This is a genomic window from Marinifilum sp. (genome assembly GCF_965230805.1).
Lineage (GTDB): Bacteria > Bacteroidota > Bacteroidia > Bacteroidales > Marinifilaceae > Marinifilum.
Map to the genome: position 1 here is coordinate 1845485 of NZ_OZ246019.1, position 57671 is coordinate 1903155.

Annotated in this window: 48 protein-coding genes and 3 tRNA genes (2 of these 51 running past the window's edge); 19 read left to right on the forward strand and 32 right to left on the reverse strand. The window is 36.3% G+C overall.

The window, feature by feature from the left end; all coding sequences use genetic code 11:
- The 6 genes from rseP to ACO05S_RS07320 form a co-directional block, all read right to left on the reverse strand.
- Positions 1–40 carry the 5' portion of an RIP metalloprotease RseP gene (gene rseP, locus ACO05S_RS07295; protein WP_421920863.1) on the reverse strand. Its footprint begins 1313 nt before the window's first position, so 40 of the gene's 1353 nt are visible here — the first part of the coding sequence; it begins with the start codon at positions 38–40; its stop codon lies off the left edge, out of view.
- A 74-nt stretch (positions 41–114) separates the two neighbouring features.
- Positions 115–1263, reverse strand: a complete 1149-nt coding sequence (locus ACO05S_RS07300) for a 1-deoxy-D-xylulose-5-phosphate reductoisomerase (protein WP_421920864.1) — start codon at positions 1261–1263, stop codon at positions 115–117.
- A gap of 20 nt (positions 1264–1283) precedes the next feature.
- The gene (locus ACO05S_RS07305) at positions 1284–2156 is read right to left on the reverse strand and encodes a M23 family metallopeptidase (RefSeq protein ID WP_421920865.1); all 873 of its coding nucleotides are present in this window, start codon (positions 2154–2156) and stop codon (positions 1284–1286) included.
- Positions 2157–2278: 122 nt separating this feature from the next.
- Positions 2279–2351: transfer RNA gene (locus tag ACO05S_RS07310), tRNA-Met, on the reverse strand.
- A gap of 83 nt (positions 2352–2434) precedes the next feature.
- Positions 2435–2507: transfer RNA gene (locus ACO05S_RS07315), tRNA-Met, on the reverse strand.
- 159 nt (positions 2508–2666) lie between these two features.
- Positions 2667–3173: a DUF4268 domain-containing protein gene (locus tag ACO05S_RS07320; protein ID WP_421920866.1), complete on the reverse strand. Its 507-nt coding sequence runs from the start codon at positions 3171–3173 to the stop codon at positions 2667–2669.
- 82 nt (positions 3174–3255) lie between these two features.
- Between ACO05S_RS07320 and ACO05S_RS07325 the strand changes: the two genes are divergently transcribed.
- The 6 genes from ACO05S_RS07325 (at position 3256) to rnhA (ending at position 9995) form a co-directional block, all read left to right on the forward strand.
- Positions 3256–4401: a metallophosphoesterase gene (locus ACO05S_RS07325; protein WP_421920867.1), complete on the forward strand. Its 1146-nt coding sequence runs from the start codon at positions 3256–3258 to the stop codon at positions 4399–4401.
- Positions 4402–4413: 12 nt separating this feature from the next.
- Positions 4414–5094, forward strand: coding sequence for a DUF4956 domain-containing protein (locus ACO05S_RS07330; RefSeq protein ID WP_421920868.1), 681 nt, complete (start codon positions 4414–4416; stop codon positions 5092–5094).
- Between the two features lie 32 nt (positions 5095–5126).
- Positions 5127–6209 (forward strand): hypothetical protein, encoded by a 1083-nt coding sequence (locus ACO05S_RS07335; RefSeq protein ID WP_421920869.1) that lies wholly within the window; start codon positions 5127–5129, stop codon positions 6207–6209.
- Between the two features lie 61 nt (positions 6210–6270).
- Positions 6271–6870, forward strand: coding sequence for a ribonuclease HII (locus ACO05S_RS07340; RefSeq protein ID WP_421920870.1), 600 nt, complete (start codon positions 6271–6273; stop codon positions 6868–6870).
- A 266-nt stretch (positions 6871–7136) separates the two neighbouring features.
- Complete coding sequence (locus tag ACO05S_RS07345; protein ID WP_421920871.1) at positions 7137–9314, forward strand: S46 family peptidase; 2178 nt, start codon at positions 7137–7139, stop codon at positions 9312–9314.
- Positions 9315–9536: 222 nt separating this feature from the next.
- Positions 9537–9995, forward strand: a complete 459-nt coding sequence (gene rnhA, locus ACO05S_RS07350) for a ribonuclease HI (protein WP_421920872.1) — start codon at positions 9537–9539, stop codon at positions 9993–9995.
- A gap of 191 nt (positions 9996–10186) precedes the next feature.
- Here the strand turns inward: rnhA and ACO05S_RS07355 are convergent, their stop codons facing one another.
- The 8 genes from ACO05S_RS07355 to ACO05S_RS07390 all read right to left on the reverse strand — a co-directional run bounded on the left by ACO05S_RS07355 (position 10187) and on the right by ACO05S_RS07390 (position 16737).
- The gene (locus ACO05S_RS07355) at positions 10187–11212 is read right to left on the reverse strand and encodes a potassium channel family protein (RefSeq protein ID WP_421920873.1); all 1026 of its coding nucleotides are present in this window, start codon (positions 11210–11212) and stop codon (positions 10187–10189) included.
- Between the two features lie 17 nt (positions 11213–11229).
- On the reverse strand, positions 11230–11586 hold the full coding sequence (locus ACO05S_RS07360; protein ID WP_421920874.1) for an S-adenosylmethionine decarboxylase: 357 nt from the start codon (positions 11584–11586) through the stop codon (positions 11230–11232).
- Complete coding sequence (locus ACO05S_RS07365) at positions 11586–13124, reverse strand: polyamine aminopropyltransferase (protein ID WP_421920875.1); 1539 nt, start codon at positions 13122–13124, stop codon at positions 11586–11588. The genes ACO05S_RS07360 and ACO05S_RS07365 overlap by 1 nt, the downstream gene beginning before the upstream one ends.
- 102 nt (positions 13125–13226) lie before the next feature.
- Positions 13227–14099, reverse strand: a complete 873-nt coding sequence (locus ACO05S_RS07370) for a DUF350 domain-containing protein (protein ID WP_421920876.1) — start codon at positions 14097–14099, stop codon at positions 13227–13229.
- 30 nt (positions 14100–14129) lie between these two features.
- Positions 14130–14972, reverse strand: coding sequence for a hypothetical protein (locus ACO05S_RS07375; protein WP_421920877.1), 843 nt, complete (start codon positions 14970–14972; stop codon positions 14130–14132).
- Positions 14973–15044: 72 nt separating this feature from the next.
- Positions 15045–15584: a DUF4178 domain-containing protein gene (locus ACO05S_RS07380; protein WP_421920878.1), complete on the reverse strand. Its 540-nt coding sequence runs from the start codon at positions 15582–15584 to the stop codon at positions 15045–15047.
- Between the two features lie 30 nt (positions 15585–15614).
- On the reverse strand, positions 15615–16319 hold the full coding sequence (locus tag ACO05S_RS07385) for a PspA/IM30 family protein (RefSeq protein ID WP_421920879.1): 705 nt from the start codon (positions 16317–16319) through the stop codon (positions 15615–15617).
- A 22-nt stretch (positions 16320–16341) separates the two neighbouring features.
- A complete protein-coding gene (locus ACO05S_RS07390; RefSeq protein ID WP_421920880.1) occupies positions 16342–16737 on the reverse strand; it encodes a CesT family type III secretion system chaperone in 396 nt (131 codons plus the stop codon).
- Positions 16738–17286: 549 nt separating this feature from the next.
- On the opposite strand from ACO05S_RS07390, the gene sucC reads away from it, so the two are divergent.
- Together sucC and sucD are read left to right on the forward strand one after the other, a co-directional pair.
- The gene (gene sucC, locus ACO05S_RS07395) at positions 17287–18456 is read left to right on the forward strand and encodes an ADP-forming succinate--CoA ligase subunit beta (RefSeq protein WP_421920881.1); all 1170 of its coding nucleotides are present in this window, start codon (positions 17287–17289) and stop codon (positions 18454–18456) included.
- On the forward strand, positions 18456–19331 hold the full coding sequence (sucD, locus tag ACO05S_RS07400; protein ID WP_421920882.1) for a succinate--CoA ligase subunit alpha: 876 nt from the start codon (positions 18456–18458) through the stop codon (positions 19329–19331). Before sucC ends, sucD begins: the two co-directional genes overlap by 1 nt.
- A gap of 51 nt (positions 19332–19382) precedes the next feature.
- On the opposite strand, the gene ACO05S_RS07405 is transcribed toward sucD, so the two are convergent.
- The gene (locus ACO05S_RS07405; protein WP_421920883.1) at positions 19383–20525 is read right to left on the reverse strand and encodes a Fic family protein; all 1143 of its coding nucleotides are present in this window, start codon (positions 20523–20525) and stop codon (positions 19383–19385) included.
- A 229-nt stretch (positions 20526–20754) separates the two neighbouring features.
- Here ACO05S_RS07405 and ACO05S_RS07410 point away from each other — a divergent pair, with 229 nt between their 5' ends.
- A complete protein-coding gene (locus tag ACO05S_RS07410) occupies positions 20755–22032 on the forward strand; it encodes an OmpP1/FadL family transporter (RefSeq protein WP_421920884.1) in 1278 nt (425 codons plus the stop codon).
- Positions 22033–22089: 57 nt separating this feature from the next.
- On the opposite strand, the gene ACO05S_RS07415 is transcribed toward ACO05S_RS07410, so the two are convergent.
- Complete coding sequence (locus ACO05S_RS07415; RefSeq protein WP_421920885.1) at positions 22090–22221, reverse strand: hypothetical protein; 132 nt, start codon at positions 22219–22221, stop codon at positions 22090–22092.
- 114 nt (positions 22222–22335) lie between these two features.
- On the opposite strand from ACO05S_RS07415, the gene ACO05S_RS07420 reads away from it, so the two are divergent.
- A complete protein-coding gene (locus tag ACO05S_RS07420) occupies positions 22336–24243 on the forward strand; it encodes a tetratricopeptide repeat-containing sensor histidine kinase (protein WP_421920886.1) in 1908 nt (635 codons plus the stop codon).
- Here ACO05S_RS07420 and ACO05S_RS07425 read toward each other — a convergent pair.
- The 5 genes from ACO05S_RS07425 to ACO05S_RS07445 form a co-directional block, all read right to left on the reverse strand.
- Positions 24227–25171, reverse strand: coding sequence for a mevalonate kinase family protein (locus ACO05S_RS07425; RefSeq protein ID WP_421920887.1), 945 nt, complete (start codon positions 25169–25171; stop codon positions 24227–24229). The two genes, ACO05S_RS07420 and ACO05S_RS07425, sit on opposite strands and share 17 nt — an antisense overlap.
- A gap of 4 nt (positions 25172–25175) precedes the next feature.
- Positions 25176–26210, reverse strand: a complete 1035-nt coding sequence (locus tag ACO05S_RS07430) for a diphosphomevalonate/mevalonate 3,5-bisphosphate decarboxylase family protein (protein WP_421920888.1) — start codon at positions 26208–26210, stop codon at positions 25176–25178.
- A complete protein-coding gene (locus ACO05S_RS07435; RefSeq protein ID WP_421920889.1) occupies positions 26203–27144 on the reverse strand; it encodes a GYDIA family GHMP kinase in 942 nt (313 codons plus the stop codon). Before ACO05S_RS07435 ends, ACO05S_RS07430 begins: the two co-directional genes overlap by 8 nt.
- Before the next feature lies 1 nt (position 27145).
- Entirely contained in the window at positions 27146–28468 is a 1323-nt protein-coding gene (locus tag ACO05S_RS07440) for a hydroxymethylglutaryl-CoA reductase (RefSeq protein WP_421920890.1), read from the reverse strand.
- A gap of 167 nt (positions 28469–28635) precedes the next feature.
- On the reverse strand, positions 28636–29628 hold the full coding sequence (locus tag ACO05S_RS07445) for an isopentenyl-diphosphate delta-isomerase (RefSeq protein ID WP_421920891.1): 993 nt from the start codon (positions 29626–29628) through the stop codon (positions 28636–28638).
- A gap of 287 nt (positions 29629–29915) precedes the next feature.
- Here ACO05S_RS07445 and ACO05S_RS07450 point away from each other — a divergent pair, with 287 nt between their 5' ends.
- Positions 29916–30356 (forward strand): NfeD family protein, encoded by a 441-nt coding sequence (locus ACO05S_RS07450; RefSeq protein ID WP_421920892.1) that lies wholly within the window; start codon positions 29916–29918, stop codon positions 30354–30356.
- Positions 30357–31014: 658 nt separating this feature from the next.
- Here the strand turns inward: ACO05S_RS07450 and ACO05S_RS07455 are convergent.
- Positions 31015–31368, reverse strand: a complete 354-nt coding sequence (locus tag ACO05S_RS07455; protein WP_421920893.1) for a rhodanese-like domain-containing protein — start codon at positions 31366–31368, stop codon at positions 31015–31017.
- Between the two features lie 420 nt (positions 31369–31788).
- Positions 31789–32913, reverse strand: a complete 1125-nt coding sequence (locus ACO05S_RS07460; RefSeq protein WP_421920894.1) for a serine hydrolase domain-containing protein — start codon at positions 32911–32913, stop codon at positions 31789–31791.
- 173 nt (positions 32914–33086) lie between these two features.
- On the opposite strand from ACO05S_RS07460, the gene ACO05S_RS07465 reads away from it, so the two are divergent.
- The 5 genes from ACO05S_RS07465 to ACO05S_RS07485 all read left to right on the forward strand — a co-directional run bounded on the left by ACO05S_RS07465 (position 33087) and on the right by ACO05S_RS07485 (position 41232).
- Positions 33087–33641: an RNA polymerase sigma factor gene (locus ACO05S_RS07465; protein ID WP_421920895.1), complete on the forward strand. Its 555-nt coding sequence runs from the start codon at positions 33087–33089 to the stop codon at positions 33639–33641.
- Positions 33642–33730: 89 nt separating this feature from the next.
- The gene (locus ACO05S_RS07470) at positions 33731–34672 is read left to right on the forward strand and encodes a FecR family protein (protein WP_421920896.1); all 942 of its coding nucleotides are present in this window, start codon (positions 33731–33733) and stop codon (positions 34670–34672) included.
- 80 nt (positions 34673–34752) lie between these two features.
- Positions 34753–37980 (forward strand): SusC/RagA family TonB-linked outer membrane protein, encoded by a 3228-nt coding sequence (locus ACO05S_RS07475; protein WP_421920897.1) that lies wholly within the window; start codon positions 34753–34755, stop codon positions 37978–37980.
- A gap of 5 nt (positions 37981–37985) precedes the next feature.
- Positions 37986–39734 (forward strand): RagB/SusD family nutrient uptake outer membrane protein, encoded by a 1749-nt coding sequence (locus ACO05S_RS07480; protein ID WP_421920898.1) that lies wholly within the window; start codon positions 37986–37988, stop codon positions 39732–39734.
- Positions 39735–40692: 958 nt separating this feature from the next.
- Positions 40693–41232, forward strand: coding sequence for a hypothetical protein (locus ACO05S_RS07485; RefSeq protein WP_421920899.1), 540 nt, complete (start codon positions 40693–40695; stop codon positions 41230–41232).
- A 43-nt stretch (positions 41233–41275) separates the two neighbouring features.
- On the opposite strand, the gene ACO05S_RS07490 is transcribed toward ACO05S_RS07485, so the two are convergent.
- Together ACO05S_RS07490 and folB are read right to left on the reverse strand one after the other, a co-directional pair.
- A tRNA-Cys gene (locus ACO05S_RS07490) sits at positions 41276–41346 on the reverse strand.
- 117 nt (positions 41347–41463) lie between these two features.
- Complete coding sequence (gene folB, locus ACO05S_RS07495; protein ID WP_421920900.1) at positions 41464–41814, reverse strand: dihydroneopterin aldolase; 351 nt, start codon at positions 41812–41814, stop codon at positions 41464–41466.
- A 239-nt stretch (positions 41815–42053) separates the two neighbouring features.
- On the opposite strand from folB, the gene ACO05S_RS07500 reads away from it, so the two are divergent.
- Positions 42054–43766, forward strand: a complete 1713-nt coding sequence (locus ACO05S_RS07500; RefSeq protein WP_421920901.1) for a glutamine--tRNA ligase/YqeY domain fusion protein — start codon at positions 42054–42056, stop codon at positions 43764–43766.
- 155 nt (positions 43767–43921) lie between these two features.
- Here ACO05S_RS07500 and gltX read toward each other — a convergent pair whose 3' ends face one another.
- From gltX to ACO05S_RS07520, 4 genes are all read right to left on the reverse strand, one after another.
- A complete protein-coding gene (gltX, locus tag ACO05S_RS07505; RefSeq protein ID WP_421920902.1) occupies positions 43922–45454 on the reverse strand; it encodes a glutamate--tRNA ligase in 1533 nt (510 codons plus the stop codon).
- A gap of 77 nt (positions 45455–45531) precedes the next feature.
- Positions 45532–45918, reverse strand: coding sequence for a response regulator (locus tag ACO05S_RS07510; RefSeq protein WP_421920903.1), 387 nt, complete (start codon positions 45916–45918; stop codon positions 45532–45534).
- A gap of 223 nt (positions 45919–46141) precedes the next feature.
- Positions 46142–48691, reverse strand: coding sequence for an adenosylcobalamin-dependent ribonucleoside-diphosphate reductase (locus ACO05S_RS07515; protein WP_421920904.1), 2550 nt, complete (start codon positions 48689–48691; stop codon positions 46142–46144).
- Between the two features lie 454 nt (positions 48692–49145).
- Positions 49146–50375 carry a 3-deoxy-D-manno-octulosonic acid transferase gene (locus ACO05S_RS07520; RefSeq protein WP_421920905.1) on the reverse strand — a complete coding sequence of 410 codons (1230 nt, stop codon included), beginning with the start codon at positions 50373–50375 and terminating at the stop codon, positions 49146–49148.
- 142 nt (positions 50376–50517) lie between these two features.
- On the opposite strand from ACO05S_RS07520, the gene ACO05S_RS07525 reads away from it, so the two are divergent.
- Together ACO05S_RS07525 and ACO05S_RS07530 are read left to right on the forward strand one after the other, a co-directional pair.
- Positions 50518–53967: a hypothetical protein gene (locus ACO05S_RS07525; RefSeq protein WP_421920906.1), complete on the forward strand. Its 3450-nt coding sequence runs from the start codon at positions 50518–50520 to the stop codon at positions 53965–53967.
- A 69-nt stretch (positions 53968–54036) separates the two neighbouring features.
- Positions 54037–54876 carry an HAD family hydrolase gene (locus ACO05S_RS07530; protein WP_421920907.1) on the forward strand — a complete coding sequence of 280 codons (840 nt, stop codon included), beginning with the start codon at positions 54037–54039 and terminating at the stop codon, positions 54874–54876.
- Between the two features lie 2 nt (positions 54877–54878).
- Here ACO05S_RS07530 and ACO05S_RS07535 read toward each other — a convergent pair whose 3' ends face one another.
- The 3 genes from ACO05S_RS07535 to ACO05S_RS07545 all read right to left on the reverse strand — a co-directional run.
- Positions 54879–56102, reverse strand: a complete 1224-nt coding sequence (locus ACO05S_RS07535; protein WP_421920908.1) for an alanine dehydrogenase — start codon at positions 56100–56102, stop codon at positions 54879–54881.
- A gap of 95 nt (positions 56103–56197) precedes the next feature.
- A complete protein-coding gene (gene tsaE / locus ACO05S_RS07540) occupies positions 56198–56614 on the reverse strand; it encodes a tRNA (adenosine(37)-N6)-threonylcarbamoyltransferase complex ATPase subunit type 1 TsaE (protein WP_421920909.1) in 417 nt (138 codons plus the stop codon).
- A gap of 21 nt (positions 56615–56635) precedes the next feature.
- Positions 56636–57671: the 3' portion of a PglZ domain-containing protein gene (locus ACO05S_RS07545; RefSeq protein ID WP_421920910.1), read on the reverse strand. The gene runs 524 nt beyond the window's last position; only the last 1036 of its 1560 coding nucleotides appear in the window; its start codon lies beyond the right edge, outside the window; it ends in the stop codon at positions 56636–56638.

A 57671-nucleotide genomic window follows, 5' to 3' on the forward strand; every position in this document is an offset into this window, starting at 1 on the left:
GACTCAATAAAAACTGTCCTATTTTAACTAATACATCCATTCAAATTTCAAATTTTAATTAATGAATTGTCTTACTTCTTACAATTCCTAAAAGCTGCCTAAGGTAATTATTTTTTATAACATAGACTGTGCAAATTTCCTAGCTTCTGAATCAGACAAAACATAGTCTTCATAACAAGGCTTAGGTATAAAACTTGCCCTATTCATTACCTCCTCAATTATATCACTCATCTTTAGGAATCCAACTTTATCTTTTAAAAAAGCATCAACCACAATTTCGTTGGCAGCATTAATAATACAAGGTAAATTTCCTCCCTTGTTCATGGCTTCATAAGCAAGAGCTAGATTTCTAAAATTCTTGGTATCAGCAGGAGCAAAATTTAATTCAGGATAATCCAAAAAACTAAAACGAGGAAAAACCGTTTTCAATCTTTTTGGATAAGTAAGTGCAAACTGAATTGGCAATTTCATATCCGGCAAACCCATCTGTGCTTTCATCGAGCCATCTTGAAACTGAACGATAGAATGAACAATTGACTGATGATGCACAATCACATCAACCTGATCGGGACGAAGATCAAATAACCATTTGGCTTCGATTGCCTCAAAGCCCTTATTCATCATACTTGCCGAATCGATTGTTATTTTAGCTCCCATATCCCAGTTAGGATGCTTTAATGCCTGTTTTGCATTTACCTTTTCAAGAAATCTCTTGTCCTTTCCTCTAAATGGCCCACCCGAAGCGGTTAGGTATATTTTTTCGATGGGATTATCAAACTCGCCCAATAAACACTGAAAGATTGCCGAGTGTTCAGAATCTACAGGATAAATACTGACGCCATACTCTAAGGCTAATTTTTGAATGATATCCCCTGCAACCACCAAGGTTTCCTTATTAGCCAAAGCAATATTTTTTCTGGCTTTAATGGCATTAATCGTTGGCAACAAACCCGAATATCCAACCATTGCTGTTACAACAATGTCGATGGCTCCCATTTGCACAACCTGTGCAATTGCATCTTGTCCTGAATAAATTTTTATAGGCTCACTTTTTAATGCCTCAACCAATTGTGGGTATTTTTCTTCGCAGCCAATAACAACAACATCCGGCTTAAACTTCTTAGCTTGTTCTATTAGTAGTTCCACCTGATTATTTGCTGTTAGTACATCCACAACAAATTCCTCCGGATTTGCCTCTACTACTTCTAAAGTTTGGGTTCCGATCGAACCCGTTGATCCGAGAATAGCAATATGCTTACTCATTAATAATTCGAGTTTTGTTTTTAAAATTTTATATAGTCTTCGGGGTTTAAAGGCCGACCGTTGTGCCACAACTCAAAATGTAAATGAGGACCAGAAGTCAATTCGCCTGAATTTCCTAAAAGAGCAATAGCTTCTCCTGCTTTTACTTGTTCGCCAGCTTTTTTAAGTAACTCTGAATTGTGTTTGTATACAGATAGCAAATTATTGGAATGTTGAATCTGAATAACATACCCAGTATTTAATGTCCACTCTGCAAAAATAACAGTACCATCTAAAACCGAGGATATCCGTTCATTAACTCCTCCTACAATATCAGTACCATAATGTTGAGACTTACTGTCGAATTGATTGGAAACCATTCCCTTAATTGGGGCAAAGAAGTGTGTATTCGATAATCCTCTCGATTTTGGAGAATCCTCAAGAGTTAAATTGTATTTTTCATCTTCCTCATGATCCAAACGAAACAAAGAATCTGATTCGGTACGCTCAAAGCTTAAATTTTTATACTTAGGATCAACTATCGAATCAGAAGCACTTTGAACTACATTGTCAAAATCCCTTCCTTCAACTATATTTCTAATCCCAACAAAAAAACGGTCGCGTTTTTCCAATTCAAGAATCAACGAATCAACCAAAATATCGTTATTCTCGATATTTCTTCTCATTTCTCCATCAGGATAGCCCGGAATATACTCTCGCAAAGGTGTAAATGCAATTAAAAGGATAACCAAAACAATTAAAACAACTGAAAAAACACCTGTTACTGTAAAAACATTTAATCGTGATAATCGAATGGATAACACCTCATCAAAAGTGGCCTCATTGGAAATGGTCAACCTATATTTATTCTTTAGTTTTTCAATCAAAGGGGTATTCTCATTTGAACTACTCATACCGATAGTATCTAAAATATTTACGCAAAGGTAACAGAAATCAATGAAATTGCATGTTTGAAATCTGGTGGAATAAAAAAGACCATTTCAAATGTTATTTTGAAACGGTCTCTTGCTCATAGTAGCGGGGGCCAGACTCGAACTGACGACCTTTGGGTTATGAGCCCAACGAGCTACCAACTGCTCCACCCCGCAATATAATTTTAGATACTTTTTGTCTTAATTCATTTGCCTTTTGGCGAAAAAATAATCTTTGACTAATCAAAGCTTAATCCTAGTAGCGGGGGCCAGACTCGAACTGACGACCTTTGGGTTATGAGCCCAACGAGCTACCAACTGCTCCACCCCGCAATATATCTTAAGACTTATCTCTTTCGTTTTGCGGTTGCAAAGATAAGAGCCTTTTATTCTAAAACAAAATTTTCGTAATAATTTTTTAACAAACCCAGACAGAATGATTCCTTTAAAATCATTTATATCTGTCAATCAACAAGATAAAACACAAAAAATTTATCCATTTTGAACAACTTCCTTAATCTCGAGATATGCTTCTTCTAATAAGTTCATTTTTTCGAACAAAAACTGGTAATATTCTTCCCAATTTTCCTTATTGTAAACCGAAGCTCTTTTCATTTGAAAATAAATTACACTAACTTCCTTAAATCCTTCGATAAAGTAATTCTTGTCCCAAACAATTTCCTCACCGCAGATTTCCTGAACAACAGGTTTGAATTTAAGAAACCTATCAAAAACAGAATGCCTTTTTACAGCTGACTTACTATCAATTTGCAACATTACAAAAGCGCCTTTATTATTTAAATCAAATTTTAATTGAGCTTCATTAATCTGAGTCCCTTTTAAAACCCAGGAAGTCATTTTACGACCTTTATTCTTTGAGTATTCTTTAAATCCTTCCCAAAATTGAATTCGATATGCTCTTTTTTCTTCTCTCGTATACATCAGCAAGCCTATTTTCTTAACAAAACTAATGCTTCTTTTCTTTACTTCTACCAGCATTATTAAAACCACCCTGAAAAATGCCTGATTATAAGAATAAAAATAATCCTATATTTAACTATTCTTGAAAATATTGATTTTAATGAGATTATCCATTGTATATAATTCCTTTTTAACCTTGTTTATCCTGATTTCTTTTAGCTTTTCTGGATCTTCGCAAGATAAATCAGAAACCGATAGCTTGGTGGTTTCCTCCTATTTAGAAGGCCCACATATAAAGTATAATAGCAAAAATCGAATTGAAGTTTTTTATATCCAACACGATAGCATAAAGAATGTAACCAAGAAGATCTCAAAATCTTTACGATACAAGAATGACACCCTAACATTTAAAGGCTTTGCTGGCTCTGATACCGCCACTTATATCATTCCTAAATATATCAGACCGCAATCAGGTATTTACAAAAAGGCTGATAAAATAATTGTGTTTGGAGATATACATGGAGAATTTAATGCCTTAAAAGGTTTACTGCGCTACAACAAGGTTATTGATGAAAAGAACAAATGGATTTTTGGCAATGGCCATATTGTTTTTACGGGTGATGTTTTTGATAGGGGAGCTAAAGTAAGTGAATGTCTCTGGTTAATCTTTCAACTAGAAATTCAGGCCAAAAAAGCAGGGGGGAGAGTTCATTACATCATTGGAAATCATGAAATGATGGTATTATTAAATGATGATAGATATGTGAATAATACATACAAGCATACCGCCAGACACCTCAAATGGCATTATTCTAACTTTTTTAATAAATCCACAGTTCTTGGAGAATGGTTAAGATCCAAAAATACTATAATGAAGATAGGGGATCAACTTTTTGTCCACGGTGGCATTTCTCCTCAATTTTTAGAGAAAAAATTGAAAATCGATGATGTAAATGTGAAAATGCGTTATCATTTAAACAATTATACACAACTTAAGGATACAGCATTAGTCGATTTATTCTTATATTCATGCAGTCCTTTATGGTATAGAGGATATTTATCAAGAACACCTAATTACGATAAAATTTCCATTACCGAGGTAATAAAAACTCTTGCTTTTTATGAAGCAACAGTAATAATATTTGGGCACACACCGGTTTCGAGAGTATACCCGTTTTACTCTTTTAAATTAATAGCAATGGATGTTCCCATTGGTGATCCCAATTTCATTGACCAAGCCCTATTGATTGAGAATCAAAAATATTATCGGATATTTGCTCACAAAGAGAAAGAACGATTAAGATAAAGTTGAAATAAAATGGAACTACTCACCAATCTAATAAGTACCATAGATGTACCAAGTACTGTTATCATTTCAAATAATTTGGTAGAACTTCTGTTAAGATATTTATTAAACCTTTTGGTAACAGTTTTTGTTGTGAACTATGTGTATTTTAAGGCAACAGGAAAAAGAACTTATGTTTTTACTTATATCATGATAAGTACCACAGTTTTTTTCCTTTGTTTTCTATTAGGAAACATTGATTTACAGCTTGGTTTTGCACTTGGTCTTTTCGCAATATTCGGTATTATACGATACCGTACAGATACTATACCTATTCGTGAAATGACCTACCTGTTTTTGGTAATTACCATTTCAATAATTAATGCATTAGCAAGAAGAGATGTAAGTTATAGTGAAATCCTTCTAACCAATACTACTTTCATGCTAACCACTTGGGTTATGGAAAGAGTTTGGATGCGAAGGCATATGGCTCGCAGGACAATCATCTACGATCGAATGGATTTAATTCATCCGGATAAACACGATTTACTAAGACAAGATATAAAAGAAAGAACAGGGCTTGTAATTACAAGATTTAAGATTGGTCAAATTGATTTAGCCAAAAACAGTATCAGATTGACGATTTTTTACAAAGACGCACCTGGTAATAATGTACTTACCGATGCAGAATTAAGCGATAAAGGCATGGAGTGAGAAATGACTTAAACCAACAATCCCACTGCACAATGAATTCATATATCCAAAAAATCTTTATTTTATTTTTCCTGATCCTTATAAGTACAACTCGTACTCTTGGAAAATCTCAGGAAAATCCGAATGTTGATACCATATATCGCTCTCCCAATTTATTCGAATCAGACACTTTAATTCAACTTTCTATCACAACAGATCTAAGGTCATTGGTAAGAGATGTTGGTAAGAAAAACAAATACTACCGTGCACGCTTGTCGTATTATCTCAGCGATTCTATTGTCTCCATGATTGTGCAAATAAAAACACGAGGTAACTTTAGAAAAGATCGAGGCATTTGTGCTTTTCCTCCAATGAGAATCAAATTCAATAAGGTAGAATCCAGCTATACCCTCTTCCATAATCAAGGAAAATTAAAAATGGTAACTCATTGCCAAAATAAAAATGAGAAATACCAACAAATGCTAATCCAGGAATATCTTATTTATAAAGCATACAACTTATTTACTCCTGAAAGTTTTAATGTTCGACTGGCCGAGATTACCTATAAAGACAGTAAAAACCAAATGGGGCCTTTCAAAAAATATGCCTTTTTTATCGAAGATTTAGAGGATATGGCTAATCGAAACGGTAAAATCCCCCGTTATGAGAAAAAAATTCATCCGGATCATACTCTTATTGGTAAGGTAACCAAACTTGCTATTTTTCAATATTTAGTAGGCAATACTGATTGGGGAGTTCCCACCCTTCACAACATCAAGCTAATAGCAAAAACGCCAACCTCAAGACCAATACCTGTACCCTATGATTTTGATTGGGCCAGTTTGGTAAATGCTCCTTATGCCATACCACACGAAAAGTTAAATATTAAGAGCATTCACGATAGGTTGTATAGAGGTTACAAAAGAACTGCCAAAGACCTGGAGTATATTTTTAGAGAGTTTAAAATGAAAAAAGAAGCACTCTATGATATATATATAAATAATCCGTATTTAAACGATAAAGAAAAAGAGCGTGTATTGAATTACTTCGATGAGTTTTACGAAATTATTGATAATCCCAAAAAAGTTAAAGCAGAGTTCATTAATAATTCCAGAACCATTAAGTATAAGAAATAAATTCCATCTCCTCCGAAATATTGATTTGAACTATATTTGCGAAAATCTAATTTTGATAAGTATGCTTGCCCCATTTTTACATGATAATACAATTGAAGCCGGATGCGACGAAGCTGGCCGTGGCTGTTTGGCAGGGCCTGTTTTTGCCGCTGCGGTAATTCTGCCTTCTGATTTCTCAAATGAGATGCTCAACGACTCCAAGAAAATCTCTGAGAAAAAAAGATATCAGCTTCGAACTGAAATAGAAAAAGAAGCTATTGCCTGTGCAGTTGGCATTGTCAATCATGCAGAAATCGATCTGATTAATATTCTGAATGCCTCTTTTCTTGCCATGCATCGAGCCATTGATCAATTGAAAATTAAACCCGAACATCTTCTGATTGATGGAAATAGATTTAATCCTTACAAGAATATCAAACATACCTGTGTAATTAAAGGGGACGGAAAATATTCCGCAATTGCCGCCGCATCTATCCTGGCGAAAACCTATCGAGATGATTTCATGTTGAAAATACACTCGGAATTTCCTAATTACCTTTGGAACAACAATAAAGGCTATCCTACAAAAAAACATCGATTAGCCATTAAAGAATTTGGCATAAGTCAATATCATCGAAAAAGTTTTGGGCTACTTCCTGATCAAATGGAATTAAAATTCTAACAAACGTATGATTAACAAGCCATTATAAGTATATTTTAACGAGAAAATCAAGCTGTTCATCTAATTTTCTTTCTATGAAAGAAAATTACTCTACTGACTTTGTGACAATTAAGACCTACACCTCGATCTGATATTTCTAATCAATCGGTAAATAATTCAGAATAATACTAACTTTGCCTGTCAACAAAATAATTTAACACAACAAACGCTCCGAGTTCTTAATCACTGTCAACAACTTGGATCATACTTAAAATTATTCAACTAAAATGAGGAATTTAAAATCATTAGTATTGGGATTAAGTCTTTTGCTTTGTTTCTCTAGTGTTAGAGCAGACGAAGGAATGTGGCTTTTATCTCTTTTAAAAAAGAACACTGCTGAAATGCAGGAAAAAGGCTTTAAAATTACAGCTGAAGACATCTATAAAGTAAACGAGTCTTGTATTAAAGATGCTATTGTGGGTTTAGGTAGGGAAGGAAGACCTTTCCGTCACTTCTGCACAGGAGAAATTATTTCCAACCAAGGTTTATTCTTAACCAATCATCATTGTGGATTTGGCGCCATTCAATCTCACTCAAGTCCGCAACATGATTACCTATCAGACGGATTCTGGGCTTACAATAAAAAAGAAGAATTATCAAATCCTGGAATTACTGCTTCTATCCTGGTAAGAATGGAAGATGTAACCAAAGAAGTTTTAAAAGACATTAAAGATGATATGTCGGAAGAGGATCGTTACAAAACAATTGAAAAAGTAGCAATATCTATCGAAAAAGATGCTGAAGAAGGAACTGACTACAAAGCCAGTGTAAAGAGTATGTTTAACAGCAACCAATACTTCTTATTTGTTTACGAAATATACAGAGATGTTCGTTTGGTTGGTGCTCCTCCACAATCGATGGGTAAATTTGGTGGAGATACTGATAACTGGATGTGGCCTCGTCATACCGCTGATTTCTCATTATTTCGTATCTACACAGATGCCAACGGGAAACCAGCTGCTTACTCAGAAAACAATGTTCCCTTGAAACCAAAGCATCACTTACCAATTTCTATTAAAGGAATTGAAGAAGGTGATTTTGCAATGATTATGGGATTCCCTGGAACTACAAATCGTTACCTTACCTCCTACGGTTTGGAAGAAACCATGAATATAACTAACAAGAATCGTTACGATATCCGTACTGTAAAATTGGAGATCATGATGAATGATATGTTAAAAGATCCTAAGGTAAGAATTCAATATTCGTCGAAACATGCAAGCAGTGCCAACTATTGGAAATACTCAAACGAGCAAAACAAAGCTCTGAAGAAGCTAAACACAATGGCTCACAAAAAAGAAATTGAAAAAGAATTCTTGAAATGGGCTAACAAAAAGAAAAAACGTGCTGCAAAGTATAGCGAAGCTCTTAACTTGATCAAAAAAGTTTTTGCAGAAAGAAAACATGCCGCCTATCAGGCTTCATACATTGGAGAAGCATTGGTAAATGGAGCTGAGGCTCCTGGTTTTGCTGCAAAAGCTGGAAGATTGTTGAATCTTTTGAAAGCTGAAAATCAGGATACTGAAGCAATTGAGAAAGCAATTAAAACAATAAAAGAAGCAGGTAAGGGTTTTTACAAAGACTACAATGCTCCAACCGATCAGAAACTAATGGCTGGTTTATTTGCTTTCTATGCCGATCGCATTGCAATGGAAAACCGCCCTTCCATATTCAAAACCATCGAAAAGGAATATGCTAATGATTTTAGCAAATTTGCCGAAAAAGCTTATGCAAACTCTGTATTTGCAACCGAAGCTAAATTCAACGAGTTCCTTGAAGCTCCTAAAGCTGAGGCATTAGAAAATGATATCCTATATAAAACAGGCATTTCAATTGAAAATGCTGGCTGGAAGGCATATCAGGCTACTCTTAAAGGTGCTAAAGAACTTGCAAAAGGAAAACGCTTATTTGTAGATGGTTTATTGCAAATCAACAAAAAGAAACTAATGGCTCCAGATGCCAATTCAACCCTTCGTTTAACCTACGGTAATGTAGGTGGTTATCAACCAAGGGATGGCGTATACTATTATCACTACACTACTTTAAAAGGTGTAATGGAAAAAGAAAATCCAACAAGTTATGAATTCAAGGTTCCTGCTAAACTAAAAGAGCTTTACGAAGCTAAGGATTACGGAATTTATGCCGATACAAATGGAAAACTACACACTTGCTTTCTAACAAACAATGATATTACCGGGGGTAACTCCGGTTCTCCAGTAATTAACGGAAACGGCGAATTAATCGGTACTGCTTTCGATGGAAACTCAGAAGCCATGTCGGGTGACATCGACTTCGAAGATAACCTTCAAAAATGTATCAATCTGGATGTACGCTACACTCTTTTCATTATCGATAAGTTTGCTGGTGCCCAAAACATTATTGATGAATTGACAATTGTGAAGTAATTCATTAATCACTATATAATACATAAAGGATGTCCGAAAAATCGAACATCCTTTTTTTATTAAAGTCTGGAACTGTCCAAAAGTCAAACAGTCGTAAGATTTTATGTGTTAAACAAGTTCTAAATGCTTTTCGATCTCTCTTTACAAATTCTCTTGGCGTTCTTTGTATAAAACCCTTTATATTTTTCTTACTTTTGAACTGGAAAATCTAAACATTACAAAATGTCAGCAAAAATCACCATGTTTACCGATGGTGCAGCAAGTGGAAATCCAGGTCCGGGAGGATATGGAGTTGTTTTAATTTCGGGAAATCATCGTAAGGATTTAAATCAAGGATACAAACTTACCACCAACAACCGAATGGAATTGCTGGCAGTTATTGTGGGACTGGAAGCACTTAAAAGTCCAGGTTGTGAGGTTACCATTTATTCCGATTCTAAATATGTTATTGACTCAGTAGAGAAAAAATGGGTATTCGGATGGGTAAAAAAGCGTTTCAAGGGAAAGAAAAATGCCGATTTATGGATGCGTTTTCTGGAAATATACAAGAAGCACAATGTAAAATTTGTATGGGTGAAAGGGCATGCCAATATTCCGGGAAACGAACGTGCAGATGATTTGGCTGTTTTGGCCTCACAAGCTCCAAATTTACTTGATGATTTGGGTTATCAACCTGAATAAATCACATTTCTTCACTTTTATTAAAATATAAGGGTGTTCACACTTAGGCTGTGAAAAGCAAAACACTTATAATGTAAGATCAGTAACACTCAGACTAATGCACTCTACGGTATTAGAACACCCTAGTCCAGGGCATTAGGCTACTGTGGTGTGTGATATTACAATACTGTACCATCCTGGAATCTTATCCTTTATTCTCCCTCTTTTACTCCAAAGAACTTTTCCAAAGATTTTTTAGTATCTCCACTTGATATTAAGATCAGGTAATTATTGGTTTGTACATTTGTCCCTTTTACAGGATTTTTAATAATTTTACCTCCTTGCACCAAACCAATTAGGATCGCATTAAAATCAAGCTTAAGCTTTAAGAATGCATCCATATAATCAGCTCCGGCAAACTTACATTCTTCTGTAATCAGATATTGTTGGATATCCGAATCCTCATCAGAAACACTGGTAGCTATCAAATCTTCGGTATAAGTGGCAACATGTGGTTCAAAAAGGTAAGAAGCAACCAATTTCGAAGCCACCTCATATTGAGCAATCACATGATCGATTCCAGCGTTTATGAAAGTTTCCTTCAAACTGGGATTTGAACAACGAACCACCACATTCGCCACTGGATATTGCTTTTTAAGGTTGATCACAAAAACCAAAGTTTCTGAATCATTATCAAAGTTTACAAAAACTCTCTTGGCTTTATCTACATTCACCTTTTGGTAAGCCTCAATATTAGAGAAATCAGCAAAAAGAGAAAAAACATCTTTCGATGAATAGAGATCTGAAATTAAATCCAAATCGGTTTTAGAATTGGTTACGATTGCAACTATTTGTCCTGCATGTATAATCTGATTCGCCACTTTTTGCGCAAATTCACTCCACCCAATTATCACATAATGATTCTCGAAATCGGTTCCCCAAAAACCACATTTTTTCTTTTCCATATACTGATTAAATCTTACCGTTATTTCACCAATTAAAAATCCTAATATTCCTAAACTGCCTATAATTACAAGCAAGCCTATAATTTTACCCGGCAGGGTTACCGGATAAAAATCGCCATAACCAACCGTGGTTAGGGTAACAATTGCATACCAAAATGCATCGCCAATAGTTTTAATATTCGATTCAGGTGATTGACTTTCGAACCATTGAATGGACAGAATTGCCAATACATACACTATAAATGCTGCCAGATATATAAGTTTTTTCCTCATATTCTATCTATCCAATTTTAACTACTTATTGGTTTGCATATTTCAATGCCTTCCCCATTCCAATTCACTTTTAAATCACTCTCTTCAATCACCTTTTTAAAATGTTCAGACTTACTTTGATTGCAAGAACTTAATTCAATGTATGTATATCCTTTATCTGGAAAAGTATGAATGGCCAAATGCGATTCGGCCAACATCCATAAAGCGGTATACCCCTGTACAGGAAAATGATGATCAGAGCAATTTAAAATTACAAAACCTACCTTTTCCAGATAATTTTGAAACCATACTTTAAGAAGCATTGGATCGCATTCTGTAATCCAAAACTTAAGGTTGTGTATTTTGGCTGCTAATATTTTTGATTTTTCTTTCATTAGTACAAATCCCAATTTCCTTTTAAATAATACTTATACAGCACTGGCTCATGAATACGATTCACCAATACAGTATCCTTTTCCCATGGGTAATAATCCTTTCCAAAGGAGGTAATCAAAGCCATTGCCTCGTTGTTGATCCAACGGGTAGAGATCTCAAAATCCAAACTTCTGAGATTTTTCTTTACATCGCCACTGGCTTGCTTCACGCCCAAACTCCAACCCCATTCGCCAAGTGTTATTACCTGATTGTGCATAGGAACGGTTTCAAAACCTGCACTTTTCATGGTTTCAACAATACACGAAAAAGCACGTGTGGCAAAGTACGGGCTACCTGCCTGAGTTACGACAACACCTCCTGGTCGCATGTGTCGATAACATTGTTTATAAAATTCATAGGAATATAATCTGCCCAACTCTACTGTGCGAGGGTCAGGAAGATCAAGAATGATAACATCATAGAAATCATCATTCTCTTGCATAAAGGTATATCCATCGACATTATTAATAACTACCTTTTCGTTGTGTAGCGAATTTTCGTTCAGTTTAGTTAAAACCGGATGAATTTTGCCCAGTTCTGTCATTGCCGGATCCAAATCAACCAAACTAATTTTTTCAACCTTTGAATACTTTAGAATTTCGCGCACCGCACAGCCATCGCCACCTCCAAGTACTAAAACATTTACAGGATTAGGGTGTAAACTCATTGCCGGGTGCACCAAAGGTTCATGATACATCACCTCATCGCGGGTACACAATTGCTGATTTCCATTCAGGTACAACCAGTAATCATTTTTCCATCGGGTAATTACAATGCGCTGATATTTGGTCTGCTCGGCATATACTACCTTATCATCATACTTTAACTGCTCTCCATAGCTAATAACTTTATCAGCAATGACTGTTCCTGAAATTAGAAACACTATAATAAAAGTACCTATCCCTGCTAAACTTCTTCGTTCACTAGTTTTAAAGAGATCCCATAAGAAAATCATTACGACAATAGAAACAGTGAAATTTACAAAGCCTAGAATAAATGGTGTATAAATTAAACCAAAGAATGGTAAACCGATAAACGCGAAAAATATTCCACCTAATAAACTTCCATAATAGTCATTCTCAAGAATATTGGATATATTAAATCGTAATTTTTCGTACTCATCATTTATTCGAATTACCAAAGGAATTTCCATTCCAATTAGTAAACCAACCAATATAGCCAAGGAGTAAATCAATATCCCGATTGCCTGAGTATAGGCTGATGCAGTATAAACAAGCAATGGTGCAAATGAAACCAGAATGGACAGTGTAAACTCCAAAAGCAAAAAGATCTTCAACAAGTTCTTTTCAAAAACCTTACTAAATCGAGCACCAAGTCCCATGGAAAACAACATCAATGAAATAGTCATCACCCATTGCAATGTTGAATCACCAATGAAATAAGTTGCCAATGTAGACAAGATATACTCTGCCACCACACCGGAAAAACCAGTAGCAAAAATTGCCGCTTTTAATAATGTTGATTTACTCTTAAACACAATCTTTCTAATTACAAATGACGAATTTCAAATTACGATTTACGCCATTCTTTATTAAGAATCTCATTTGGAATCACCCTAGTAATTCCGAATTCGTAATTTTTAAAGGCACCATGTAATCAATACCGATCCTCCTATGTATGCGAATGCTTCAACCAAAGCTGCACCAATATTTGGATGTTCTTGATTGATAATTTCATCAGTTAATTTTTCTCCTGGCAGTAAAATTTTATCCGTGATTAATCGCATTGCCGGAAGCAGAATTAAACCAACCAATAATTCGAAACCTGTTTCGGTGAAGGATGGTAACCAACCTTCAAAGTCTCCCACCAAACCAAATCGAATTAAATTTCCAATTGCTATAATTGCTCCGGCAAAACCGATACCTACAGCAACATTATCCTTTTCGATATGTTCGTGAATATTGTAAGGAGTAATCCAATTATAGAAACGTGTTGTTACAATTAAAGCCAGTTGACCAAAAGCCCAAAAAACTACTGCAGTTAAAATTCCGAATAGCATATCGCCACTTTCTCCTGAAACTGCACCAAAAATGATTAAACCAGAAGCAATGGAAACTGCTCCTTCAATAATTCCCGTTCCAGCATTCTGATCTTCAATAATTTCCTTACGGATAGAAAAATTACGAAGCATTAAAAAATCCGATAGGAAAATTGAACAGTTCAATAGTACGATAGCCAATAAACCGTAAACAGCAATATCGATAACATCGTTCACCAATCCGTTCGAAGGACCTACAATGGCACTACCAATAGCTAGTAACAAACCAATGTAGTATCCAACATGAGCAATTGCAAAAGCAAAATTATCTTTCTTCACCAACTCTTCTTTCACTTTAAACGACGGATGAAGGAGTTGATAAACAAATTTTCCGATCAGGAAAATAACAAAAGCCACGGTAATATAAACCACAGCATCATAAATGATATAAGAAATCTCTGACAATGAAATCATAATTTTAAGTCTATGAATTATACACCAATTTTATTTTCCAAATCCTCCACTTCGCGAACGTATTGTTCGACTCGACTTGTATCGTGAAGAGCTTCTGCTTGTTCTCTTGTTTACAGTACTCGAAGATTTTGAGCGAGTAGAGCTAAATCTGCTGGATTGATTGGAAGAGCGACTTACTTTGTTCCTTACGCGATCTTTAAAAGTATTTGGCTTGTTTGCCCAAGTACTCTTATTGCCCGATGTTGAAGAGGTAAAGCTTTTGGTACCATAAACCGGACTGCTACCACGTGGTCCGTAATAACCTCTAGAACCGCCATAGTATCCACCACGATTGTAATCGTCCCAATAAGATCGACGGTAAGTCATCATATTAAACATCGAAGACATAAAAGCATATTGCCCGTAAAATGCCCAAAACGAAGAACCTCCATGGTTTTCCCATCGACCATATTTTTCGTTTCCAACATAGTGGTTGTAACCAGCAGGAACTGCTTGCTTGGTAACTTTACCATCCTTTTTCGAAGCAATCTCCATTCCCATATCATTGATATGTTGCGAGAAAAATGCCTCATCAACCTTTTTCCAATCTGTCTTCTTTTCAAGTACAGTGTCTGGTTTTTGTATCAATATCTGGTATTGATGCTTGTAGTCATTTCCCGATTCGTTCGCATCCATATCAAATAAAATGATAGAAAAATTGGGCTCATCATTCAGTTGCTTGATCAAATCATCAACTGGCGATTTTCTCCATGTTTTTGCAACTTGAGAGCTTGATGATTGCTGGCGTGTAGAAGTAGAATCGCAGCTTCCACAGGTTTTCACAATAAAAAACAAAACGATAATCCCAAGTACAAGTTTTGCTGTGCTGTTCATAAAATCTGATTTTGAATTATAAATTAGGAGTTATGAATTAACGATCGCATTCATCCTCCATAATTCCTTTTTCTATTTTGGTAAGATATTAGAGATTTCGAATTCTTTGATTCGTTTTCCGGCAGAAGCCTCAAATTCCTGTTCATCCCATTGTTCGATACACACAATATACTCTCCCGATTCATCTTCGTAATCCCACGAAATGAATTCAACCCATTCATCACCTTTGGCTACATCATTATAGAATCCAGGTGATTCTTTGTCCATAAAAAATTTTCTACCATCGTACTCAAAAGAAGCCGGAGCCTTCTGTTTGCACAGTAAAGATTCATGAACCTCTTCGCCTAATTGACGAGTTTTTATTTTTTCTGAAACCGACAGATAAATTTCATCATCATCTTCAACAGACAAAAACAATGTTTTTGAACCATTATAAATCTTAAATTCCTGAGTGAAGAAATTGTCCCCCCAATCGTATTCAAAACAAGCCTGCACTTCCCATGATTCAAGATCATATTCAAAAACAAAACCAATATCCAGGTCGGTTACCCGGATATTGGTGCTGTCGTACGAGGGCTGTTTTTTCCTTTTAAAAAAATCAGATAATCCCATTTTTAATTTCGTTCAAATTTGTAAAAACAGCTATTCCTTATTCTTCATTTTTGCCTTTAAATCTTCCAAGGCATTCGAAGCTTTTACATTCGTTTCATTTAAAGTAGCGTCAATCTCATCATCCAAACTCTTGTTCTCAACAGAAATTTCTCCATAAGCTTCAGCCATTGCTTCTTGCTGTGCTACCTTATCCTTCATCTTTTCCAACATCGAAACGGTTCCTGAGCTATCAATTCCCGAAAGCTGTTTGTTGATTTTCTGTGTTGCAGAACTTACCCGAGCACGAGCTTTTAAAGTACGCAATTCATTTTCGTAACGCGAGATGGTTGATTTCAACTTCTTCACATTGGCATCAAGTTGGCTGATATTTTGATCGAATCGATTCACCTCTTCCTGAGCACGGGCAGCATTTGCAACAGCTTCTTCTTTTCTTGCCAAAGCTTCAGTTGCCAGACGTTCTGCTTCTGCAACATCTAAATCCCCTTTCTCGGCTTTCTGCAAAAGAAGAATCGCTTTTTGCTCATAATTCTGTCCCATCGACTTTTGTTCGTTCAATTCTCTTTTACTTCTAATTGCCAAGGCTTTTACTTCTGCCAAAGTTTGTAAGCTCTTATCCAAATCCTTTTTAAGATCTCTAATCCCTTGCTCAGTCATCTTGATAGGATCTTCTAATTTATCAATCGCTGCGTGAGCTTCTGCTTTACCCACATTGAATAATCTGCTAAAAATTCCCATATCTTATTCTTCTTTTAGTCGTTTACAATTTTGAAAATGCAATAATTTCCTCGGAGTACTCACTAAGCAACAATTCCAATGAATTTAAAGTAGCTTCCAATTCGTTCTGATCCAAATTCTCTAATTGAAGCGTATCACGGAACAATACCCTAGTTCCAGTTTCGTCAAGAGCAAAAGCACCATGCACTATTTCTCTGTTTTTTATTAGCAATGATTTAAAAATATCATCCTGATCATCACTAATTTCGAATAGTAATCCTTCTATAACAAGAATCGGATCCTCACAATCAACAACCAAATTTGCAATTCCGCCTTCAGGATTTTCAACTATAAATAGTTCTTCCGCTAAATCTTCCTGCACAATGTTGTATTCTAGGTTCAATAGGTAATCTTTTACCTTGTTAAAGTATGCACTCATTTTTATATCAGTTTTAAAATTGAATTAATTAAAATTAGAACAATTTATTGTCACCGGGAAATAATCCAGAATGGTATTTATTGCTTCTGAATTAAAATTATCATCCATGGCCTCCAAATGATAAAGTTGGATACCCATTTATTTCATTTGAGTTTGAAATTACAAAATACAAAGCGTTCAGAAGACATTTAATCGGGAGAATATTCAAAAAAATCGATAAATGAGAGTTTTTACATGTTTTTACCATTACTGCTCTAAATCCAAAACCATATAGTTTGTCTCTATCTCTGCATAGATAAAGAATAAGTCCATCTTACACATTGATATCCTGCCATTTAAACGCTATAAACATTTAAAGACTTCAAAATCTTTAAATTTCTAAGAGATCACCTTTTTATTCCATGCAGATATTTATATATTTAAGTTCATCAAACAATTAAACATTTGTATTTTTATTAACCGACTTGCCTAAATCTGTTCAAAATCAATTAAAACAATACCAGCAGAACTTTTGCAGGTCATTCCAAGCCTAACAAAAATTTTTATAGAATGAAGATTCACGAATATCAAGCAAAGGAAATTTTACGGTCGTTTGGCGTTCCAGTACCAGAAAGCAAAATTGCTTTTTCGGTAAAGGAAGCTGAAGAAGCTGCAGCCGAAATTGGTTTGCCCGTAGTAGTAAAAGCCCAAATTCATGCAGGTGGCAGAGGAAAAGGTGGTGGTGTTAAATTTGCACCTACTGCACAAGATGTAACTCGTTATGCAAACGACATTTTGGGAATGACATTGGTAACTCACCAAACTGGTCCAGAAGGAAAACTAGTAAAGAAAGTTCTTATTGAAGCAGCGTCGAATATTGATCGTGAGTTGTATGCAGGTATCGTTATGGATCGTGCTACTTCATCTGTAACTTTTATGGTATCTACCGAAGGTGGAATGGAAATTGAAAAAGTTGCTGAAGAAACTCCGGAAAAGATTGTAAAAGTAGTAGTTGATACCGCGGTTGGCCTACAATCATTCCAAGCAAGACAAATGGCATTTGCTCTTGATTTAACTGGAGATGCTTTTAAAAATGGTGTGAAGTTTCTAATGGCACTTTACAAAGCATACATGGGAACCGATGCCTCAATTTTTGAAATCAACCCGTTGGTTGTAACCAAAGAAGGAGATGTTATTGCACTTGATGCTAAAGCAAATTTCGATGAAAATGCTTTATATCGTCATAAAGATATTACTGCTCTTCGCGATTTGGATGAAGAAGAACCTTTAGAAATTGAAGCTGGAAGATCTGGTCTTAACTATATAAAACTAGAAGGGAATATTGGTTGTATGGTAAACGGAGCCGGTTTGGCAATGGGAACCATGGATATCATTAAACTTACCGGTGGCGAGCCTGCTAACTTCCTTGATGTAGGGGGTGGAGCATCAGCCGAAACAGTTGAAAAAGGCTTCAGAATTATTCTTTCGGATGAAAATGTGAAAGCAGTTCTTATTAATATTTTTGGAGGTATTGTTCGTTGCGATCGCGTAGCTAAAGGAGTTATCGAAGCAATTAAAAATATCGACACCAAAGTACCAATTGTGGTTCGTTTACAAGGAACCAATGCTGAAGAAGGTAAAAAGCTTCTTGAGGCATCAGGAATGAATATTATTGCAGCTACAGAATTAAAAGATGCAGCTGAAAAAGTAGTAGGAACTCTTAAAACAATTGAAGCGTAATGAGTGTATTAGTAGATAAAAATACCAAACTGGTGGTTCAGGGAATCACTGGTTCCGAAGGGGCTTTCCATACCCAACAAATGATTGAATATGGAACAAATGTAGTTGCAGGAGTAACTCCTGGTAAAGGAGGTCAACTATTTATGGATAAAATTCCAATTTACAACACCATGAAAGGTGCTGTTGAAAAAACTGGTGCTAATGCTTCTGTTATTTTCGTTCCACCTCCATTTGCAGGCGATGCAATTATGGAAGCTGCTGAAGCTGGTGTTGAATTGGTAATTTGTATTACCGAAGGAATTCCAACTTTTGATATGCTAAAAGTTCATGAGTTCCTTAAGAAATATCCAAAAACAACTTTAGTTGGTCCTAATTGCCCAGGTGTTATTACTCCGGGAGAAGCAAAAATTGGTATCATGCCAGGATTTATTCACAAACCAGGTACAATTGGTATTGTTTCTCGTTCTGGGACTTTAACTTACGAAGCAGTTCACCAATTAGGCGAAGCAGGATTCGGACAATCAACGGCAATTGGTATTGGTGGTGATCCAATTATTGGAACCAAGCACATCGACGCAGTAAAATTATTAAGCGAAGATCCTAAAACAGAAGCAATTGTATTAATTGGTGAAATTGGAGGATCGGATGAAGAAACTGCTGCAGCTTACATTGCCGAAAATGTTGATAAACCAGTTGTTGCATTTATTGCCGGTCAGACCGCCCCTCCGGGAAAAAGAATGGGACATGCTGGTGCTATTATTGCAGGTGGAAAAGGTACTGCCGAGGAAAAAATGAAAGCTCTGGCTGAAGCTGGAATTCATGTGGTTAAATCTCCTGCCGATATCGGTAAAAAGATGAAAGAAGTTTTGGGCTAAAAGCCAAACAAATAACGAAATGCCGATTCTTAAGATAAGAATCGGCATTTTTTATAACTCAAATAATTGTAGATATTCCCAAAGGTAAAATATTCTGTTTCTTCTTGCGCCTACCAACTCCTTTACCAATCCTACATTCTCAAACTCTTTTATAAGTTGATTAGCCGACTGAAAACTTAGTCCCAATTTTTCTTTTATCCCGTTAACCGATAAAAATGGTTTGGAATAGAATTCAGCTATCAATTGCTTTGCAGATTGGTGTCTTTTTTTGCCCATTTGCGTATCAATCAATCTTTCGTTTCTGTCGACCAAAACTTTCAAATTTCCGAGAATCTCTTTACTATAACGAGCCGATTCTTTGATTCCGGTCAAGAAAAAGCGTATCCATTGCTCAATATCATTTTTTGATCGTATTAAGTTTAAACGATGATAGTATTCCAAGCGATTGCGTTCAAAAAATACAGACAAACAAAATACTGGTTTGTGTACAAAGCTTAACTCCATCATCTCAAATAGTATCAGAGTACGAGCTGTTCGGCCATTGCCATCTAAAAAAGGTAGAATGTTCTCGAACTGATATAGAGATATAGCCATTTTAATTAATTGAGGCAATTCCAAAGATTCATTTCGCCAGAACTTTTTACCATCATTAATTAAAATTTTTAGTTCATGCTTATTAGGAGGTGTGTATTCAAAATCATCATCAAATCTGTTATCATTCGATCGATAATATGGTCGTATCTTTCCTCCATAATCTTCCATCTGAGGAAGATCGGAGCAAAGTATCTTATGTGCCTCTTTTACCAAACGAATTGACAATGGGAATCGTTTTAATTCCTTTACTCCCCATTTAATAGCTTCGATATGATTGGTGATTTCCTTTTGCTCGTAAATCCTTTTAAAGCTTTTTGAACTTTCAGTAACAAAAGCTTGGTGCAGGGTACATTTACTCCCTTCAATCATGTTAGAAGCAAGCGCTTCTTGGGCAACAAAAAGTGGGATGTATCTACTTATATTTGGAAAATACTTGGAAAATGCATTTAATTCTCCCAGTTCAAGCATTGCCTTCTCCAATAGAATATTGATCTGCTTGTCTTTCCATTCAAACGAACGATTAATAAGAGAAGGTGTAACACTTTTATAACCCTCCTTAAAGCTTTGGTAGGCATAATTACCTTGTGTTTTGTTATTCAAGTTTATACAATTTTAGTTGAATAAAGATATCTTATTCAAGATAAAAGTATTAAATTTTAATAAAACGCAACATATAAAATCAATTGCTTTTCCATATCTGCAAATACAAAAACTTCCATTTTGTTGATTATCTGAATATTATATAATCCCCAGTCTTAACTTAATAGTTTTAGTCTTGCTTGACAAAGAATTTGATTTATATTCCGATCGAATTTTAAAACATAAACTTATGATTAAAAGAATTTGTTTAGCCATAGCTGTTATTGCAATGTCATACAATTTAAAAGCAGAAGGCTTCGCAGTAAATCTACAAGGAAATAAACAAACAGGAATGGGACATGTTGGTACTGCTTTAAATTTTGATGCAAGCAGTATGCAATGGAATCCTGGAGCTTTAGCTACCCTAAGCAATAAATACAGTTTTTCTTTAGGAGCTTCTCTTACGCTAACAGAAACAGAATATACAGGACTAGGCGGAACTGAAAAAACCGATAATCCGGCAAGACCACCATTTTATTTTTATGGTGCAATAAAAGTAAACGACAATTTGGCTTTTGGATTAGGTGCTTACACTCCATTTGGAAATAAAGTTAAATGGGGAGATAAATGGTCTGGCCGTTATTTAATTCAAGATCTTAGCCTAAAAGCAATTTTTATACAACCAACTGTTTCTTATAAAGTTAATAATTGGTTGAGCATTGGTGCAGGTATGATGATTGTAAAGGGTGATGTTGAATTAAATAGAGCTGTACCTGTTATAAATCCGAATGATGGTAGTCTAGTTGGATCAGGAAAGGTTGGAATAACTGGAGATAAAATAGAGTATGGTTACAACCTTGGTATTTTTATTCAACCAAATGAAAAATTAAGCCTAGGTATATCGTATCGTTCAAAAGTTGAAATGTCTCTCAATCATTTAGATGCAAGTGCAGATTTTAGTTTCCCTTCGGAAATTCCTGCACCATTCCAAGCTGCTTTTCCTGACGGAAATGTAGCGGTAACACTTCCTTTACCATCCAGCTTTAACTTAGGATTTGCATACCAAATAAATAATAAATGGTTGATTTCGGCAGATGTTAACTTTATTGGATGGAGTGAGTACGAATCTCTGGCTTTTGATTTCGAAAATGATCCAACTGAAAGATTATCAACCCCTAGCGCAAGAAATTGGGACAATACAACAACTTGGAGATTTGGTGCCGGATATACTGCTAACGAAAAATTAGATCTATACGCAGGTTTATACTTTGATGAAACTCCAACGAATAAAATGTACTATTCTCCTGAAACACCTGGGGCTAACAAAGTGGGTGTTTCTGCAGGTTTTTCGTATAAACTAACAAATAAATTAAATCTTGATGCTTCGTTACTTTACAATGAAGGAAAGAAGGTTACAGCTGCTGAAACAAATGCTTCTACGCAACAAATTTACGGAGAACAAGGTTTTGCAGGAGAATATAAATACAGAGCTTGGTTGCCAGGTATTGGTATTACATACAATTTCTAAAATCATTTGAACTACAAATGACGAAAGCCTGATCGATGATCAGGCTTTTTTTATTTTTTACTGTACTGAATCAGCTAATTCACTACCCGCTTTAAACTTAATAACTTTTTTAGCTGGAATATTAATAGTACCTCCTTTAACATTACTTTGTTCTTTAACTGTCAACTTGAATTCTTTTAAGTTTTTCATTTTATATATTGTTCTTAATTAAACATCAATCAAATATATAAAAAAACATCATAATTTTATTCTATTCCATTTATTTCATACTTTCGCCATATTGCATTGCTTAAAACTGTATTTATGAAACTTTTTCTTTTTATTTCTAGTTTAATTATTTCACTGCAATCATATTCATTGGGATATATATATCAAGCTCCTGACAAACAAGAATCAAGTATTGATTCATTATTAAGTAGAGCTAAAGAATTAAGAGATTCATCATTCGATTCCAGTGTAGATATTGGAAGAAAAGCAATAGAATTAGCACATAAAACCAATAAAGCTGATGCTATAGCTTTTGCACATAAATCCCAAGGAACAACTTTTTTCTACCAAGGTTTATTTGATTCAGCTTATCTACACTATAATAAAGCAAAGCGAGAATTTGAATCGGTTAATGACAGTTTAAACATTGCCATTTTAAATTCGAATATTGGCGTTGTTTATAGAAGAACAAACAAATACGATAAAGCCCTGCAACAATATTTAAGAGCATTAAAAATATATGAAGCTTTAAAATATCCTAAAGGAGAAGCAGCCGCATATACCAACATTGGAGGTGTATATCAAACACTTAATAATTTAAAAAAGGCTCTAAAATTCTATTTAAAAGCAAAGAGCATTTATTCTCAAATTGGTGAAACATCAAGATATTCTCGTGTTCTAACTAATATCGGAGTAATTAAATTCGAGCAAGGTTTATATAATGAAGCATTAGAATATCAGCTTGAAGCATTAAAGTTGAATGAAAAGAATGGAATGTTACAACACAAGGCAATTATTCAACTAAATATTGGAGAATGTTATCAAGCATTACAAAAACCATTAAAAGCATTAGAGTATTACAATAAATGTGAAAAAATTAGATTAAAACTTAATGATATTTGGGGAATAGGAAAGTTATACATTAAAAAAGCCATTGTTTTACATGAACTAGAACAATCTCATAATGCGGAGGTTTATTTGCAAAAAGCAGAGGAATTTTGCACAAAACAAAACTTACAAGATGATTTAGCATCAACATACCATTTCTGTTCCAAACTTTTTGAAGACTTAAACAAACCAAAAGAGTCAATCTTTTACCTTAGGAAATATTATACTTTAAAAGATTCTCTTACTGAAACATTTAGGGATGATATGATAGCAGAACTTACTGCTAAGTTCGAATCCGAACAAAAAGAAAAAGAACTCGAACTACTACAACAGCGAACACAAATTCAAAACCTAGAATTAGGACAAAAGAATGCATGGATTATTGTATTGTTGGCTGTGATGATTCTTGGTGTTATTGCTATTTTGGTTTCACTTAGAATTAATCGATTAAGAGCCGATCATAAAATTATGGATTTGCGCCAAAAGGTTTTATTAACACAAATGAATCCACACTTCTTGTTTAATTCATTAACTGCTATTCAAAGTTTTATTCTAGACGAAAAGAATGAGGATGCCAATACATACCTGTCGAGCTTAGCAAGTTTGGTAAGAGGGATTTTGGAAAACTCGCGCGAGGAGTTTGTTTCATTGCGCACCGAATTAAGCACACTAGAAGACTATATTAGTATGCAAAAGCTTAGATTCGATAACGATATTGCTTATCAATTTGAAATTGACGCTACTTTAGACCAGAACGAAGTAATGGTACCACCAATGCTTGCACAGCCATTTATCGAAAATGCTTTAATTCATGGTCGATTAAGGGATAACCCGAAAGCATTAATCAATATCAAAGTAGCGAAAACCGAGGATGAAAAAGCAATTAAATTTAGTATTATCGACAATGGAATTGGTATTGAAGAGTCTAAAAAACAGCATAATCGTAAAACGCATAAATCATTAGCTACTTCAATTGCCTTAGATCGAGTAAAGATTTATAATTTTAAATCTTCCAAAAAAATGTATTTTGAAATTATGGATTTGAAAACTATTGACGAGAATAAAACAGGAACCATGGTTAGTTATTGCATTCCAATAATCAGATCTTTAAATTAAGAACTACACTTTGGTATGAATATCCCATTTTATTGAGAAATAATAAGGTCTCTGAGTTATTATTGCTAAAGCACAATAAAAACCCTCCACCTCCAGAGCCACATAACTTCAAATAGAATTTGTTAGAATCGAGTCCCGTTTTCCATAACTCTTTAAAGCCATTTGGGATTTTATCAGCAAAATGAATGTACTGAAAATTTGATAAAACTTGAATAGCTTGAAAAAATGAATTCATATTATTATTGGAAAAACTCTTGATACATTGGTTGGTGACAGGAACTAATTTCTCAGTAATTTGCTTCTTATACTCTAGGTTTTTACAATGATCTAGAAATGCAGTTACCAATGGCGCGGTATCCCCTTTCTGCTTGCTGTCGATTAAAATAATTACTACTTCTCTATTAAATTCATCAAACTGAGCATCAAGAACTCTAATCTCCTTCTCTTCTGAAACCAATATTGGTTTATTCAAATAAGAAATTAGTGGATCCAAACCTGAACTTCTCCCATGAAATCCTCCTTCCATCGAAGCCAAAGTGTTATTTAAGGTGAATAAATCAAGTTCTTCCTTCTGTCTGTTCATGCCATAAGCCATGTACAATGCTGCACACAAGGCTCCCGAACTACCTAAACCATACCCAATAGGAATGGATGAATCGAAATATAAACCCGCTTGAATGTCGTTTTCAAGTTTTGCCAAATCGAGAATAGGTTTAAAATAGTTGGAATTTGATTTTAGATATCCCAAATAAACTTGTAAGTGGTAATTTGAATTCCTGCTTACCGCATTTTTTTCTTTAGACTCAAAAACCAATCGTGCTTTAAACATATGGCATGGTACACTTAATGCCATTGAATCCATTAGAACTGAATATTCACCAAAAAGGAGAAGTTTTCCGTAAAACCAATTGTCGAATTTACCCAACATAAGCTCACATTATTTGTTTTGGACCTAAACCCGTTTCGTCCTTCAAGTATCTGCCATTTTCAAGTAGATGCTTTAATTCCTCGTCAACAAATTTGTTTACTACAGATAATTCATTTTTGGGAAACATTAAGTGAATGTTCGGACCTGCATCAAGGGTAAAACCAATTGGAGTTTTAGTGGTTTCTCTATAGTCTCGAATCAGTTCAATAGCCAGTAATGTATTTGGTTTTAATAGGGTAAACGATGGATTCGAATTCATCATCAATCCATGTAAACTTAATGCTTCGTTCTCCAGAACTTCAATAAAGCCATTCAGATCGCCACTACGCAAAATTCCAAGCATTCTTTCAAAATTATCATGAGCCTGATCATACCTTGCTTCTGCAAATGGATGATGTTTCATTAAAGAATGTCCAACTGTGCTTGATACCTTTTTCTTTTCTGAACTCACGATCAAAATAAAATCCTGATAATCCTTAAAAATCGGATGAACATATTTCGAAAAAGGAGTTGCATAATCACTCGAAGCCTTCGAGAATGCATTACTTTTTCCCCATGTAGCATAAGAACCATAAATGGAACGTGAAGCACTACCTGAACCCAAACGAGCAATATAGCTCGCTTTTTTAAGGAATTCATCCTTTTCGTACTTTTTGCCTGTAACTTGTTCCTGCATGCTACACAAACACATTGCTAATGAACTCATTGCAGATGCTGAACTTGCAATTCCCGTGGAGTGTGGAAAGGTATTCTCAGACTTAATATGAAAAGTATAATCATTGATAAATGAAAGCTCATCTTTTAATTCTTCCAAAAAGTTTTGAATTCTATTTTCAAAAGCCCCAACATTTTTGCCTTCAAATTCAAAAGTCAGCCATTCCTGATTTCTCTCGGTGAAAGACAAGCAAGTTCTGCTCACTGCATTTTTAAGGGTCATACTAACAGAAGGGTTGCATGGGTATTGCCTGCCCTTTTTTCCCCAATATTTTATCAAAGCAATATTTGAAGGGCTTTCCCAAGCCACAGTTCCTTTATTCATTAAATTGTATTTTTTTACTTAAAATGATCTCGTCCCACGAGAATATAGTGCTTAACCCTTTTTCCCAAAAATATCGATGAACTGCTTGTTTTTTCATCTCCGATCGAACCAGTACAAAATCACCTCCCCATGCACCCAGTGACTTTACCGAGCCCTTGAAATCGGGGAATCTTTCTGCTTTAATCGTATTGGAATTTAAAACCTCCGAAATAAATCTCTCATGTTCCGAAATCAATGCATCAAATTCAATGGTATTCTTCGATTGCAAGATTTTTTTACTCAGAAGTGAAATACTTGCGACCTGTATTTTTGTTACAGAGTTGCCATTTAAAAAAATCTTAACGCTTTCTTCGCTATTTTGCTTGTTTCCTAGATACACAAAGAAAAGTTGCTCCTTAAAATCAAGATCAAAGTTTACTGGATAAATCATAGGATGTGAACCATTTCTTCGAAACAGTATTGGCGAAGAATAATTTGCACAGGCTATGTCATAGCCCGATCCATTTGAAACCATTGCATGTAATTCATACGGATTCACCTCAGCCCATTGAGCAACATTATTAATAAGACTTGAGCTACTTCCTAATCCCCACTTCCTATCAAAATTGATTTCTGATTTTACAACCCATGAAAATTTTTCCAAAAAATTCGAATTTAACTGTTTCGCACAGTTTAGAAGAAAACAAACAAAATCTTTCTCAGATTCTCCTTTGCAATCTGCCTGTAAAACCTCTGCTAATGAAATAGAAAAATGTAGCCATTCCCGGGCTCGTTCAAATGCAACCCATTCCATCACATCAGAGTCCGATTCATAAACTTCCATGTATTGACCAAAGCGAAGTGGTATGGCTAATGACAGTGCACCATGAATAACTAAATACTCCCCGGTAATCAGAAATTTAGCATTCGAATAATATTTCTTAATGGGTGTCAATTTAGCGCAGCTTGGTTCTGATAGATTTAATAAATGATTCTACTTCGCTATATGATACAGTTTTATGCGCAAAGTACTCCAATGCCTGTTTCTTTTCTTCGTAATCCGCTTTTAAGGCATTCAGCAAATTGGATAAATGCATTTTCATATGCCCATATTGAATTCCTGTAGTTACCAAGGATCTTAGGGCACCAAAATTATTCGCCAATCCTGCCGTAGCAGTAATCATCATTAATTCTTTGGCCGATGGCTTACCCAAAAGTTCCAATCCAAATTTAGCCAAAGGATGCAAGCTGGTTAAGCCTCCAACAGTTCCCAAAGAAAGAGGAACAGTAAGTTTATATTTAAAGCGATTTCGTGAAATCATAGCCTGCGTAAGACTCTTGTAACTCCCTGTTTTAGATGCCCAAACATGACCATTGGCTTCGATGGCTCTAAAATCATTTCCAGTAGCAAGAGCCACTGCATCTATTCCATTAAAAATGCCTTTATTGTGGGTTGCTGCTCTAAACACATCGATCTCAGCAATTTTTGAAGCTTTCGCAAACTTCTCGGCAAAATCTTTTCCGCTCATACCAGGTTCAATATTATCTAGCTCCGAGATGTCACACTCCACCCACGACTCTACCAAACAATCGGGTGTATAGTTCGACAGAATTGACATGATAATTTCACATTCCCGCTCCTGCTCTTCGAGATCCTTATAATATTTAAAAAATTTCTTCATGGTTTGAGCCATTTGCTCCAAACAAGAATTAATAAAGTTAGCTCCCATAGAATCAACAGTATTAAACTCAACATGAATCTGATAGTAATATTCCATTTCTTCAGAAAGATCGACCAAGCGAATATTCTGTATGCCACCTCCTCGTTGTCGCATATTTCTGGTCAACTCTGCAGTCCCCCTATATAGCTCATACTTTAATTCAGGTAACAAATCCACCAAACGATCTTTTGTACCTTTCCAAAGAAAATGAACCTGCCCTGATTTCACAACAGAAACCACCCTTGCCTGAAAACCTCCGTGATTGGCCCAAAACTTTGCCGAACGAGATGCAGCAGCAATTACCGAACTTTCTTCAATTACCATAGGAATATGATACAGTTGCTCATTGATCAAGAAATTTGGTGCAACTCCAAAAGGCAAATAAAAATTTGAAAGGGTATTCTCACTAATCTCATCAAGCAGATCTTGTTGCTCCTTATCCTGTAGGCGAAAACTATCCAACTGCGATTTAATTTTGTCTGCATTTCCTGTTAATGCTTGGAGCTTTTCTTCTCTAGATAATTTTGAAAAACCTGATATAATTGATTTTCGCTTCATAAATCAAAATTTAATTCCTAATCAAAGGAAATATTCGTAAATAATAGAATACTTACAGATCCTAAATTACATTTTTTATTCATCGAACCAAAATCAGGAAAAAGAATTTTAACAATCCCATACTACTTATACCAGTATAATCATGTTAGTTTCATAATAAAATTAGATTATTTCAGCTTAAGGTAAGTTTTAGATATTTTTAAGCCTTCAATCTGAGTATAAAGATACTTTTGAAGATCTTCGTATGATTCCCGGGCATATTTTAACAATTCAGAAGCCTGTCCGTAAATTGCAGAAAGCTTACTCTTTTCCATTAAATAGAAGCCATCAATAAAACTCCGAATTCCACCTGAAATAATGATTTCCTCGCACTTTATGTCTTTGCTGTTCTCTACAATTTCGTTGGTCCAGTTCAACATTTGTTCCGCTGAGTGACCAATTTTAGCAAGAGGCTCAAAGAGCTGAACCTCGACTTCTGGATTTCTGAGCATCTCAATTTTAGCAAAATTGGTTCCTCCAAAAGCGGCAAATTCAATTGCCTGTAATGGTAATTTTAGAAGCTGTTCTATGCTATTTGGACCAAAACCTTGTCCTACCTCTTTTACAATGATCGGAAAATCAACATGATTCAAAAGCTCTTTAATCGATTTAATTGGCGATTGAAAGATTCTGTCTCCTTCGGGCTGAAGCCACTCTTGCATAGGATTTACATGAATAATCAGTCCGTCTGCCCGAAGTTTAACTACCAAATCAGAAACTTTTTGCAGTTCATTGCTATTAATCAGTTCTTCAAGCTGGCAAATGCCCAAGTTGGCATATAAAGGCAAATCTAAACCCATAATATGTCTCACATCAAAATCACGCAAATGCTTATCGCTATCTAAGAGAGATCGGCAAGAGCCCAATCCCATTCCCATACCAAATTCAGCACAAGCTCTAGCTAAGTTTGCATTTATTTTACTTGCCAATTTAGTTCCTCCTGTCATGCTCGAAACCCAAATTGGCGTTCTCATTTCCTTGCCTAAAAAAGTGAATGGTTTCAATTCTTTCTTAGGATGAGAATCGATAAATGGTTCGTAATAAAATCTACCATCAATCAAACTTTCCTCTGTTTGTGAACGAAAAGCCAAATCGATATGATCTTTTTTTCTATCGGTCATTTAAATATGGATATTTAATCCGGTCTCAACATCATTGATGCGAACCTGTAAAAGTAAAAATTCAAGTGTTCACTAATATAACACATTAATTTCAACTCGAACCCAAACCGTTAATCTCATTCACAAACTAATCTTGAATCATTCTTAATAAAAAAGCTTTAAACACACATCTTATGTGTTGATAATGAGCTACTTTAATGAAGCCTTGACAACTTGACATTTTTGGCACTAGGAACAAAAGTAAAGTTGCCATAATTTTACTTTTCGAAGTAAACAAATTTACAATTATGGAACTTGAAATTTGGCATTTATGGATGTTACTATCAATTGGATTATTTATTATTGAGATTATTACCTCTACATTTGCTTGCCTTTGCTTTGGAATTGGCTCGTTAAGTGCAGGAATTCTTGCCTATTCAGATTATTCTATATCTATTCAGCTTATTGTATTTGCTGCACTAGCAATTATTGGTATGTTGTTGCTTAAGCCTTATTTAAACAAAAAGCTGGTAAGCAGAACAGGAGTAAAAACAAAGATTGATAACAGTTTTATAGGTCATGAAGCCTATGTTGTTGAAGAAATCAACCCACGCAAAAACTGTGGAAAAGTAATCATTGCAGGTACAGGTAAAAAAGCAAAAACTGAATATGGAGAAACGATACCTGAAGGTTCTTTTGTTAAGATATTAGATTCTACGGATGCTGAGCTAACCGTTAAAGAAATATAAAGAACGAGTTATCGATACCATTATACCGTTTTCAAATCAAATCTTCTATTAGTAGATTTTAATAAACCAAAAACCAGACAAATAATCCCAATTGCACTTGAAACTATCTTGCAAATCCCTTTGCCTTTGACAATTATCAATACCAAAGCTTAATGAAATCTCATTTGAAAAAAGGCTTTCGATTTGCATAACAAACTTTTACACTACTTCAAGCATGCTTATCGAAATGCCAGGAAATTACATGCCGAATTAATTTAAGCAGCCGACAATTCTGATATGCTGCAGCATCTTGCAGATATCTCGGTCTTAGGTCAAGATAATCCTGATCCACATGTAAAAATAGCATAAAGACAAAGCTTCTCGATATTTCAGAGAAATTCGTGAAAACAATAAAGAAACAGAAGGAGCAAAAGGTCTAAAACCCTGTTTATGCTTGGTGCCAAAGACGATAGACAAGCTAAATAAGCACTGAGAGATATCATGATCCGATGTAAACCTCCCTAATGCATTCTAAGCATTGCTTTTGACAAGGGGATTATCCTTTTCTGATGGATGGTCATCTTTAGATAATAACAGATATTTACAAAAGTTCAATATGCATTAGAACATCTAATAATCCCCGTTTTATAATAAAACCAGCGGCAAACATCTACTTATCTTAATAAACTGTAGCTTTTAGTTTTTTCAATTGGCGATTCCAACTGCATAAGCCACCTTTTAAATGTGCAGTTTTATGAAATCCTATTTTTCGTAAATAATTTCTTACCTGTTTGCTTCTAAATCCCAGATGGCAAAATATAATGATATCCTTATCTTTTGGTAGCGTTGGAATCCTATTTTGGATATCACCCATAGGAATGTGAATGGAATTCTTGAGGCCTTGCTTTGCCAATTCATGTGGCTCACGAATGTCTATTAGCAAAATATCATCTCTTTTTTCCAGCTCCTCCATCAATTCAAGAGCAGTATAGCTGGTTTTAGGACCATTATTATTGGAAGTAAAAATATTCATACTTAAAAGTCTAATTTAATTGGGTTTAAAACTTTTTAAAGGCGGTAAACTCACACCACTATCAAATTTAGAGAAATTATACCAGTTTTGTTACGAAACGAGTCTTAAGTTGTTTTGAGGACCTTGAGTACAGATAAGGCAAAAAACGGCATATCAATAGCTACGGCGATATTTTTATAACAATTGCTGAATGCATAACTGGCATGATTGAGAGCACCACTAAGTTTTTTATTAATGTGCTCTTACAGCATGGGGTCTTGCGATAGCGCCCCAATTATTTAAAAAAGTTGCAGAGACATCCAATTTAGGCACCTCTATGGACAAAAGAATGTGATTGATTTCGTGGTAATACCAGTATTAAACAGACAAACTTAGCATAGCAGCGAAAGATCATTCTGCTTAGACTTATAAAGATCTATTTTAAAATTCATCCTTTAACATTTCTTCCACACAATGAAGTAATGTCATTTTTCCCTTGTAGGTATCGCAATTGGTCTGAAAGGCTACCGCAATTTTAAGATCAGGGAAATAAAGAAAAATCGAACGAAAGCCTGGTACAAATCCTGTGTGACCATAAGCTTTTCCATGCTTGGTTTTAAAAATAAAGCTTCCCATTCCGTAAGAATCGTATTCGTTTAAAACCCCATTGGGATTAGGCGTTACAATTTTACGAAGTGTTTCATCAGAAAATGGCATTGCCTTGTAATACAGTTGGGCCCATTTAGCCAAGTCGGAAGTTGTTGAAACATATCCTCCACCAGTCCATTCCATTTGTGGATTCATAACATACCTACCATCAACCACAACTTGCTTAGGCATATGAAAAAAAGGATCTAAACCCGAATAACCAATTGGCAATCTTGGCATATCTCTTCGTGTAGCCGCATAAGTTTGCTCCATATGCAATGGAGCCAAAATCCTGGCATTTACCACCTCGTAATAATCCATTCCTGTGATTTTCTCGATAAGCATGCCAATTAACAAATAATTGGTATCGGAGTATGCCCAGCCTTCACCAGCTTTGTGCACTGCATCCATTTCGAATGCGTAGCACAAGCGATCCTTGTAGTTCCATACCTTATCGGGATTATTTTTGATATCGATCCACAACTGCTCATTGTCAACATAGCGTGGCAAACCACTGGTGTGCTGTAACAGCATTTCCACGGTGATATCGCCAATATTTGGCAATTTAGACAACCAACAGTACTCCTGGCAGTAGTTAAAAAACTTCTCCTTTAAACCGACTTTCCCCTCTTCAACCAACTGGAATAAAACTGCTGCGGCATAAGTTTTTCCTATGCTTCCCGAAAACATTAAATGATGCAAATTTAGTCTTTCCTTGCGAATAGAATCTGAATATCCTGTAACATAATCCTCCTGTCTGCCATCCTGATAAATAATAGAAAATCTCGCCCCAGGCAAATCCAACAGTTGCACCAAATCATCGAGCTTATGTTGATAGTTACTTTGAGCGTTTCCATTCGTGGCATTGGTAAAAAGAAAAGCTAATAATAGAAAAAGTGAATAGTAAAAATTCTTCATGAGGTGGGTTTATTGAGTTAAGGATCTGAAAGATAATACATTTTTACAAATTATTTTAATCTGCATTGCAACTTAGATTTCACAATTACATAAGCTTGATATTAGATTAAGGACATATACTTCCAATACATTTGTCGCGTAACTTAAGTGTTACACCATTAAATAACTACCAGATGAGTGACGAGAAATTGCTTTCAAAGTTGAATGAAGGGTGCGAGAAGTCCTTTGAGTGTATCTATAAAAAGTACTGGGAAAGAATATTCAACTTTATTCATCGTATGACTTCAGACAAGGATTTGTCTCAAGTAATCACACAAGATGTTTTCGTTTCCTTGTGGGAAAACAGGAAAAGTGCGAACATTTCTAACCTATCTGCATATCTGTTTCAGGCTGCAAAATTTCAGGTTTTTAAATACTATCGGGATAACAAACTGAATAGGGAAATATTGGAAACCGAATTTGATCTTTTTATCGAAGAAAATACTGATGACATCAACGACAAGCTTATCGAACAATTAAACTTCTCAATCAATCAGTTGCCCGAAAAAAGACGACAAATCTTGCTAATGAATAAGGTTGACAATTTAAATTCAGAGGAAATTTCGCGTCAATTAAACATCAGCAATCAAACCGTTCGAAACCAGCTTTCTTCAGCAATCAAGCAAGTTCGTCATATGCTTAACGAAGCCACATACCTATTTCTTAGTTTGGTATACTTCTTATTCTAAAACTTACATACACTTAATCATTTCATAACATTTTGCGATAGTACAAATCGCACTTCGTTGGTACTTAAGAGTGGAAACACAATTTAATAATGCGCAATAAAAAGAACATACTAGAACATCTTATTAATAATGAATTGCTAGGAAAGAACTCAAAAGCAGAGAGTGATCTTTTATCAACTTTCAGCTCTTCGTTTAAAAGTGATCATGAATGGAACGAAGAAAACTTGGGCAACAAGCAAGAGTTAGCCGATTCAATGTTGAAAAATATAAAAAGCAGAATCAAACCTGAAAAATCGGGCAAAAAGATTCAACTTTTAAGGTACAGCATTTCGGCAGCGGCTAGCATTTTATTGCTTGCAGCAATTGCTTTATTCTTTAATAGCCGTATAAAAAATCCTGAATTAATTTCATTCCGTACTTTACACCAGATGGACTCAATTTTATTGCAGGATGGATCGAAAATATATCTTAGTCCAAATACCGAGATTCAATACAATACCAATTACAATAAAAAGCTTAGAGCTATAGACTTGCTGTCGGGCAATGCATTTTTTAAAGTAGCTAAAAACCCAAACAAACCTTTTATTGTGTACTCCGGAGAAGTTGTAACCAAAGTTTTAGGAACATCTTTTAATGTTTCCTTGCTTCATGAAAATTGCAAGGTAACTGTATACACAGGCAAAGTGAATGTAACATCCCCTTACGAAAGCATAAATATACTACCGCTACAAGAGCTAAGCTTTAATAACATTACTAATACCCTTACAAAAAATATATTTGAAAAAAGTCAGCTCAGCGAATGGTTCCTAAAAGATTTGGAACTAAACAATACAAGCATAGAGCATATTATTCATACACTGGAGTACAAATATGGTGTAGAATTCAGGAATATTTCGGATGAAGTAAAAAGAATAAGAGCTACAATTAATATTGATCGACAAGATTCAATTCAAGAAATAATAAATCAGATTAACTATATAACCAACCTAAAATTTGAAGCGAATGGGAAAATAATATCTATTAAACACTAAAAAAACCAAAAGAAAACTGCAGTTGGTGCAACAACCGCAGTTAATTTAATCAAGTATTTAAATTAATCAATACTAAAAAAATGTACTCAAAATTAACTCTTTTAAAAAGAAAAACAATTATTTGTTTGCTTTTAAGCTTGTGTGCCTTTAATATGAGTTGGGCAACAAATGCAAACAACACATATCCAAATATCAGCATCCAACTTGAAGATGCTTCATTAGTAACTATTTTCTCTGATTTATCTAAACAATCAAATTATAAGTTTAGCTACGGAGAAAGCATTATCTCCGACAAACAAAGATACTCTGTAAATGAAGAAGATGAAAAATTAAATCTTGTTCTTCATGATTTATCTGAGAAAGCAAAATTTGATTACACAATCAAAGAGAATCATGTTTTTGTAAAAAAATTACCTCAGGAAAAAATCACTGCTAAAGGTACTGTTGTTGACGAAAACAACTTGCCATTGCCTGGAGCCAGTGTTATTGAACTTGGAACTACCAATGGTGTAATCACCGATTTTGACGGTAATTTTACCTTACAACTTTCGGGAGTTAGCACAAAAATGATCTTTTCGTTTATTGGTTACGAAGATGTTGAAATGGAAGCGGGTACCGACATGCAAGTTCAGCTAAAACCTGCTACCGAAAGTCTTAACGAGGTATTGGTTATTGGTTACGGTAGTCAGACCAAAGCCGATGTTACCGGAGCTTTAAAAAAGATAAGCGAAGATGATTTTAAAGCAGGAATCAACACCTCGGCAGACAACTTGCTGCAAGGTAAAGTTCCTGGTGTTAGAATTATCAACTCGAGTGGTGAACCGGGAGCAGCTGTTGATATCATGATTCGTGGTGCAGGTTCGATAAGAAGTGGTAGTACGCCTTTATTTGTTGTTGATGGAGTACCATTAAGCAACGATGACATTAGCCCTTCCGGCCCTGATGGAGGAGTTGGTTCTTCCAGAGCTAAAAATCCAATTAACTTCTTAAATCCGAACGACATCGAGTCTATTAACGTTTTAAAAGATGCTTCGGCTGCAGCTATTTATGGTGCAAGAGGTTCAAACGGTGTAATCATCATCACTACCAAAAAAGGTAGGTTCGGAAAACCTCAGTTTTCTCTTGATTCCTATCTGGGAATTTCGCAAGTAGCTAATAAGTTGGATTTGTTATCGGGCGATAAATATGCCGATATCAACTCTGAGCATGCTTTTACGCCTAACGCAAACACCGATTGGCAAGATGTAATTTTTAGAACTGCAATTACCAAAAGCAACAACCTTTCGTTTTCAAAAGGTTCCGAAACCGGAAACTACTTTGTATCTGTAAGTCACATCGACCAGGAAGGTACAATTCAAGAGAGTAATTTCGAAAGATTATCAGGTAGAGTAAATGTAAACGAATCATTCTTCGATAACAAAAGATTAAAGCTTAAGGTAAATTTAACTGCATCCGAAACTACCGACGTTGGTGTTCCATCAAGTAGTAATGCAGGTGCAACCGGTGAGCTTATCACTCACATGCTTAAGGCTAACCCAACTCGTCCGGTATACGACGAAAATGGCGAATTATTCGATTTTGATACCGAAGGAAGTTACAACCCATTGTATATGCTTGATTTCTTTTCGGATAAAACCAAAACCACACGTATTTTGGGTAGCATCGAAACAAAATTCAGAATCATTAACGGGCTGGAATATCAATTTAAGTATGGTGTTGACAAATCAACATCGGAAAGAAACACAACTTACTATCCGAATACTACCGAGATTGAGAGTACCGGAGCATATTTCCAAAAGAACAACGAAACTTTCAATTATTTGTTAGAGCACTATGTAACTTATGCAAAAACAATTGATCAGCATAAATTTGACTTGCTAGCGGGTTTCTCGTACCACAAGTTCGACAAATCAGGAACTACTTTCGGAGTTAAAAACATCGAAGATAACGGTATCGATCCTGCAAACAATCCTGCTGTAGGTAATGATCAAAATGCAATTGAAACAAGAGGTTTTGCGGAAGTAAACGAGCTACAATCCTATTTCGGACGTATCAATTACTCGTACCAAGGCAAATATCTTGCAACTGCATCGTTAAGAGCCGATGGTTCAACTCGTTTTGGTGAAAACAACAAGTATGGTTACTTCCCTTCGTTCGCATTGGGTTGGAACATATCCGAAGAGTCGTTTATCAAAGACATTGAAAGCATCGACAACTTGAAACTGAGAGGTAGCTGGGGACAAACCGGTAACCAGGAAGTTCCTAACAAAGTAACACAGGAAACATACTCTATTTCAAGCGGAAACGGATACTACTTAAATGGCGAAAATGCCGATATCACCGATGGTATTACTTATACACGTACTACAAATCCTGATTTACAGTGGGAAGTAGTAACCCAGTTAAACCTTGGTATTGATTTTAACCTATTTGGCGGTAAACTTTACGGAGCATTAGATTACTTTAACAAGAAAACTACCGATGCCATTCTGATTCTTCCTGCAATTCAGCCTAACTTCTCAAACGTATGGACAAATATGGAAGGAGAGATTATCAACAAAGGCTTTGAATTTACAGTTGGAAGTAATCTTGTTAAAACTGATGACTTTAACTGGTCGGTTGATTTTAACGGAGCAACTCTTGATAATGAAATCAAAGATCTTCCGGTAAGTGAAATTCTTTCAGGAAATGTATCTGGTTCGGGTGTATCAGGCGAAACGGTTAACATTTACACCAACGGATACGCTGCCGGCTCGTTCTACCTAAGAAAACACATGGGTTTCGACGAAAATGGAATTTCTATTTTATCGGATGAAAAACACATTACCGAAGGTGCACTGCCAAAATTCACCTACTCGCTAAACAGCCAGATGAATTACAAGAATTTCGATTTCTCGTTCTCATTTGTAGGTCAAAATGGTGGATATCTGTTTAATAACACAAAATTAGCTACAAACGTAATGGCCAACCTTTCGGGTAGCAAAAACATTACTTACGATGTTCTTAACTCGGGACAATCGAAAGACGATGGCTTGGTTGTATCCGATTATTATCTTGAGAAATCGGATTACCTAAGATTAAACACATTGCGTTTAGGATATACATTTAATACCAACAAACTTAGCTGGCTTGATAAAGTAAATGTTTACGTTACTGGTCAAAACTTATTTACCATTACCGATTACTCAGGATTCGACCCGGCAGTAAACACAGCTAAAAATGTTAACGGTAACAATTCATTAGGAATGGATTATGCAAGTTATCCAAGTTCAAGAACCTTTTTATTTGGTACCACTATTAAATTTTAAAGAAGATGAAACTGTTTAAAATATCGAATATTGCATTATTAATTGTTCTTTCCTCATCAATGCTTTTCAATTCATGTACTGATTTGGAAGAACAGATTATCGACGAGATTATATCAGAAGATATTAATACTGTTGCCGGAGCCGAATTAAGCCTGTTGGCTTCAACCTACGACAAAGGAGAAGGAATTTTTGCAAACTATGGTGGAACATGGTGTTTACAGCAAATGACTACCGACGAAGCATTGCTTCCTGCAAGAGGTGAAGACTGGTATGATGGTGGAAAGTGGAAAACTCTTCACGAATTTAACTGGAACGAAAACTCTCCTAAAGTAAGAGACAATTGGAACAACCTAAACAAAGCCGTTGCTCAGGCAGCCAGTACAATTGATGTATTAAAAAACAGCTCTATTCCACAAAAAGAGCAATATCTGGCCGAAGCAAAAGGTTTATGGGTTTTGTATACATACAATATTGTTGATTTATTTGGTCAGATTCCATATCGTGATCCAATGAATCTAAGCTATAGCGATGTACCTGAAATTTTGAATTCGGTAGATGCTTTAAATATCTGTGTTACCATGTTGGAAGAAATCATTCCTTCATTGGCTGAATTTGGTCAACAATCCACTCACGCAGGAAGATTTACCAAAGAAGCAGCATATGCACTATTGGCTAAAATTTACCTTAACATGGCTGTTTACGAAGATCGTTACAACGAATCGGCATCATTCGATTTTGTATCGAGCGGATACATGGATGAGGTAATTAAATATTGCGACATGTTAATCTCATCATCAAAATTTGAATTGGAAGATGATTACTTCGAGATTTTTGGTGTAGATAACAACAACAGCTCCGAGAATATCTTCGCAGTTATCCAAAAAGCTACAGGATCGAACAGAGGGCAGAACGATTTCACTTACCTATCGATGGGTCGTAACCAAAAGGCCAACCCCGATAACAACCGTGGATCAAACGCTACTTGTACAACTCCTGATTATTTTGCAACCTGGGACAACAACAGAACCGATCCACGTTTTCACAAACACACTGTAAAAAATGGTGGTGTAGCTTTCAGAAACGATGGTACCGATGTAAGCCTTCCATACAACGGAGTATTCCACTTTAACCGTGGATTCCAGGAAGGACAGCAATACGGACCAATTATTACCGATGGAGCTTTCGAAATGGATCCTAACAACTCGTCAAACGTTTTGGTACAAACTTTATATACCGAAAAAACACCAGACCTATTGTTGGATTTCACTCGTGAATTAAACTTCGACAATTCGGCAAGCGCAGCATTCTCACAAAACCAAATCAACCGTGGAATTCGCGTATTTAAGCAAGAATACGATGCCGAAAACACACGTAAATATGGAGGTGTTGATATTGCAGTTTTCCGTTTAGGGATGATTTACACCATGAGAGCCGAAGCTAAATTCAGAAAAGGAGACATCTCGGGTGCACTTGCCGATATCAATAAATTAAGAACAAGCCGATGGAGCATTGATATTGACGGCAACCAGTACTATGGCGAAGAAATTAATGCTCTAACCGAGGAAGTTCTTTACAACGAAATGAGCTACGAAACCTACTGGGAAGGAGAAAGACGTCAGCAAATGATTCGCTTTGGAACCTACGAAGATGCGTATACAGCAAAAGCAGTATCATCTCCGTACTTAAGAATTTTCCCTATCCCTCAGTCTGAACTAGACGTAAACAAGGGATTTGATCAGAATACAGGATACTAAAGTTTAGATTTTAGTTTTGAAATATTTTTAGGGATCGGTCGGTCGGAGAGTAATCTTCGATCGGCCTTGCTTTTGGGTGTAATTGGTTCGACATTTTTCTTATTTACAGAGCCCCACCAGTAAAGTGCATACTAAGAGCGATGATCCTCACCCTTCTACCCGGCATCTGCGGCGTTCGAACTGGCATTGTTTCACTATTTGTTAATAAGTGCATCGTTCTACCTGCCGTCTGCTCCCTTCTACCTGCCAACTGCATCCTTCGTGTTGATAAATGCATTGTTCGTGTTAATAAGTGCACCGTTCTACCTGCCATCTGCACTGTTCTAGCTGCCAAGTGCAAGGTATTTGTTGATATCTGCACCGTATTTGTTAACAAGTGCACTGCATTTAACAGGAAGTAGGGAAACAATGCCAGGTTGAACAGTGCTTTTATCAGGAAGTAAGGCAACAATGGCAGGTAGAAGCATGCATATCACAGAAATTATGCGAACAATGGCGAGAAGAAGTGTACAGATGACAGATCGCTCGAAACAATTATAAGTGAGAAGGCTAACATTGGCAAGTAGAAAGGACAAATTACTGCTGTATTACTGTAAAAACAGAATACGCAGAGTCCCAACGAAACACTCGAACTAGGGGTAAGCTCGGAGTATCAGGGGAAAATATCATAAAGAAGTTATGGGCTTAGTGATGAAATTGGCTAATGCGGAGCTTTCGATGGCAATTTAGAGTTGGTAAGGAATAAGTTGGGAAAAAGCTTGGTTAAGATTTCCTAACTCGATTCAACCTTAAGAGTGTTACTTTTAGTTATATTTGAATAAAACTTAATTTAATGCATGCTACACACAAAACTGGTTTAAAAACCTTCCTTACAATATCATTTTCGATACTCATTATCCATTGGGTATATTTCTTCTTTCCTTTAGCCAAATCGTACTTTGAGGAATTTGCAAAATAGTTGTATTCAAATAATTTAGACAGAAATGGAGCATTCTTAAAAATCTGTTTAAGTTTCTTAAGTGGTATCGGAATATTTATTGGGGTATTAATAGCTTTTAGAAGAGCAAATACATTCGAAAAAAGTGTTTGTGGACAGGTGCAATCACAAATAACCTCAACTAGCTTTGCAGCTTCTGATTTGACAAATATTGATTGGTGTTCTCTTAACAAGTTTAGTCGGAATGACCTTAGATTAACGGGATTAAAACATGTTAATATCAAAATAAACATTGAAAAGTCTTTACTTAGAGGCTGTAGAATTGCAAATAATTACAGAGATAAACTCTCTATTGTTATACTTAAGAATAGTAGGAATTCAAATCTAGAAGGTATAAAAATTGCGAAAAATCAGCTTATTGATTGTGATTATTCTGAATTCACAGATAAGGATGTGACTGATCTTAGAAAGGAATACAATCTCTGTAAGGAAAAGATTTATTTCGAACACAATAATCCAAAAAATAAAAAAGACGATGTGAATGGACAAGTTTCATTGTAAAACAAAAAACCTCATCTGCATTAGCAAATGAGGTTTTGTTTTGAGGTCTCTGGCGGATTCGAACCGCCGTAGATGGTTTTGCAGACCACTGCCTAGCCACTCGGCCAAGAGACCCTTTTTCCTTAAAGGCGTTGCAAAGATATAAATTTCTGTTTTACCTGTGCAAACTTTTTGGAAGCTTTTGTAACAAAAAAATTACGGTAAAAATGCAAAGCCAGTATTATCAATAGCTTAACGGCTTAATGTTAGGCTAACTTTTTCTATTTGTCCGCCCATTGGCGGGTTCATTTTCGATACTTTCACTGTTGCATGCTTCAATTCTGAGAAGTTTTCGTACAGCATATCCAAAATTCTTTCGCAAACATGCTCCAACAAATGCGATTTAATTTGTAGTTGCTCTTTAATTTTTTCGTAGGCACGTTGGTAGTTTAAAGCATTACCAATATGGTCGCTTTTTGCAGCTTTTGTTGCATCGTATTCCATACGAACATATACCGTGAACTTGTTTCCTACAATTTGCTCCTCTTTAAAACATCCGTGATAGGCATAAAACTCCATGCCTTCCAATTCGATAATTCCCATCTGTCTGCTCTTATATATTTTGTGGCGAAATTAAAGTAAGAAAATCCAAATTCCAAATAACAAAAATTGGGTTTTGAGCTTCGGATTTTGGGATTTTAGCTACTTTTGTTTTTTCGTTTCTTACCAGTTCAGATGTAAAGATTTATTGTAAATTTATGTTTGTGCATTTCTAAACGAAAAGCAAGGCAGGATTCAATCGAATCCGAGGCAAATCATTGTATCATTTTAAATTGAAAAACATGGATAACAAAAATGTAAAGGAAGAGAGTGCTAACGAAAAATCTCTGAATTTTATCCAACAGATCATCGAGGAGGATCTGCAAAACAATGTAAATGATGGAAGAGTACACACCCGATTCCCACCAGAACCAAATGGGTATCTTCACATCGGTCACGCAAAGGCAATATGCCTGAATTTTAGCCTTGCCCAACAATACCAGGGAAAATGCAATTTACGATTCGACGATACCAATCCAGTAAAGGAAGACACCGAATATGTTGATTCCATTATGGAAGACATTAAATGGTTAGGTTTCCAATGGGATGGCGATCCATTATACACCTCTGATTATTTCGACCAGCTGTACGATTGGGCCGTAAAATTGATTAAAGATGGCAAAGCCTATGTCGATGATCAGACAGCAGAGCAAATTGCCGAGCAAAAAGGAACACCAACAGTTCCAGGAACCGAAAGTCCTTTCCGTAACCGCAGTGTTGAGGAAAACCTTGATTTGTTCGCAAGAATGAAGAATGGTGAGTTTAAGGATGGAGAAAAAGTATTGCGTGCTAAAATTGATATGGCTTCACCAAACATGCACATGCGCGATCCATTGATGTATCGTATTATGCACGCGCATCATCACCGCACAGGTAATGATTGGTGTATTTATCCAATGTACGACTATGCTCACGGAGAATCGGATTATATCGAGGGAATTACCCACTCGATTTGTACACTGGAATTCGAAGTTCACCGTCCGCTTTACGAGTGGTTTGTTGAGAACTTAACCGATACTGAATACCGTCCAAAACAGCGTGAGTTTGCACGTTTGAACTTAAGCTACACTGTAATGAGTAAGCGTAAGCTATTGGAGTTGGTAAACGATGGACATGTAAATGGATGGGACGACCCGCGAATGCCAACCGTTTCGGGTTTGCGCAGAAGAGGATATACTCCTGCATCTATCCGTAATTTTGCTGATACCATTGGTGTGGCAAAACGTAACAATGTTATTGATGTTTCATTGTTAGAGTTCTGTGTTCGTGAAGATTTAAACAAAACAGCAACTCGCGTAATGGGTGTTTTAGATCCAGTTAAACTGGTGATCACAAACTATCCAGAGGGAGAAGAAGAGTGGTTGACAATCGATAACAACCCGGAAGATGAGAATGCAGGAACTCGCGAGATTCCATTCTCAAATGAATTGTATATCGATCGCAACGACTTTATGGAAGATGCGCCACGCAAATTCTTTAGAATGACTCCTGGACGTGAGGTTCGTTTGAAAGCGGGTTACATTGTAATGTGTGAAAAAGCAGTGAAGGATGCCGATGGAAACATCACGGAAATTCACTGTACCTACGATCCTAAATCCAAGAGTGGTAGCGGAACAGAAGAGAGCAAGCGTAAGGTTAAAGGAACACTTCACTGGGTTTCTGCAAAGCATGCTGCAAAAGCTGAAGTTCGTGTTTACGATCGCCTATTCAACGATGAAGCTCCTGACGGACACAAAGACAAAGATTTTAAAGAATTCATTAACCCTGATTCTTTACAGATTTTAGAAGAATGTTACGTTGAGCCATTCTTAAAAGATGCGAAAGCTGAAGATCACTTCCAGTTTACACGTTTGGGATACTTCTCGGTTGATAAGGATACCAATGCGGATCAGTTGGTGTTTAATCGCACGGTTTCGCTGAAAGATTCGTGGGCAAAGGCACAGCAAAAGAAATAATTTAAGCTGTTAGCTAGATAAGATATAAACCTGTCAGGATTTAAAATCCTGACAGGTTTTTTTTATTGGTATTTATAATGCCATGGGAAAACCTATGGTTCATAAAAAACCACCTCCAGAATTGGAAGTGGTTCATACCAGAGATTAAATCTCAGTTATTTCTTAATGTTCTCCATTGCAAAATCTAATCTTGCAAGGGTTTCTTCTTTTCCAAGAATCTCGATGATATCGAACATGTGAGGACCTTTTCCGGCACCTACCATGGCCAAACGGAATGGGTTCATTACCTTACCAAAGCCAATTTCTTTGGAAGTGATCCATCCTTTTACGATCTCTTCAGAGTTTGCAGATGAGAAATCTTCAATTCCTTCCAGAATGCTTTTTAGTTCAGCCATAAGAGATGGAGTATCTTCTTTCCAACCTTTTTTAACTGTTTTGGCATCATATTCTTTTGGTGCTTCAAAAAAGAAGTTCACCTGATCCCAAAGCTCAGCAATAAAATCTACTCGATCTTTTACCATTCCGCAAACACGATTCACAGTAGTTTGATCAGCTTCGATTCCTTTCGCCTTTAATACCTCATCTGCAAATAGGCCACCAATTTCCTCATCTGATTTGTTTACCAAATACTGACGATTGAACCATTTTGTTTTTTCCGGATCGAATTTCGCACCAGACTTGTTTACGCGCTCCAACGAGAAGGCTTGAGCCAATTCCTCCATTGAGAAAATTTCCTGCTCGGTTCCAGGGTTCCATCCAAGGAAAGCCAACATGTTTACAAATGCTTCAGGGAAATATCCATCTTCGCGGTATCCCGAAGAAACATCATTGCTCTTAGGATCGGTCCAAAGCAATGGGAAAACAGGGAATCCCAGTTTATCTCCATCACGCTTGCTTAGTTTCCCTTTACCAACTGGCTTTAAAATCAACGGCAAGTGAGCAAATTTAGGCATATCGGCGCTCCAGCCCAATTGTCGGTACAACAACACATGCAATGGCATCGATGGCAACCACTCTTCCCCACGAATTACGTGCGAAATTTTCATCAGGTAATCATCTACAACATTTGCAAGGTGGTAGGTTGGCATTCCATCCGATTTGAACAATACCTTATCGTCCAAAGTTGATGTATTAAATACCACATGACCCCGAATTTCGTCATCCATGTGTAGCTCTTCACCAACAGGCATTTTAAATCGAACTACATAGGCTTCACCAGCATCAATTCTTTTTTGAACTTCCTCGGCAGGCAAAGCAAGTGAGTTATTTAAAGTATCACGGGTTTCGTGATTGTAGATAAAAGTCTTCTTTTCTTCTTCACATTTTTTACGGATAGCATCCAATTCTTCAGCAGTATCGAAAGCATAATATGCATCGCCCGAAGCAATCAGATGATCAGCATATTCTTTATACATTGGCTTACGCTCCGACTGGCGGTAAGGACCATACTCACCACCTGCAGTAGCACCTTCATCAATTGTAATTCCACACCATTTAAGTGCTTCTACAATATAATCTTCGGCACCAGGCACATATCTTGTCTGATCGGTATCCTCGATACGCAACAAAAATTCACCCTTGTGCTTTCTAGCAAATAAATAGTTAAATAAGGCTGTTCTTACACCACCCATATGCAATGGTCCTGTCGGACTTGGTGCAAATCGAACTCTGACTTTCTTTTCGCTCATTTTATTATCCGTTAATTTGGCAGCAAAGATAAGAAAATGGAAAAAGAAAAGTAATGTGAGAATTTAAAAATGATTAACTATAGAAAACGTGCAATTACTTCTTTTAGGCCGATAATATCAAGCGGCTTGGTCACAAAATCGTCGCAGCCTGCCAACATGATTTCTTCATATGCTTCACCATAATGATATGCCGTTTGTGCTATAATAGGTATTTGCTGATTATTCTTTTTGATATTCCGGGTCGCATCATAACCATTCATTACAGGCATCTGCATATCCATAAGAATTAAATCGATATTAGGATTTGCTTCTAACAGTCGAATTGCTTCTTCTCCATCTCTGGCTCTAATTAACTGTGCATTTGTTTCAATCAGAACCTCTTCGAGAAAAATGTAGTTAAAATCCTCATCTTCGGCTATAAGCAATACTTTTCCTTCCCAATTGTATTCCTGAGAATTGTCCATATGTAAATTTTCCGCTTTTAAATAAATTGATAGTCTTATATCAAAGTTAGAATCTTTTATGATAAGATAAAAGAAATCCGATTGGAATCTGAACTTCTCTAAGCTCAAAGCAAAAAAGGCTTATCATTCAGAACTATGGCATAAAGGTAAATTAAAAATATTCAAAAAAAGGAGCCTTTAAAAAAGACTCCTTAATTTAAAGTGGTTCGATATTATGGAGAGCTTATCCACATTTTGAATTGCCGCAAGACTGGCAAATTAAACATCCTTCCTGATAAATAATATGATCGGATCCACAACTGGTACATTTTATCCCTTTTGCCTTGGTGCCATTTGGAATGTACTTTTTAAGAGCACGTTCCACACCGTTTTTCCAAGTATTGATGTTTTCACTATCTAGCTGAAGTCCAGCTACCAAATTCACCACCTGCTCAATTGGCATTCCATGGCGCAATACTCCAGATATTAATTTTGCATAGTTCCAGAATTCCTTATCGAACTTATAGGATAATCCCTCGAAAGTGGTTTTGAATCCTCGCTTGTTACAAAATTGGAAATCATAACGAGTATTTCCTTCCTCGTCTTTGCGTTTAATAATCACACCCTTATTAACAGATTTTGGTAATAAGATACCTTCGTCATCATCAGCAATACCCGTAAAAATTTCGTAAGGTTGCCCATTATACAAGCCAATAAAAGCAATCCATTTTTCTTTGTTATTCTGAAAACGAACCACTTCAGCCTCTAGCTCAGTAGGACGTTTTTCCGGCATTCCTTTGCTTTCTTCTTTCTTGTCGTTGGAAATTAAAACTCCAGAGCGAGATCCGTCGCGGTATACAGTACATCCTTTGCAACCACTCTTCCAAGCTTCGATATACAATTCGCCAACCAATGACTCTGGCACATCAGAAGGAAGATTTACAGTAACACTAATGGAGTGATCTACCCATTTCTGCACTCTTCCTTGCATACGAACTTTCTGTAACCAGTCCACATCATTAGAAGTTGCCTTGTAGTATGGTGATTTTTTAACCAATGCATCCACCTCTTCATCTGTAAAATGCTGTGCTGCATTTATTCCATTTGCTTCCATCCAGGTAACAAATTTATGATGAAAAACAACAAACTCTTCCCAGCTATCGCCAACCTCATCAACAAAGTCAACCCTAACATCCTTATCGTTTGGATTAACCTTACGGCGACGCTTGTAAACCGGAAGGAATACAGGTTCAATACCAGAAGTGGTTTGAGTCATCAAACTGGTTGTTCCGGTAGGCGCAATGGTTAAACACGCAATATTTCTACGACCGTATTTCACCATGTCTTCATAAAGACTTTGATCTGCTTCTTTTAAGCGCAAAATAAATGGATTATTTTTTTCCCGGCTGATATCGTGTATATCAAAAGCACCGCGTTCCTTTGCCAGATATACCGAAGAACGATATGCCTCTACCGCAATTGTCTTATGAACTTCTTCCGAGAAATCAATTGCCTCATCGCTTCCGTATCTCATTCCCAAAGCAGCAATCATATCACCCTCGGCAGTAATACCAACACCTGTTCTTCTTCCTTCTCTAGCTTTGGTGCTGATATTGCTCCAAAGCTCTTTTTCTACTCTTTTTATTTCGCCTCCTTCAGGGTCGGAGTCGATCTTTTCGATGATGGCATCAATTTTTTCCAATTCCAAATCGATGATATCGTCCATAATTCTTTGCGCAAGAGCTACGTGCTTTTTAAACAGATCGAAATTAAACTTGGCTTTTTTCGTGAAAGGATTCTCAACATAGCTATACAAGTTGATTGCCAACAAACGACAACTATCGTATGGACACAAAGGAATTTCACCACAAGGATTGGTGGAAACCGTTCTGTATCCTAAATCAGCGTAACAATCGGGCACTGACTCCTTTTCAATCGTATCCCAGAATAAAATCCCTGGCTCGGCCGATCTCCATGCATTGTGAACAATCTTGTTCCAAAGTTTACCAGCATCAATATCTTTCTTATATTTTGGATTTTCAGCATAAATTGGATACTGCTGAGTATATGGCTTACCATCGATCACCGCCTGCATAAACTCATCGTGAATTTTTACAGAAACATTTGCTCCGGTAACCTTACCTTGTTCCATTTTGGCATCGATAAATTCTTCCGAATCAGGGTGTTTTACTGAAACGCTTAACATGAGTGCTCCACGACGACCATCCTGAGCAACCTCACGAGTTGAGTTGGAATAACGCTCCATAAAAGGAACAATGCCTGTTGAGGTCAGAGCCGAGTTTTTAACAGGAGAACCTTTGGGGCGGATGTGCGACAAATCATGTCCAACACCACCTCTTCTCTTCATTAACTGAACTTGCTCCTGATCAATTTTCATGATTCCACCATATGAATCAGAATCACCATCGTTACCAATTACAAAACAGTTCGACAAAGATGCTATTTGGAACTTGTTGCCAATTCCTGACATCGGACTTCCTTGTGGTACGATGTATTTAAAATCTTTCAACACAGCTAAAATTTCGTCCTCGCTTAAAGGATTCGGATATCGCTTTTCTACTCTGGCAATTTCACTTGCGATTCTGCGATGCATATCATTTGGAGTCTTTTCATAAATATTTCCAAACGAATCCTTCAATGCATACTTGTTTATCCAAACACGTGCTGCCAATTCGTCTCCGTTAAAATATTTGAACGACGCTTGAAAGGCTTCTTCAGGATTGAAAGTTTCTTTCATTTCTTCTGCTTGTTTCTTCTTCTCCTTAACTTCCATTCAGGTTTTAAAATAATGTGGTTTATAATGTGAGTCTGTAATGTATCTATATTAAAAATGACTGGTTTTACCCAGTCTACTTTTTCTTTACGCAATTTACGCAAAAGTGCCCTTATCGAACAACAACGAAATATTTTTTTAATAAAAAGTTATCCACAACACATTGTTAATTGATTGATTTTGCGCATGTTAAATTTTATGGAAATTAAAAAAGTTGTCCAAAAGAAAAACTCAATCCATATTTTAATTAACAAACTTATCGAGATTAACAAATTCATTACACACTATTTTCGGCTATTTTTGCTGAAGAAAAAAGGCCAATACAATTCGAAGGGTAAAGTGGAAACCGTATCGCAAAAGCAAGTTGAATTCGATTTAGCACTTCATTGAACAGACCCGTTCTGAGCTATGATATTCTTGTTATTTTCTCTTTTGTCCTACTTTTTAAGCTGAGCTAAGAATTAATTTTTGATAAAATCTTATTGCTTGCCCCTCTCATTTTATCTACATAGTTTTTGGACTTTTCTCCAGCGGAAAGCTTTTCTTTTGAATCCTGGCAGTACAAATCGAGCAAGCTCTTTAAGTCTTCATAGCTTTGATAAGATTTTGCAGCCCCAATTTCTAACAAGTCTGTTGCCTCTTGAAACTTGTGGTAATTAGGGCCAAATATAACGGGCAAACCGAAAGTTGCTGCCTCAAGCGTATTGTGAATGCCTCGTCCAAATCCCCCTCCAATGTACGAAACACTTCCATATCGATACAATGATGACAATACTCCAATGCAATCAATTACAAGCACTTCGGCTGCAGCTATTTCTTCTTTGGTCGCCTTGGTATATCTTACCCATAACTTTTCGATCTTAAACGTAATACGGTTGATGTGATCCTCATCAACCTCATGAGCAGCAATAATATATTTGTAGGAGTTTTTACTTGTATTTAAATACCTGATAATATTCTCTTCATCCTTAGGCCAAGTACTTCCGGCAATCAGAACCTCTCTTCCCCTGGCAAAACTTTCCAGCTTAGGCAATGATTTTGATCCTGTAGCAATGGTATATACTCGGTCGAATCGAGTATCTCCGTTCAATGTCACATTCGTAAAACCAATTCCTTTTAACAAATCTACTGATTCCTGATTTTGCACAAACAGGTGAGTAAAAGCAGAAAGCATCTTCTTGTAAAAGGCACCATAGCTCTTAAAAAACAATTGATTTGGCCTAAAAATGGCAGAGAAAAGATAAGTGGGCACATTTCTTCTCTTCAACTCTTTTAAATAGTGGTGCCAAAACTCATACTTGATAAAAAATGCCATTTGAGGCTGAACGATATCCATAAAAAGTTTTGCATTCCCGGCAAAATCGGCCGGCAAATAAAAAATAAAATCAGCACCATCGTAATTCTTCCTTACCTCATATCCCGAAGGTGAAAAGAAGGTTAGGAGTATTTTACAATCGGGATGTTGTTTCTTAAAACTTTCGATTACGGGTCTTCCCTGCTCAAATTCGCCAAGCGATGCTGAATGAAACCAAACAATATTTTTTTCTCCTTCGACTGCTTCTTTTAGCCTGGTACGCCAGTTTTGTCTACCATCAACCCATTGTTTGGCTTTGGGATTAAAAAAAGCTGCAATTCTTACCAAAAGAACATACATTCGAATCGACAGATTGTAAAAAAGAACCATATTTGAAAAAAATTAATATTTATAAGGAGCAGCTTCGCTATCTTTATTTTTTGCAAAACTAATAATTTTAAAGATCAGATTCTGTTATTGATGAAGTGAATCATGATAAATCCTAAAATCTGACCAAAAGCAATACATCCTCTTGAAAGCCCGAATTCTTTTCATATTAGCTCTGATCTGTTGCATTCAAGAAACTGCACTTACCCAAAACAACCTAAGAATTAAGCGTATTCTAATCCAAAAAGATAGCACTCAGCTCGATTCATTGCTGATTCTGCCTGCTACGGTACAAATATTTCACAATAAGCAGAAAATCGATAAAAGCTGGTATCAAATCAATTCAGGCAAAGGCTTGTTGATTGCCAATCAAAAACTCATACAGCTAGGCGACTCAATACTGGTAAAATATAGAATTTACGATTATAACATTCGCAAACCGATCTACACCCGCAACATAACCGACATAAAGCTAGCCGGGGATGTCCGCTCAAGAATAAGTTCAACGCAATACGCTTACAACAAACCGGGAATTTTAAACAGCAGCCAGTTGCACAAACAGGGGAACTATTCTCGTGCAATCTCCTATGGAAACAATCAAAATGTAGTAAGCAATTCGAACCTGAACCTGCAGCTTTCGGGGAAACTAAGTGAAGATGTCAACATCCTGGCTGCCATATCTGATAGTAACATTCCTATACAACCCGATGGCAACACTCAATCCATACAGGATTTCGACAGAATTTACATCAAACTTTTTGATGACAAAACAGAACTTACCCTGGGAGATTATGAAATTGAATCGCCGCAAGGCAATTTTATGCGTTTTTATAAAAATGTACAAGGAGGAAAATTTTCCGGTTTAATTGCGAAGGGGAAAAATGGTGAGGAATTAAAATCCACCATAAGTACATCCATAGCCAAAGGAAAATTTCGCAGAATGGAAATTCAGGGGTCGGAAGGAATCCAAGGCCCTTACAGGTTAACAGGAGTGAATAACGAAAGCTACATTGTTGTTTTGGCAGGTTCGGAAAAGGTATTTGTGGATGGAAAAAAGTTAACCCGGGGCGAAAACCATGAGTATGTGATTAATTACAATACCGCAGAATTGAGTTTTACCACTCAACATCCCATAACAAGAAATTCTCGAATTGTAGTGGAGTTTGAGTATTCAGAAGAAAATTACTCTCGTTACCTGATTTTTAATACGAACCAATACAGGAGTAAAAAGGGAAAAATCTGGTTCAACTTTTACCATGAACAGGACAGCAAAAATCAGCCATTGGATCAAAGCCTTAGCAAGGAAAACAAACGGTTGCTTAGTGAGATTGGCGATAATCTCGATTTAGCCAATGCACCAAACGAAGAGATTGTAGAATACTCCAACGACTTTGTACTTTATCGAAAAATTTCAAAAGAAGTCGATCAAATCATTTATGATGTTTATGAGTACTCTATCGAACCCGAGGAGGCAATCTACAGGATAAATTTTTCATTTGTAGGAAACAATGGAGGCAACTACATACAGGTGAATGGACTTGCCAACGGCCGGGTGTATCAATGGGTCGACCCGATTGACGGTGTGCCTCAGGGAGGGTATGCCCCTGTGTCCAAACTTATCGCTCCGCAAAAACAACAAATGATTAGTTTGGGTGCCGATTACCAACTTGCAAAAAATCTTCAGTCAAAATTCGAAATTGCTTTAAGCAATCGAGATCTTAATACTTTCTCATCGAATGACGACAGAGACAATAAAGGGTTTGCTGCCGATTTATTGCTAAGTAAAAAGAGCTTGCTCACCGACAGCACAAAAGTGCTCAACTCACAAATCAAGATGCATTTTATACAGAAAGATTTTGCTGAAATTGAAAACTTTCGATCGGTAGAGTTCAATCGAGACTGGAACATCTCCAATACAGAAAATAAACAGAATGAAACCTATCTTTCGCTTAGCAACCAATTCAATAACTCGAAGTGGGGTGCAAGTTCTTACCATATCTCGGTTTTAAACAGAGGGGCAAATTATAAAGGAATTCGACAGAATGTAAACTTCAATTATCAGAAAAAGAAATTGTTAGTACAAGTCAATGGGGATTTGCTGCATACCGACCAGGAAGAAGTGGAAAGTAAATTTTATCGCCATCACTTCGATGCTGCCTTTATGGGGAAAATTGCCAAAATAGGGATTGAAATGGAAAATGAGAACAATAAGATTGAAGATGCAAAGGAACATACTTTGTTATCAAGTAGCTTTTCGTTTTACTCCTATAAATTTTACCTGGAAAACCGTGACTCAAGTCAAAACCAATTTCAGGCCTACTACAGAAAACGAAAAGACTATCTACCCAAGGGTAATGATTTAAAATCGCAAAGTGAATCGGAGGATTTTGGAGGTAAAATCTGGCTGAAGAAAAACAGGAATCATCAATTAAAAATAGAGAGCATCTATCGAAGATTGTCGATTTCAGAGAATTCTGTAACTAAGGAAGAGCCCGAAAATACATTTTTAGGGAAACTGGAGCACCAAGCCAGAATAAAGAAGGGGATCTTGCAAACATCTACCTATTATGAACTGGGTTCGGGCTTAGAGAGCGAGAAAGAATTTTCATATGTTGAAGTAAACAATGGTCAAGGTGCATACCGGTGGACCGATTACAACCAAAATGATGTAAAGGAACTAAATGAATTTGAAATCGCCACTTTTAAAGACGAAGCCAATTACATTCGAATTGGGACCAACACCAACAATTACGAGAAGGTGTACAACAGTGATTTTAGGCAAAGTTTTATCCTTGGACTGCGAAGAATAAAATCAAAATCGAAAGTTGCCAATTTTTTCTCACGCTTTAGCAATCGCTTTGCCTACAGATTATCCAAAAAAAGCTTAAGCAATAATTTTAAGCTGTATGCAAATCCATTTAAAACAAATTCAGCAGATGAAAACCTTATCACAATTAATTCCAGCTTTCAAAACACCTTTTCCTATCGTAAAACTAAATCCAAAACAAATTGGGATCTTATTCATTTAAGCAGCAGGAACAAGCAATTGCTCACCCAAGGATTCGAGAGAAGGCGATTAAGTCAAAACGGATTTCGCTTTAACTGGAACATTGGAAAATCCAGTCAACTGATGAATCGCACAGACTATAGCAAAAAAAGTTTTTACCAGGAAGTATTTGCAAACCAGGATTACAGGCTGAATGAAATAAAGAATGAACTTCGTCTTAAGTTTCAGACCAGCTTGGTATTTCAGTTTGGCTTGAAGCATACCTACCAGCAAAAAGAAAACAAACTGGCCAGCGAAAAATCAAAAATGCATAATTTGGGAGCCAGCTGTCAATACGCCATTACCAAAACCGGGAAACTAATGGCAGGTGTAAACTACTTACATCTCGATTACAATGCCAACACCAATAGCTCCATAGCCTACGAAATGCTGGAAGGTTTCTTGCCTGGTAACAACTCCACCTGGAACTTGGGTTATAATCAGCAACTTTCCAAAGTATTACAGATGAATATCACCTACAATGGTCGCCAAAGCGAAGGAGGAAAAACCATTCATGTAGGAAGCATGGAAGTAAGGGCTTATTTTTAATTTAACATGATTCTGTTCTTATCTTTCAACTTAAAAATGTACATTTAGCTTTTGTGTAAAAAAAAGTTTATGGCAGATCAGATTAAAATTGTGGTTAGCGATTTAGATGGCACACTTTTACCATCAATGGGTGAAGTAAGTAAGAAGAATTATGAGTGTTTGGAAGAGCTTAAAAAATCGAATATCACAAGAGTAATTGCCACCGGAAGAACATTATATTCTGCCATGGCTGTTTTGCCCGATGATTTTCCTATTGATTACCTGATTTTTTCTTCTGGTGCAGGCATCATGAACTGGCATTCAAAAGAGCTGATCTACTCCCAACAGATTGAGGCAGATGAAGTTCTTGAACTTTCAAAAATTCTTGTCGACCACGATATTGATTTTATGATTTTGGATCCAATTCCAAATAACCATCAGTTTTGGTATTATCAAACCGGAAATAAAAATCCTGATTTCGACAGACGACTAAATCTTTACAAGCAATTTGCTACACCTATTGGTAGCCTTAAAGATGCCAAACGGGATGCATGTCAGATTCTTGCCATTCTTCCCAATAAAATAGATTGGTTCGAAGAGATCAAAACCAAATTCGACGACATTAAAATCATACGGGCTACATCTCCCTTGGATCATGAATCAATTTGGATGGAAATTTTCCCTCTTCACATTTCAAAAGGTCATGGTTGCGAATGGTTGTGCAATAAATTAGGACTAAATGCTAACAATTCCTTTGTTATTGGTAACGACTACAACGATATCGACCTTCTGGAATGGGGAAAACACAGCTATGTAGTTGAGAATGCACCACACGAACTTAAGGACAAATATCAGGTCACCGAAAATGTGATTAAAGATGGCTTTGCAATGGCTGTTGAAAAGGTGTTGAGCGAATGTGAGGTAAAATAAAGCTACATTGCTGCCAACAACAAATCGATATCCTTAGCAAGAATTCCAAATGTATCTCCCAATCTTCGGTTGGTTAAAATGCCACGATATACATAAGTGCCATGACGAAGGCCATTGTCATTTTTAATGAACTTGTGAACACCACCATTCTGACCAATATTGAGTAGTAATGGTGCACAAATATTACTCAAGGCAAGCGAAGCAGTTCGTGCAACATGAGAAGGTACATTCGGCACACAATAATGAAGTACGCCATGTTTTTTAAAAACCGGATCTTTATGGTTGGTCAGCATTGAAGTTTCGAAACATCCGCCCTGATCGATACTTAAATCAATAATAATAGAACCTGGTTTCATTTTTTGCACCATTTCTTCGGTTACCATATATCCCGAATGTTCAATCCCATGACGCAAAGCACCAATTACCACATCTGCCGAAGCCAAGGCTTTTTCTAAAACATGAGGATGGAATATTGAAGTAAATACACGATGACCAAGATGATCTTCCAATCTGCGTAAGCGATATATTGAATCGTCGAAGACTTTTACCATGGCACCAAGGCCAAAAGCAGCTCTTGTGGCATATTCAGCTGCAGTACCTGCTCCTAATATAATAACTTCACTTGGTGTAATTCCGGTAATTCCTCCCAGCATCACGCCCTTGCCGCCATGAGCCTTGCTAAGATATTCTCCTGCAATCATTACTGAGGATATTCCTGCTATTTCTGCCATTGATCGAACTACCGGATAAAAATTATTACAATCTTTTATCAGTTCCAAAGCAATGGCAGTTACCTTTTTCTGCATTAATTTTCGAACATTCTCGCCACACTGACTCTTTATTTGCAAAGCCGAAAACAGGATCTGATTGCCCCTAAGCATATCAATCTCGCTACTTGAGAAAGGAGAAACCTGCATCACAGTATCGCACTGGTACACCTCTTCCTTCTCCATTACAATGCGAGCTCCATTTTCACTATACTCCGAATCGGTATAATTGGATGCCAAACCTGCACCACGTTCAAGAACTACCTCGTGTCCATTATTCACGAGCAACTCAACGGACTGTGGGGTAAGACTTACTCGATTCTCTCCTCTACATTCCTCTTTGGGAATCCCTATAACCAATTGCTTGCGTCGGCGATCTAACTCCAACATTTCTTCCTTAGGCTGAAAAAATCCATACCCCAAAGGAAAATTCTTTGATCCTTCACTTAACGGCGCCATATGCGATATTGTAATATTTAAACGGAAAACTTACCCTAGGTAAGACATTACAATTTAAGAAATTTTTAGCGGTTTTCAGTCTATCCAATTTATGATTAAAAGATACGGATGCTTCTACTCCCATCCGCTTCTTCCTTAAAGTGGACTTCAACTGTATCGTTGGGCAAAATGGAATCGATTTTCTCGGGCCATTCGATAAAACACATGGCATTGCTGTAAAAATAATCTTCATAGCCAAAATCATAGGCTTCCTGAACATCATCAATACGATAAAAATCGAAATGATAAATGATACTTTCTTTGGCTGTATGATATTCGTTTACAATGGCAAAGGTTGGACTGTTAATCGTATCCTTTACTCCCATTTCTTCGCAGATTGCCTTTACAAATGTGGTTTTTCCCACGCCCATTGCACCGTGCATGGCAAATATTCTTTTATCACCTACCAGCTTAATAAATTCGGCTGCAACAGAATTAATATCCTCCAGCGAATTGATTTTTAATTCGGTCATTTCCTGCTAAATCTTTGTATTTTAACTTTTCCTTGGACTTAATGTAATCAGTGGAACAATCATCTCTTCCAACGAGATTCCTCCATGCTGAAAGGTATTTCGATAGTAAGAGCTGTAATAATTAAAATTGTTCGGATATGCTAAAAAGTCCTCTCCAAATGCAAAGATATAAGAAGAACTCACATTTACTTGAGGCAGATTTGCTTTTCGAGGATCTGTTACCTCAAATACTTCTTTCGACTTATAGTTCAGGTTTTTCCCTTGCTTGTAACGAAGGTTGGTATTGGTTTGTCTGTCACCAATTACCTTAAGGGGATTTTGCACTCGAATTGAGCCATGATCAGTAGTAATCACAAGCTTTACATTTTTTTCCGAAAGCTTTTTAATCAACTCCAGCAACATGGAATGTTCGAACCAGGAAAGGGTTAAAGAACGATAGGCTGCCTCATCCGAAGCCAATTCACGAATCATTTCACTTTCTGTTCTGGCATGCGAAAGCATATCTACAAAATTGTAGACAAAAACACTCAATTGAGAATTTAAAATGGAATTGAGATGATCCAATACCTTGGCTCCCATTTTTTCATTATTGATCTTCTCGTAGTGGTAGGTATAATCCTTATAATGTCGTTTCAACTGAAAACCAATAAAATCCTCTTCGTGGATATTCTTGCTGCTTTCCTCATCCTCATTAATCCAATGCTTTGGATGTCTTTTTTTAATATCCAAAGGCATTAATCCCGAAAACATTGAGTTACGGGCATACTGCGTAGCGGTTGGCAGAATGGAATAGTACATTGTATCTTCTTCAACAACAAAGTAATCGCTGATTACAGGATAGAGCGTTTGCCACTGGTCGTAACGCAAATTGTCAATTAATATGAATGCAACCTTCTGACCTTTATCGAGCAGAGGATACACTTTTTCTTTAAAAACATCAGGTGTAAGAAGGGGCTTGTCCTCTTCTTCGGGATCCATCCAATCGATATAATTTTTCTTTACAAAACGCACAAAAAGATTGTTGGCTTCGGTTTTCTGCATGCGAAGAATTTCATCC

Coding starts and splice junctions, on each gene's coding strand:
- ACO05S_RS07425 (WP_421920887.1), bottom strand. CDS start 25,171: ATGTTGGGTAAATTCGACAATTGGTTTTACGGAAAACTTCTCCTTTTT.
- ACO05S_RS07305 (WP_421920865.1), bottom strand. CDS start 2,156: ATGAGTAGTTCAAATGAGAATACCCCTTTGATTGAAAAACTAAAGAAT.
- ACO05S_RS07330 (WP_421920868.1), top strand. CDS start 4,414: ATGGAACTACTCACCAATCTAATAAGTACCATAGATGTACCAAGTACT.
- ACO05S_RS07460 (WP_421920894.1), bottom strand. CDS start 32,913: ATGAAGAATTTTTACTATTCACTTTTTCTATTATTAGCTTTTCTTTTT.
- folB (WP_421920900.1), bottom strand. CDS start 41,814: ATGGGAATTATCGAATTGGAAGGCATGGAGTTTTATGCCTATCACGGA.
- ACO05S_RS07420 (WP_421920886.1), top strand. CDS start 22,336: ATGAAACTTTTTCTTTTTATTTCTAGTTTAATTATTTCACTGCAATCA.
- sucC (WP_421920881.1), top strand. CDS start 17,287: ATGAAGATTCACGAATATCAAGCAAAGGAAATTTTACGGTCGTTTGGC.
- ACO05S_RS07430 (WP_421920888.1), bottom strand. CDS start 26,210: ATGAATAAAGGAACTGTGGCTTGGGAAAGCCCTTCAAATATTGCTTTG.
- ACO05S_RS07465 (WP_421920895.1), top strand. CDS start 33,087: ATGAGTGACGAGAAATTGCTTTCAAAGTTGAATGAAGGGTGCGAGAAG.
- ACO05S_RS07355 (WP_421920873.1), bottom strand. CDS start 11,212: ATGAGGAAAAAACTTATATATCTGGCAGCATTTATAGTGTATGTATTG.
- ACO05S_RS07455 (WP_421920893.1), bottom strand. CDS start 31,368: ATGAATATTTTTACTTCCAATAATAATGGTCCTAAAACCAGCTATACT.
- ACO05S_RS07375 (WP_421920877.1), bottom strand. CDS start 14,972: ATGAACAGCACAGCAAAACTTGTACTTGGGATTATCGTTTTGTTTTTT.
- ACO05S_RS07450 (WP_421920892.1), top strand. CDS start 29,916: ATGGAACTTGAAATTTGGCATTTATGGATGTTACTATCAATTGGATTA.
- rnhA (WP_421920872.1), top strand. CDS start 9,537: ATGTCAGCAAAAATCACCATGTTTACCGATGGTGCAGCAAGTGGAAAT.
- ACO05S_RS07535 (WP_421920908.1), bottom strand. CDS start 56,102: ATGGCGCCGTTAAGTGAAGGATCAAAGAATTTTCCTTTGGGGTATGGA.
- ACO05S_RS07370 (WP_421920876.1), bottom strand. CDS start 14,099: ATGATTTCATTGTCAGAGATTTCTTATATCATTTATGATGCTGTGGTT.
- ACO05S_RS07510 (WP_421920903.1), bottom strand. CDS start 45,918: ATGGACAATTCTCAGGAATACAATTGGGAAGGAAAAGTATTGCTTATA.
- ACO05S_RS07515 (WP_421920904.1), bottom strand. CDS start 48,691: ATGGAAGTTAAGGAGAAGAAGAAACAAGCAGAAGAAATGAAAGAAACT.
- ACO05S_RS07360 (WP_421920874.1), bottom strand. CDS start 11,586: ATGAAAGAAAAATCAAAAATATTAGCAGCCAAAATACACAACCTTAAG.
- ACO05S_RS07480 (WP_421920898.1), top strand. CDS start 37,986: ATGAAACTGTTTAAAATATCGAATATTGCATTATTAATTGTTCTTTCC.
- ACO05S_RS07325 (WP_421920867.1), top strand. CDS start 3,256: ATGAGATTATCCATTGTATATAATTCCTTTTTAACCTTGTTTATCCTG.
- gltX (WP_421920902.1), bottom strand. CDS start 45,454: ATGAGCGAAAAGAAAGTCAGAGTTCGATTTGCACCAAGTCCGACAGGA.
- ACO05S_RS07335 (WP_421920869.1), top strand. CDS start 5,127: ATGAATTCATATATCCAAAAAATCTTTATTTTATTTTTCCTGATCCTT.
- ACO05S_RS07445 (WP_421920891.1), bottom strand. CDS start 29,628: ATGACCGATAGAAAAAAAGATCATATCGATTTGGCTTTTCGTTCACAA.
- ACO05S_RS07520 (WP_421920905.1), bottom strand. CDS start 50,375: ATGGTTCTTTTTTACAATCTGTCGATTCGAATGTATGTTCTTTTGGTA.
- ACO05S_RS07345 (WP_421920871.1), top strand. CDS start 7,137: ATGAGGAATTTAAAATCATTAGTATTGGGATTAAGTCTTTTGCTTTGT.
- ACO05S_RS07300 (WP_421920864.1), bottom strand. CDS start 1,263: ATGAGTAAGCATATTGCTATTCTCGGATCAACGGGTTCGATCGGAACC.
- ACO05S_RS07390 (WP_421920880.1), bottom strand. CDS start 16,737: ATGAGTGCATACTTTAACAAGGTAAAAGATTACCTATTGAACCTAGAA.
- ACO05S_RS07320 (WP_421920866.1), bottom strand. CDS start 3,173: ATGCTGGTAGAAGTAAAGAAAAGAAGCATTAGTTTTGTTAAGAAAATA.
- ACO05S_RS07415 (WP_421920885.1), bottom strand. CDS start 22,221: ATGAAAAACTTAAAAGAATTCAAGTTGACAGTTAAAGAACAAAGTAAT.
- ACO05S_RS07530 (WP_421920907.1), top strand. CDS start 54,037: ATGGCAGATCAGATTAAAATTGTGGTTAGCGATTTAGATGGCACACTT.
- ACO05S_RS07440 (WP_421920890.1), bottom strand. CDS start 28,468: ATGAAGCGAAAATCAATTATATCAGGTTTTTCAAAATTATCTAGAGAA.
- ACO05S_RS07410 (WP_421920884.1), top strand. CDS start 20,755: ATGATTAAAAGAATTTGTTTAGCCATAGCTGTTATTGCAATGTCATAC.
- tsaE (WP_421920909.1), bottom strand. CDS start 56,614: ATGACCGAATTAAAAATCAATTCGCTGGAGGATATTAATTCTGTTGCA.
- ACO05S_RS07380 (WP_421920878.1), bottom strand. CDS start 15,584: ATGGGATTATCTGATTTTTTTAAAAGGAAAAAACAGCCCTCGTACGAC.
- ACO05S_RS07340 (WP_421920870.1), top strand. CDS start 6,271: ATGCTTGCCCCATTTTTACATGATAATACAATTGAAGCCGGATGCGAC.
- ACO05S_RS07385 (WP_421920879.1), bottom strand. CDS start 16,319: ATGGGAATTTTTAGCAGATTATTCAATGTGGGTAAAGCAGAAGCTCAC.
- ACO05S_RS07500 (WP_421920901.1), top strand. CDS start 42,054: ATGGATAACAAAAATGTAAAGGAAGAGAGTGCTAACGAAAAATCTCTG.
- ACO05S_RS07470 (WP_421920896.1), top strand. CDS start 33,731: ATGCGCAATAAAAAGAACATACTAGAACATCTTATTAATAATGAATTG.
- sucD (WP_421920882.1), top strand. CDS start 18,456: ATGAGTGTATTAGTAGATAAAAATACCAAACTGGTGGTTCAGGGAATC.
- ACO05S_RS07475 (WP_421920897.1), top strand. CDS start 34,753: ATGTACTCAAAATTAACTCTTTTAAAAAGAAAAACAATTATTTGTTTG.